48 protein-coding genes and 1 other RNA gene (1 of these 49 cut by a window edge) are annotated in these 54,979 nt (G+C 67.9%); 30 read left to right on the plus strand and 19 right to left on the minus strand.

What is annotated here, in order from left to right; genetic code table 11:
- From dnaA to gyrB, 4 genes are all read left to right on the plus strand, one after another.
- Positions 1-1,470 (plus strand): chromosomal replication initiator protein DnaA (gene dnaA, locus ACT7B3_RS00005; protein ID WP_445156432.1); only part of this gene is annotated, 1,470 nt, incomplete at its 5' end.
- A gap of 68 nt (positions 1,471-1,538) precedes the next feature.
- Positions 1,539-2,642 carry a DNA polymerase III subunit beta gene (gene dnaN / locus ACT7B3_RS00010; RefSeq protein WP_444678877.1) on the plus strand — a complete coding sequence of 368 codons (1,104 nt, stop codon included), beginning with the start codon at positions 1,539-1,541 and terminating at the stop codon, positions 2,640-2,642.
- A gap of 61 nt (positions 2,643-2,703) precedes the next feature.
- The gene (gene recF / locus ACT7B3_RS00015) at positions 2,704-3,828 is read left to right on the plus strand and encodes a DNA replication/repair protein RecF (protein ID WP_445156433.1); all 1,125 of its coding nucleotides are present in this window, start codon (positions 2,704-2,706) and stop codon (positions 3,826-3,828) included.
- A gap of 3 nt (positions 3,829-3,831) precedes the next feature.
- Complete coding sequence (gyrB, locus tag ACT7B3_RS00020; protein ID WP_445156434.1) at positions 3,832-6,252, plus strand: DNA topoisomerase (ATP-hydrolyzing) subunit B; 2,421 nt, start codon at positions 3,832-3,834, stop codon at positions 6,250-6,252.
- Between the two features lie 121 nt (positions 6,253-6,373).
- Here the strand turns inward: gyrB and gmhB are convergent, their stop codons facing one another.
- From gmhB to glyQ, 3 genes are all read right to left on the minus strand, one after another.
- A complete protein-coding gene (gene gmhB / locus ACT7B3_RS00025; RefSeq protein ID WP_445158816.1) occupies positions 6,374-6,934 on the minus strand; it encodes a D-glycero-beta-D-manno-heptose 1,7-bisphosphate 7-phosphatase in 561 nt (186 codons plus the stop codon).
- Between the two features lie 143 nt (positions 6,935-7,077).
- Positions 7,078-9,144 carry a glycine--tRNA ligase subunit beta gene (glyS, locus tag ACT7B3_RS00030; RefSeq protein ID WP_445156435.1) on the minus strand — a complete coding sequence of 689 codons (2,067 nt, stop codon included), beginning with the start codon at positions 9,142-9,144 and terminating at the stop codon, positions 7,078-7,080.
- Positions 9,144-10,157 carry a glycine--tRNA ligase subunit alpha gene (gene glyQ, locus ACT7B3_RS00035; RefSeq protein ID WP_445156436.1) on the minus strand — a complete coding sequence of 338 codons (1,014 nt, stop codon included), beginning with the start codon at positions 10,155-10,157 and terminating at the stop codon, positions 9,144-9,146. The genes glyS and glyQ overlap by 1 nt, the downstream gene beginning before the upstream one ends.
- A 98-nt stretch (positions 10,158-10,255) precedes the next feature.
- On the opposite strand from glyQ, the gene rfaD reads away from it, so the two are divergent.
- Together rfaD and waaF are read left to right on the plus strand one after the other, a co-directional pair.
- Positions 10,256-11,221: an ADP-glyceromanno-heptose 6-epimerase gene (rfaD, locus tag ACT7B3_RS00040; protein WP_445156437.1), complete on the plus strand. Its 966-nt coding sequence runs from the start codon at positions 10,256-10,258 to the stop codon at positions 11,219-11,221.
- The gene (gene waaF / locus ACT7B3_RS00045) at positions 11,218-12,264 is read left to right on the plus strand and encodes a lipopolysaccharide heptosyltransferase II (protein WP_445156438.1); all 1,047 of its coding nucleotides are present in this window, start codon (positions 11,218-11,220) and stop codon (positions 12,262-12,264) included. The genes rfaD and waaF overlap by 4 nt, the downstream gene beginning before the upstream one ends.
- A 7-nt stretch (positions 12,265-12,271) precedes the next feature.
- Here waaF and ACT7B3_RS00050 read toward each other — a convergent pair whose 3' ends face one another.
- Positions 12,272-13,945: a sulfatase-like hydrolase/transferase gene (locus ACT7B3_RS00050; RefSeq protein ID WP_445156439.1), complete on the minus strand. Its 1,674-nt coding sequence runs from the start codon at positions 13,943-13,945 to the stop codon at positions 12,272-12,274.
- A 152-nt stretch (positions 13,946-14,097) separates the two neighbouring features.
- Between ACT7B3_RS00050 and ACT7B3_RS00055 the strand changes: the two genes are divergently transcribed.
- Positions 14,098-14,871 (plus strand): glycosyltransferase family 2 protein, encoded by a 774-nt coding sequence (locus ACT7B3_RS00055; protein WP_445156440.1) that lies wholly within the window; start codon positions 14,098-14,100, stop codon positions 14,869-14,871.
- On the opposite strand, the gene ACT7B3_RS00060 is transcribed toward ACT7B3_RS00055, so the two are convergent.
- Complete coding sequence (locus ACT7B3_RS00060; RefSeq protein ID WP_445156441.1) at positions 14,828-15,937, minus strand: glycosyltransferase family 9 protein; 1,110 nt, start codon at positions 15,935-15,937, stop codon at positions 14,828-14,830. The two genes, ACT7B3_RS00055 and ACT7B3_RS00060, sit on opposite strands and share 44 nt — an antisense overlap.
- A 41-nt stretch (positions 15,938-15,978) precedes the next feature.
- Between ACT7B3_RS00060 and ACT7B3_RS00065 the strand changes: the two genes are divergently transcribed.
- Complete coding sequence (locus ACT7B3_RS00065; RefSeq protein WP_445156442.1) at positions 15,979-17,151, plus strand: glycosyltransferase family 4 protein; 1,173 nt, start codon at positions 15,979-15,981, stop codon at positions 17,149-17,151.
- Positions 17,148-18,191 carry a glycosyltransferase family 9 protein gene (locus ACT7B3_RS00070; protein ID WP_445156443.1) on the plus strand — a complete coding sequence of 348 codons (1,044 nt, stop codon included), beginning with the start codon at positions 17,148-17,150 and terminating at the stop codon, positions 18,189-18,191. The genes ACT7B3_RS00065 and ACT7B3_RS00070 overlap by 4 nt, the downstream gene beginning before the upstream one ends.
- Here the strand turns inward: ACT7B3_RS00070 and ACT7B3_RS00075 are convergent.
- The gene (locus ACT7B3_RS00075; RefSeq protein WP_445156444.1) at positions 18,143-18,877 is read right to left on the minus strand and encodes a 3-deoxy-D-manno-octulosonic acid kinase; all 735 of its coding nucleotides are present in this window, start codon (positions 18,875-18,877) and stop codon (positions 18,143-18,145) included. The two genes, ACT7B3_RS00070 and ACT7B3_RS00075, sit on opposite strands and share 49 nt — an antisense overlap.
- Here ACT7B3_RS00075 and ACT7B3_RS00080 point away from each other — a divergent pair.
- Genes ACT7B3_RS00080 through waaA form a run of 3 tightly spaced genes read left to right on the plus strand, consistent with a single transcriptional unit; the run spans position 18,876 to position 22,697 of the window.
- The gene (locus ACT7B3_RS00080; RefSeq protein WP_445156445.1) at positions 18,876-19,973 is read left to right on the plus strand and encodes a glycosyltransferase family 9 protein; all 1,098 of its coding nucleotides are present in this window, start codon (positions 18,876-18,878) and stop codon (positions 19,971-19,973) included. The genes ACT7B3_RS00075 and ACT7B3_RS00080 overlap by 2 nt on opposite strands.
- Positions 19,963-21,393: a bifunctional D-glycero-beta-D-manno-heptose-7-phosphate kinase/D-glycero-beta-D-manno-heptose 1-phosphate adenylyltransferase HldE gene (gene hldE / locus ACT7B3_RS00085; RefSeq protein WP_445156446.1), complete on the plus strand. Its 1,431-nt coding sequence runs from the start codon at positions 19,963-19,965 to the stop codon at positions 21,391-21,393. The genes ACT7B3_RS00080 and hldE overlap by 11 nt, the downstream gene beginning before the upstream one ends.
- Complete coding sequence (gene waaA, locus ACT7B3_RS00090) at positions 21,393-22,697, plus strand: lipid IV(A) 3-deoxy-D-manno-octulosonic acid transferase (protein WP_445156447.1); 1,305 nt, start codon at positions 21,393-21,395, stop codon at positions 22,695-22,697. The genes hldE and waaA overlap by 1 nt, the downstream gene beginning before the upstream one ends.
- A 15-nt stretch (positions 22,698-22,712) precedes the next feature.
- On the opposite strand, the gene rpiA is transcribed toward waaA, so the two are convergent.
- Positions 22,713-23,387 carry a ribose-5-phosphate isomerase RpiA gene (gene rpiA, locus ACT7B3_RS00095; RefSeq protein ID WP_445156448.1) on the minus strand — a complete coding sequence of 225 codons (675 nt, stop codon included), beginning with the start codon at positions 23,385-23,387 and terminating at the stop codon, positions 22,713-22,715.
- Positions 23,388-23,554: 167 nt separating this feature from the next.
- On the opposite strand from rpiA, the gene ilvA reads away from it, so the two are divergent.
- Positions 23,555-25,069 carry a threonine ammonia-lyase, biosynthetic gene (ilvA, locus tag ACT7B3_RS00100; protein ID WP_444678863.1) on the plus strand — a complete coding sequence of 505 codons (1,515 nt, stop codon included), beginning with the start codon at positions 23,555-23,557 and terminating at the stop codon, positions 25,067-25,069.
- 371 nt (positions 25,070-25,440) lie between these two features.
- Here the strand turns inward: ilvA and ACT7B3_RS00105 are convergent, their stop codons facing one another.
- The 3 genes from ACT7B3_RS00105 to ACT7B3_RS00115 form a co-directional block, all read right to left on the minus strand.
- Positions 25,441-26,049, minus strand: coding sequence for a 5-formyltetrahydrofolate cyclo-ligase (locus ACT7B3_RS00105; RefSeq protein ID WP_444679418.1), 609 nt, complete (start codon positions 26,047-26,049; stop codon positions 25,441-25,443).
- An 82-nt stretch (positions 26,050-26,131) separates the two neighbouring features.
- Positions 26,132-26,317, minus strand: a non-coding RNA gene (gene ssrS / locus ACT7B3_RS00110) — 6S RNA.
- A 36-nt stretch (positions 26,318-26,353) separates the two neighbouring features.
- Positions 26,354-26,674, minus strand: coding sequence for a cell division protein ZapA (locus ACT7B3_RS00115; protein ID WP_444678862.1), 321 nt, complete (start codon positions 26,672-26,674; stop codon positions 26,354-26,356).
- A 153-nt stretch (positions 26,675-26,827) separates the two neighbouring features.
- Here ACT7B3_RS00115 and ACT7B3_RS00120 point away from each other — a divergent pair, with 153 nt between their 5' ends.
- From ACT7B3_RS00120 to ACT7B3_RS00135, 4 genes are all read left to right on the plus strand, one after another.
- Positions 26,828-27,403 carry a UPF0149 family protein gene (locus tag ACT7B3_RS00120; RefSeq protein WP_445156449.1) on the plus strand — a complete coding sequence of 192 codons (576 nt, stop codon included), beginning with the start codon at positions 26,828-26,830 and terminating at the stop codon, positions 27,401-27,403.
- Between the two features lie 32 nt (positions 27,404-27,435).
- A complete protein-coding gene (gene pepP / locus ACT7B3_RS00125; protein ID WP_445156450.1) occupies positions 27,436-28,770 on the plus strand; it encodes a Xaa-Pro aminopeptidase in 1,335 nt (444 codons plus the stop codon).
- A 76-nt stretch (positions 28,771-28,846) separates the two neighbouring features.
- Positions 28,847-30,055: a 2-octaprenyl-6-methoxyphenyl hydroxylase gene (ubiH, locus tag ACT7B3_RS00130; protein WP_445156451.1), complete on the plus strand. Its 1,209-nt coding sequence runs from the start codon at positions 28,847-28,849 to the stop codon at positions 30,053-30,055.
- Between the two features lie 54 nt (positions 30,056-30,109).
- The gene (locus ACT7B3_RS00135; protein ID WP_445156452.1) at positions 30,110-31,339 is read left to right on the plus strand and encodes a UbiH/UbiF/VisC/COQ6 family ubiquinone biosynthesis hydroxylase; all 1,230 of its coding nucleotides are present in this window, start codon (positions 30,110-30,112) and stop codon (positions 31,337-31,339) included.
- Between the two features lie 81 nt (positions 31,340-31,420).
- On the opposite strand, the gene ACT7B3_RS00140 is transcribed toward ACT7B3_RS00135, so the two are convergent.
- From ACT7B3_RS00140 to gpmI, 3 genes are all read right to left on the minus strand, one after another.
- A complete protein-coding gene (locus ACT7B3_RS00140; RefSeq protein ID WP_445156453.1) occupies positions 31,421-32,719 on the minus strand; it encodes a S41 family peptidase in 1,299 nt (432 codons plus the stop codon).
- Positions 32,720-32,788: 69 nt separating this feature from the next.
- Entirely contained in the window at positions 32,789-33,958 is a 1,170-nt protein-coding gene (locus tag ACT7B3_RS00145; RefSeq protein WP_445156454.1) for a murein hydrolase activator EnvC family protein, read from the minus strand.
- Between the two features lie 22 nt (positions 33,959-33,980).
- On the minus strand, positions 33,981-35,549 hold the full coding sequence (gpmI, locus tag ACT7B3_RS00150; protein WP_445156455.1) for a 2,3-bisphosphoglycerate-independent phosphoglycerate mutase: 1,569 nt from the start codon (positions 35,547-35,549) through the stop codon (positions 33,981-33,983).
- A 268-nt stretch (positions 35,550-35,817) separates the two neighbouring features.
- Between gpmI and ACT7B3_RS00155 the strand changes: the two genes are divergently transcribed.
- From ACT7B3_RS00155 to ACT7B3_RS00170, 4 genes are all read left to right on the plus strand, one after another.
- Positions 35,818-36,240, plus strand: a complete 423-nt coding sequence (locus ACT7B3_RS00155; RefSeq protein ID WP_444678856.1) for a rhodanese-like domain-containing protein — start codon at positions 35,818-35,820, stop codon at positions 36,238-36,240.
- Positions 36,241-36,271: 31 nt separating this feature from the next.
- A complete protein-coding gene (gene secB / locus ACT7B3_RS00160; RefSeq protein ID WP_444678855.1) occupies positions 36,272-36,793 on the plus strand; it encodes a protein-export chaperone SecB in 522 nt (173 codons plus the stop codon).
- A 13-nt stretch (positions 36,794-36,806) separates the two neighbouring features.
- A complete protein-coding gene (locus ACT7B3_RS00165; protein WP_445156456.1) occupies positions 36,807-37,535 on the plus strand; it encodes a 16S rRNA (uracil(1498)-N(3))-methyltransferase in 729 nt (242 codons plus the stop codon).
- A gap of 62 nt (positions 37,536-37,597) precedes the next feature.
- Positions 37,598-38,344, plus strand: a complete 747-nt coding sequence (locus ACT7B3_RS00170) for a CvfB family protein (protein WP_445156457.1) — start codon at positions 37,598-37,600, stop codon at positions 38,342-38,344.
- 26 nt (positions 38,345-38,370) lie between these two features.
- On the opposite strand, the gene ACT7B3_RS00175 is transcribed toward ACT7B3_RS00170, so the two are convergent.
- Positions 38,371-38,916: a VOC family protein gene (locus ACT7B3_RS00175; protein WP_444678854.1), complete on the minus strand. Its 546-nt coding sequence runs from the start codon at positions 38,914-38,916 to the stop codon at positions 38,371-38,373.
- A 173-nt stretch (positions 38,917-39,089) separates the two neighbouring features.
- Here ACT7B3_RS00175 and gshB point away from each other — a divergent pair, with 173 nt between their 5' ends.
- From gshB to ruvX, 4 genes are read left to right on the plus strand one after another with little or no spacing between them, the layout of a single operon-like run.
- On the plus strand, positions 39,090-40,067 hold the full coding sequence (gene gshB / locus ACT7B3_RS00180; RefSeq protein ID WP_445156458.1) for a glutathione synthase: 978 nt from the start codon (positions 39,090-39,092) through the stop codon (positions 40,065-40,067).
- A gap of 34 nt (positions 40,068-40,101) precedes the next feature.
- Positions 40,102-41,010 (plus strand): energy transducer TonB, encoded by a 909-nt coding sequence (locus tag ACT7B3_RS00185; protein ID WP_445156459.1) that lies wholly within the window; start codon positions 40,102-40,104, stop codon positions 41,008-41,010.
- Between the two features lie 27 nt (positions 41,011-41,037).
- Positions 41,038-41,610: a YqgE/AlgH family protein gene (locus ACT7B3_RS00190; protein ID WP_445156460.1), complete on the plus strand. Its 573-nt coding sequence runs from the start codon at positions 41,038-41,040 to the stop codon at positions 41,608-41,610.
- On the plus strand, positions 41,607-42,059 hold the full coding sequence (gene ruvX / locus ACT7B3_RS00195) for a Holliday junction resolvase RuvX (RefSeq protein WP_445156461.1): 453 nt from the start codon (positions 41,607-41,609) through the stop codon (positions 42,057-42,059). Before ACT7B3_RS00190 ends, ruvX begins: the two co-directional genes overlap by 4 nt.
- A gap of 12 nt (positions 42,060-42,071) precedes the next feature.
- Here ruvX and ACT7B3_RS00200 read toward each other — a convergent pair whose 3' ends face one another.
- From ACT7B3_RS00200 to ACT7B3_RS00210, 3 genes are all read right to left on the minus strand, one after another.
- Complete coding sequence (locus tag ACT7B3_RS00200; RefSeq protein ID WP_445156462.1) at positions 42,072-42,719, minus strand: hypothetical protein; 648 nt, start codon at positions 42,717-42,719, stop codon at positions 42,072-42,074.
- A 192-nt stretch (positions 42,720-42,911) separates the two neighbouring features.
- Entirely contained in the window at positions 42,912-43,940 is a 1,029-nt protein-coding gene (gene pyrB, locus ACT7B3_RS00205) for an aspartate carbamoyltransferase (RefSeq protein WP_445156463.1), read from the minus strand.
- 89 nt (positions 43,941-44,029) lie between these two features.
- Positions 44,030-44,707 (minus strand): IclR family transcriptional regulator, encoded by a 678-nt coding sequence (locus ACT7B3_RS00210; RefSeq protein ID WP_445156464.1) that lies wholly within the window; start codon positions 44,705-44,707, stop codon positions 44,030-44,032.
- A gap of 197 nt (positions 44,708-44,904) precedes the next feature.
- On the opposite strand from ACT7B3_RS00210, the gene ACT7B3_RS00215 reads away from it, so the two are divergent.
- From ACT7B3_RS00215 to ACT7B3_RS00225, 3 genes are all read left to right on the plus strand, one after another.
- Entirely contained in the window at positions 44,905-47,241 is a 2,337-nt protein-coding gene (locus ACT7B3_RS00215) for a cytochrome P450/oxidoreductase (RefSeq protein ID WP_445156465.1), read from the plus strand.
- 74 nt (positions 47,242-47,315) lie between these two features.
- Complete coding sequence (locus ACT7B3_RS00220; protein WP_445158817.1) at positions 47,316-48,371, plus strand: TRAP transporter substrate-binding protein; 1,056 nt, start codon at positions 47,316-47,318, stop codon at positions 48,369-48,371.
- A 155-nt stretch (positions 48,372-48,526) separates the two neighbouring features.
- A complete protein-coding gene (locus ACT7B3_RS00225) occupies positions 48,527-48,952 on the plus strand; it encodes a hypothetical protein (protein WP_444678844.1) in 426 nt (141 codons plus the stop codon).
- Between the two features lie 13 nt (positions 48,953-48,965).
- On the opposite strand, the gene chrA is transcribed toward ACT7B3_RS00225, so the two are convergent.
- The gene (gene chrA, locus ACT7B3_RS00230) at positions 48,966-50,330 is read right to left on the minus strand and encodes a chromate efflux transporter (RefSeq protein ID WP_445156466.1); all 1,365 of its coding nucleotides are present in this window, start codon (positions 50,328-50,330) and stop codon (positions 48,966-48,968) included.
- 109 nt (positions 50,331-50,439) lie between these two features.
- Positions 50,440-52,374 (minus strand): sigma-54-dependent Fis family transcriptional regulator, encoded by a 1,935-nt coding sequence (locus ACT7B3_RS00235; RefSeq protein WP_445156467.1) that lies wholly within the window; start codon positions 52,372-52,374, stop codon positions 50,440-50,442.
- Between the two features lie 229 nt (positions 52,375-52,603).
- Between ACT7B3_RS00235 and ACT7B3_RS00240 the strand changes: the two genes are divergently transcribed.
- Positions 52,604-54,088: an aldehyde dehydrogenase family protein gene (locus tag ACT7B3_RS00240; RefSeq protein ID WP_445156468.1), complete on the plus strand. Its 1,485-nt coding sequence runs from the start codon at positions 52,604-52,606 to the stop codon at positions 54,086-54,088.
- A 49-nt stretch (positions 54,089-54,137) separates the two neighbouring features.
- Positions 54,138-54,979, plus strand: the 5' portion of a protein-coding gene (locus tag ACT7B3_RS00245; RefSeq protein WP_445156469.1) for a hypothetical protein. 472 nt of this gene lie beyond the right edge of the window; the window shows 842 of its 1,314 coding nt (coding positions 1-842); its start codon is at positions 54,138-54,140; its stop codon lies off the right edge, out of view.

Raw genomic sequence — 54,979 nt, forward strand, 5'->3', positions numbered from 1 at the left:
GTGTCGCTTGCTCTCTGGCAACAGTGCCTGGACTATCTGCAGGACGAGCTGAATGCACAGCAGTTCAACACCTGGATTCGACCGCTGCAGGCGGAAGAGGGCGAGGCCAACGAACTGCATCTGCTGGCCCCCAACCGCTTCGTACGGGACTGGGTAGGGGACAAGTATGTCAAGAGAATCAACGAGCTGCTGCGCGAATTGGCGCCGGCTAAACCTCCCCGCGTGATCCTTTCCGTTGGCAGCCGCCGCGCCGTGGCGCCCAAGCCTCAGCCGCGCGAGCTCGGTGCGCCGGTCTCCGCCAGCCCCCGCTCGCCGCTGGCGCCCGCGGTTCAGGTGCCGCCCCGCGGGGATATCGGCGACGAGCGCGAGATCGATCAGCTGCGTGAGGAAGCCGGTGGTCGCCGGGGCGGCGGTGAGCGGGAAGTGCAGGTCGAAGGCAGCCTGAAGCACAGCAGTGGCCTCAATCCCGCCTTCACCTTCGAAACCTTCGTCGAGGGCAAGTCGAATCAGCTGGCCCGTGCGGCTTCCCGTCAGGTCTCCGAGAACCCGGGCGGCGCCTACAACCCGCTGTTTCTGTACGGCGGCGTTGGGTTGGGCAAGACCCACCTGATGCACGCAGTCGGCAATGCGCTGGCCGGGCGGCGCGAGAACGCCCGTGTGGTCTACCTGCACTCCGAGCGCTTCGTGGCCGACATGGTCAAGGCGCTGCAGCTCAATGCGATCAACGACTTCAAGCGCTTCTATCGCAGCGTCGATGCGCTGCTGATCGACGACATCCAGTTCTTCGCCGGCAAGGAGCGCTCCCAGGAGGAGTTCTTCCATACCTTCAATGCTCTGCTCGAGGGTGGGCAGCAAATGATTCTGACCTCCGACCGCTATCCGAAGGAGATCAGCGGCGTGGAGGAGCGGCTCAAGTCGCGCTTCGGCTGGGGGCTGACGGTGGCCATCGAGCCGCCAGAGCTCGAGACCCGCGTGGCCATCCTGATGAAGAAGGCCGACCAGGCGAAGGTGGATCTCCCCCATGATGCGGCCTTCTTCATCGCGCAGAAGATTCGTTCCAACGTGCGTGAGCTGGAGGGAGCGCTGAAGAAGGTCATCGCTGACTCGCACTTCATGGGCAAGCCGATCACCCAGGACTTCATTCGCGAATCGCTCAAGGATTTGCTAGCGCTGCAAGACAAGCAGGTGGGAGTCGACAACATTCAGCGCACCGTGGCCGAGTACTACAAGATCAAGCTGTCGGACCTGCTTTCGAAGCGTCGCTCACGCTCGGTGGCGCGACCGCGACAGGTGGCCATGGCGCTGGCCAAGGAGCTGACCAACCACAGCCTGCCCGAGATTGGTGACGCCTTCGGCGGCCGCGACCATACTACAGTGCTGCATGCCTGTCGTAAGGTGCAGGCCTTGCAGGAAGAGAGCGCGGACATCCGCGAGGACTACAAGAACCTGCTCCGGCTGCTGACCAGCTGAGCGGAGGGGTTCGCCGCCCATGACGCCAACGCCCGACCCCTTTCTACAGGACTAGACGTGGAGCCGAGATGAGATTTTCCATAACCCGCGAGGCCCTGCTCAAGCCGCTGACCCTGGTAGCCGGCGTGGTGGAGCGTCGCCAGACCCTACCAGTGCTGTCCAACGTGCTGATCCAGGTGGATCACGAGCAGGTGGCGCTGACCGGTACGGACCTCGAGGTGGAGCTGGTCGGCAGGACGGCCGCCTCGCAGGTAGACGTTCCCGGGGCCGTGACGGTGCCGGCACGCAAGCTGATGGATATCTGCAAGTCGTTGCCCGATCAGGCGGAGCTGCAGTTCAGCCTGGAGGACGGGCGTGCCGTGCTGCGCAGCGGCCGCTCCCGTTTCACCCTGTCGACGCTGCCGGTAGCCGAGTTTCCCAATATCGAGGACAGCCCCGGCGATGTGGAACTCAGCCTGCCGCGCGGGACCCTCAAGCACCTGATCGATGCGACCTCCTTCGCCATGGCGCAGCAGGACGTACGCTACTACCTCAACGGCATGCTGCTCGAGCTCCGGACCAACCTGGTGCGCACCGTGGCCACCGATGGCCATCGGCTGGCGGTCTGTTCCCGCCCGGCCGAGATCCAGGTGGAGCCGGCACGCAAACTGATCGTGCCGCGCAAGGGCGTGCTTGAGCTGGTGCGCCTGCTTGACGACAGTGACGAGCCGGTCACTCTGACCCTGAGCGCCAGCCATGTGCGAGCGCATACCGGCGATTTCACCTTCACCTCGAAGCTGGTCGATGGCAAGTTCCCCGACTACGAGCGCGTGATACCGCGAGGCGGCGACAAGGTATTCATCGCCGAGCGCGCTGAACTGCGCCAGGTGCTCTCGCGTACCTCCATTCTCTCCAACGAGAAGTACCGCGGTGTTAGGCTGCACCTGAAGGAGGGCAACCTTCAGGTGATGGCCAACAATCCGGAGCAGGAAGAAGCCGAGGAGAACGTAACGGTCGAATATGGTGGTGATGCGTTGGAGATAGGTTTCAACGTTGGCTATCTCATCGATGTGCTTAACGTGCTGGATGAAGATCGCGTGCAGATGACGCTCGCCGATTCCAACAGCAGTGCGCTGTTGGAAGAGCCGGGCGGGGGTGATGCGCTGTATGTGGTCATGCCCATGCGCCTCTAGCCTCTTGGGCGGCGCTGACGGGGCGACCCTGGCTCCACGGCGCTTGCTCATGGCCCGATGAATGTTGATTAAGCAATTAAAAATCAATGGTTTGAGAAATCTCGGGGCGGTGGCTGTCGAGCCATCGCCTGGTGTCAATCTCATTGTCGGCGCCAACGGCAGCGGCAAGACGAGTCTTCTCGAAGCCATCCATCTGCTCGGCATGGGGCGCTCCTTTCGCACTCGCCAGCTCAAGCACGCGATCGCTCACCATGCCTCTTACCTGACGCTCTTTGCCCGGCTCGGCGTCGACCCCCCTGCCACGATCGGCCTGCGACGCACTCGGGATGCCGCCGAACTCGAAATCCGCATGAACGGCGAGCGTATCGACCGCCTGGCCCGCCTGATCGAGGCCTTGCCGCTTCAGGTCGTCAACCCCGATGCCTTTCGCTTGTTGGAGGGGCCGCCAGCGGGGCGGCGTGAGTTTCTGGACTGGGGTGTGTTTCACGTGAAACACGACTTCTACGAAGCCTGGCGGCGCACGCGGCTGGCCCTCAAACATCGGAACGCCCTGCTCAGGCATGATAGAATGGACGCCAAATCGCTGGCTGCCTGGGAGCGCGAGCTGGCGCACTGGGGCGAGGTGGTGGATCGCATGCGGCAGGCGTGGGTGGCCGATTTTGCCCCCGTGTTCGAGGAAACCTTGAATCAGCTCGTGGTGCTGCCTTCGCTCAGCTTGCGCTACTCGCGGGGCTGGGACAGTCGGCGCACGCTGGGCGAAGTGCTCGAACAGTCGCGCCTCACCGACAAGCAGATGGGATTCACCCAGGTTGGGCCGCAGCGCTGCGATTTGCGGCTGCGTGTCGGCGGCGTGCCGGCGGTAGAAGTGCTCTCACGGGGCCAGCAGAAGCTGGTGGTTAGTGCCCTGAAGCTGGCCCAGGGTAAGCTGCTGGAGCAGAAGACGGGTCGCTCCTGCCTCTATCTGGTGGACGACCTTCCGGCCGAGCTGGATCCCGCTCACCGCCTCGCCTTCTGCCGCCTGCTGGAAGCGATGCAGTGCCAGGCATTCATTACCAGTGTCGAACACGAAGCCCTGTCCGGCGCATGGCTACCCAGTACCTCCGTCGCCATGTTTCACGTGAAACAGGACAGCCAAGGCCTGGGGCAGCTAGTGCCGCAGGCACCGTTAGACTTCATCACGGAGTAGTCAATGAGCGAACAGGCTTACGACTCATCGAGCATCAAGGTTCTCAAGGGACTGGATGCCGTACGCAAGCGTCCTGGCATGTACATCGGCGACACCGACGACGGCACGGGGCTTCACCACATGGTGTTCGAGTTGGTGGACAACTCCATCGATGAGGCGCTGGCCGGTTACTGCAGCGAGATCCGGGTGGTCATTCATCCGGACGAGTCAATCACCGTCAGTGACAATGGCCGCGGCATCCCCACCGATATTCATGAAGAGGAGGGGGTGTCGGCCGCCGAAGTCATCATGACGGTGCTGCACGCCGGGGGCAAATTTGATGATAACTCCTACAAGGTCTCGGGTGGGCTGCACGGCGTCGGCGTTTCGGTCGTCAACGCGCTATCCGAAGAGCTCAGGCTGACCATTTGGCGGGCAGGCCAAGTCTACGAGCAGATCTATCGGCACGGTGTGCCCGATGCGCCGCTCGGCGTGGTCGGCAAGTCGGAGAAGACAGGTACCCGGGTGCATTTCCGGCCTTCGCCCGAGACCTTTGCCAATATCGAATTCCACTATGACATCCTGGCCAAACGCCTGCGTGAACTTTCGTTCCTCAATTCTGGCGTGGCGATTCGGTTGGTTGATGAACGCAGCGGCAAGGAAGAGCTGTTCCACTACGAAGGCGGCCTCAAGGCCTTCGTCAACCACCTCAATAGCAACAAGACCGTGCTCAACCCGGTCTTTCACTTCGAGGCCGAGCGTGAAGACGGCGTCGTGGTCGAGGTGGCGATGCAGTGGAGCGACTCCTTTGCCGAGAATATTTTCTGTTATACCAACAACATACCGCAGCGCGACGGGGGCACGCACCTGGCCGGCTTCCGTGCCGCGCTGACGCGTACCCTTAACGGGTACATCGAGTCAGAAGGGCTGCTCAAGAAGTCCAAGGTGGCCACCTCGGGTGACGACGCTCGTGAAGGGCTCACGGCGATCATCTCGGTGAAGGTGCCTGATCCGAAGTTTTCTTCCCAGACCAAGGACAAGCTGGTCTCCTCCGAGGTGAAGACAGCCGTCGAGCAGGAGATGGGCCGCCTGTTCTCGGACTACCTGATCGAAAATCCCAACGATGCCAAATCCATCGTCAACAAGATGCTGGATGCGGCGCGGGCGCGCGAAGCAGCGCGCAAGGCGCGTGACATGACACGCCGCAAGGGGGCGCTGGATATCGCCGGGCTGCCGGGCAAGCTGGCCGACTGCCAGGAGAAGGACCCCAGCCTCTCCGAGCTGTTCCTCGTCGAGGGTGACTCGGCAGGTGGCAGCGCCAAGCAGGGGCGCGACCGTCGTACGCAGGCGATCCTTCCGCTCAAGGGCAAGATTCTCAACGTCGAAAAAGCACGCTTCGACAAGATGCTTTCGTCCGCCGAGGTGGGCACCCTGATCACTGCGCTGGGGTGTGGCATCGGGCGCGAGGAGTTCAACCCCGACAAGCTGCGTTATCACTCGATAATCATCATGACCGACGCCGACGTCGACGGTTCGCACATCCGTACGCTGCTGCTGACCTTCTTCTTCCGCCAGATGTCGCAGCTGATTGAGCGCGGACATGTCTTCATTGCCCAACCGCCGCTGTACAAGATCAAGCGTGGCAAGCAGGAAACCTACCTCAAGGACGAGCAGGCGCTGGTCGATTACCTGACGACCACGGCGATGGATGGCGCCAGGCTCTACGTCAATCCGGACGCGCCGCCGGTGACCGGCACCCAGCTCGAGGCGCTGGTCGGGCAGTATCGCGACGTGATGAAGCGCATCGACCGTCTGTCGCGAGTCTATCCCATCGAGGTGTTGCGCAAGGTGGTGCATGCCGCGCGCCTGGAAGGAGAGGCGAGCCTGAAGGATCGTCTCACCATGCAGAACTGGCTTGCTTACCTGCAGCAGGAAATGGACTCCCTTGTCGCCTATGAGGGCGGTCCACGCTATACCTTCCGCCTGGAAGAGGACCGCGAGCGCGAGCTGTTCCTGCCGGCGGTGACGCTGACGGCGCATGGCGTGAGCACCGACTACGTTTGGGGCATCGACTTCTTCACCAGCGCTGACTACCGCGCCATGGCCGCGCTGGGCCAGACGCTTGAAGGCCTACTTGAAGAGGGGGCCTACGTGGCCCGCGGCGAACGCAAGAAACCGGTGGCAACGTTCTACCAGGCGCTTGAATGGCTGATGGGTGAGGCTCAGCGCGGCCTGTCCGTGCAGCGCTACAAGGGTCTGGGCGAGATGAATCCCGATCAGCTATGGGAGACCACCATGGACCCGGAAACTCGCCGCCTGCTGCGGGTGACCATCGAAGACGCCGTGGCCGCCGACATGATGTTCAACACCCTGATGGGCGACGAGGTGGAGCCGCGCCGAGCGTTCATCGAGAGCAATGCGCTGGTGGCCAACCTGGACGTTTGATCGGTTTGTTTCACGTGAAACATCGCTGCCTGGCAAGACACGGCCGACCCCGAAAGGGGTCGGCTTTTTTCTAATGGCGGGTGCCAAGCCTGGGTTGGTCCGTTCGGATGGTGCTAGGCGCTCAAGCCTGTGTCTGGTGCAGCAGCCAGTCGACGAAGGCGGCCAGGTCGTCGAAAACCAAGGCATGCTCCAGGCCGATGCCCTTGGCTTCCGTGCGGCTGCCCTTGCCGGTGCGTACCAGCACCGAACGGCAGCCCATGCGCTCGCCCGCCTGCAGGTCCCGCAGGCTGTCCCCGACCATCCAACTGCCTGACAGCGTGTCGAGCCGCAGTGCTTCCCTGACCTGTTCCAGCAGGCCCGGCAGCGGCTTGCGACAGTCGCATCCGTCGTCGGGGCCGTGCGGGCAGTAGGCGATGTGCGCGATGCACCCCCCCGCCTCGCTGACGAGCCGATGAAGCTCACCGTGCATTTCGGCCAGCGTGGCTTCGTCGTAGTAGCCCCGGGAGATGCCTGATTGATTCGTTGCCACGGCGACGGTCCAGCCGGCTTGTGACAGCCTGGCGATGGCTTGGATGGCGGTGGGGTAGGGCACCCACTCCCCGAGGGTCTTGATGTAGGCGTCGGAATCGTGATTGATCACGCCGTCGCGATCGAGGATGACGAGACGAGAGGCAGCGGGCATCGGCACACCAACTAGTGAAGTATGCATGAAGTGTTTCACGTGAAACATGAGGTGCCAAGGCCGGTGACATGGTTTCACGTGAAACATGGGAAAAGGAAAAGCCGGCCGAGTTGCCTCGGCCGGCTTTAGCTCAGGAGCAAGGCCTACTGTTGAAGCAGCGCGATATCGGCCACTTCCAGGAACAGGGCCTGAAGCCCGGCCAGCAGCGCCAGGCGGTTGCGACGGGTGGCTGCGTCCTCGGCCATGACCATGACGTCATCGAAGAAGGTGTCCACCGGCGAGCGCAGCCCGGCCAATACGTCCAGCGCCTCGCGATAGCGCCCTTCAGCGAATAGCGGCATCACCTGGCCACGGCTGGCTTCGATGGCATCGAACAGGGCCTGCTCGGCCGGTTCATGCAGGTGGGCGGTGTCGACCTGACTTGCCACCTCGTCGGCCTGCTTGGTCAGGATGTTGGAGACCCGCTTGTTGGCAGCCGCCAAGGCCGCGGCTTCCTCGCGCTGGGTGAAGGCATGTACGGCACGAAGACGGCGGGCAAAGTCGAGCGGGCGGGTCACGGGGCGCGCCCGTACCGCCAGGTAGACCTCGGCCGGAATGCCTTCGTCGGCCGCCCAGGCACGGAAGCGGTCGAGCATGTAGGCCAGCACTTCCTGCACCAGGTCCTCGGCGTAGGGCAGCTCCTGGTGCTGCGCCGCTGCCAGTTCGAGCAGCTCGCGCAGGTCGAGGTCCAGCTCGCCCTTGATCATGATGTTGAGCACGCCGATGGCGGCACGACGCAGGGCGAAGGGGTCCTTGGTGCCGGTGGGCCGCTGACCGAGGCCGAAGATGCCGGTCAGGGTGTCGAGGCGGTCGGCCAGCGCCAGCGCTTGGCCGGTGTGCGAGGCGGGGATCTGGTCGCTGGCGAAGCGGGGCAGGTACTGCTCCTCCAGCGCTTGGGCCACCTCGCTGGGCTCGCCGTCATGGGTGGCATAGTAGCGGCCCATGATGCCCTGCAGCTCGGGGAACTCGAGCACCATCTCGGTGACCAGGTCACACTTGGCCAGCTCGGCGGCACGCCGTGCCTGGGCCACGTCGCCGCCGATGCGGCCGGCGATGAAGGCGGCCACGGCGGCGCTGCGGTGGGCCTTGTCGGCCAGGGTGCCAAGCTGCTGCTGGAACACCACGTTGGCCAGGCCGGGGATGCGTGCCGCCAGCGGCTGCTTGCGGTCGGTGTCGTAGAAGAAGGCGGCGTCGGCCAGGCGGGGGCGAATGACCTTCTCGTTGCCTTCGATGACCTGCTGCGGATCCTGGCTGTCGATATTGGCGATGGTGATGAACTGAGGCTTCAGCCGGCCCTGTTCGTCGATCAGGTGAAAATACTTCTGGTTGGCCTTCATCGACGAGATCAGGCACTCCGCAGGTACCTCGAGGAAGCGCTCGTCGAAGGTGCCCGACAGCGCCACCGGCCATTCCACCAAGCCGCTCACCTCGCTGAGCAGCGCCTCGTCGATCACCGCCTGGGCCTCCTGGACCTCGGCCTCGGCCAGCACCTGCTCGCGGATGCGCTCACGGCGGCGCTGGCGATCAGCCAATACCCAGGCTTGCTCCAGTGCGGCCAGGTAATCGTCGGCATGGGCCAGATCGAAGGGCTGCGGGGCGTGGAAGCGGTGGCCGCGTGTGGCACGGCCCGCCTCGAGCCCCAGCACCTTAGCCGGGACCACCTCGTTGCCATAGAGCATCACCAGCCAATGCACGGGGCGGGAGAATTCGATGCGTGAGGCGCCCCAGCGCATGTTCTTCGGTACCGGCAGGGCGGCGATGGCCTTGTCGACGATGGCCGGCAGCAGGCGGGTGGTGGCCTCTCCCTGCTGCTGCTCGCGGTAGCCGAGCCAGGTGCCCTTGTCGGTCTCCAGGTGGATCAGGTCGTTCACCTCCACGCCGCACGAGCGGGCGAAGCCCTCGGCGGCCTTGGTTGGCTGGCCGTCCTTGTAGGCGGCGGCAAGCGCCGGGCCGCGGCGTTCGATTTCACGGTCGGGCTGCTTGTCGGCCAGTTCGGCTACCTGAACCGCCAGGCGGCGCGGCGTGGCATAGGCGCGCACGGCACCAAAGGCGATCTCGGCCTCGGTCAGGCCGCGGCGAATGCCCTCGGCCAAGGCATCGGCCAGGGCGTCGATGGCACCCGGCGGCAGCTCCTCGACGCCTAGCTCGATCAAGAGGGTATTGGCAGCCATCAGGTGTCTCCCTGTTCGGTGGCGGTCTCTTTGGCCAGCAGTTCCTGGCGCAGGGTCTCGGGGGCCAGCGGGAAGCCCGCGGCCTTGCGCGAGGCGTAATAGGCATGGGCCACGTCGCGGGCCAGGGTGCGTACGCGCAAGATGAAGCGCTGCCGTTCGGTCACCGAGATGGCGTGCCGGGCATCCAGCAGGTTGAAGGTATGTGAGGCCTTGAGCACCTGCTCATAGGCCGGCAGCGGCAGGCCCGCCTCGAGGAGCTTGTTGCACTCACGCTCCTGATGGTCGAAGGCGTTGAACAGCTCCGGCACAGCGGCATGTTCAAAATTGTAGGCCGACTGCTCGCGCTCATTCTGCAGGTAGACGTCGCCGTAGGTGACCTTCGAGCCGTCCGGTGCGATGGCCCAGACCAGGTCATAGACGCTGTCGACGTTCTGCAGGTACATGGCGATGCGCTCGAGGCCATAGGTGAGCTCACCGGTGACGGGGTAGCACTCCAGGCCGCCGGCCTGCTGGAAATAGGTGAACTGGGTCACCTCCATGCCGTTGAGCCAGATTTCCCAGCCCAGGCCCCAGGCACCCAGGGTGGGAGATTCCCAGTTGTCTTCGACGAAGCGAATGTCATGCACCAGCGGGTCGATGCCGAGGTGTTCGAGCGAGCCCAGGTAGAGCGCCTGCAGGTCGGCGGGGGAGGGCTTCATCACCACCTGGAACTGATAGTAGTGCTGCAGGCGGTTGGGGTTCTCACCGTAGCGGCCGTCGGTGGGGCGACGTGACGGCTGCACGTAGGCGGCGTTCCAGCTCTCAGGCCCGATGGCACGCAGGAAGGTAGCGGGGTGGAAGGTGCCGGCACCGACCTCCATGTCGAGGGGCTGAAGCACCACGCAGCCTTGCTCGGCCCAGTATTGCTGCAGGGCGAGAATCAGGCCCTGGAAGGTGGACACGTCTGTCGTCGACCCGGAGGAGGTCGACGTGGGTGTCGAGAGCGTCTGCGACGGGTTTGACGAGAGAGTCATTGCGATGCACCGTTGGCCATGAATTCACAGGGCGTCAAGTATACAATCACAGGCACATCGGTTATAGGCGCAGCGCTGCGCCCCCAGTGAGGTTCACAATGATCGTAGTGACAGGCGGTGCCGGCTTCGTCGGCGCGAATCTGGTCAAGGCCCTCAACGAACGTGGGCGGCACGACGTGCTGGTCGTCGACGACCTGCGCGACGGCACCAAGTTCGTCAACCTGGCGGATTGCACCCTGGGCGATTATCTCGACAAGGACGACTTCCGCGCTCGCGTCGAGGCGGTGCTGCGCGGCGAACCTTCGCGTCTGCCGCCGATCGAGGCGATCTTCCATGAGGGCGCCTGTTCGGATACCACTGAGTGGAACGGGCGCTTCATGCTCGACAACAACTTCGAGTACTCGAAGGTGCTGCTACATTTCTGCCAGCAGCAGGGCATTCCGTTGCTCTACGCCTCGTCGGCGGCGACCTACGGCGGCAGCGAGGTGTTCTGCGAGGAGCCCGAGTACGAGAAACCGCTCAATGTCTACGGCTACTCCAAGCTGCTGTTCGACCAGTACGTGCGCCAGCGCTGGGATCAGCTGACCAGCCAAGTGGTGGGGTTCCGCTACTTCAACGTCTACGGCCCGCGCGAGCAGCATAAGGGCAAGATGGCCAGCGTGGCCTATCACAACCATACCCAGGTCTCGGCGGGGCAGGACCTCAAGCTGTTCGGTGCCTGGGACGGCTACGAAGCAGGGATGCAGAGCCGCGACTTCGTCTATGTCGGCGACGTGGTCGACGTCAACCTGTGGTTCCTCGACCATCCCGACAGGTCGGGCATCTTTAACCTCGGTACCGGTCGCGCCGAGCCGTTCAAGGCCATCGGCGAGGCGGTGATCGACTTCCACGGCCGCGGGCGCATCGAATACATCGACTTCCCCGACGAGCTCAAGGGGCGCTACCAGAGCTATACCCGGGCCGATATCTCGCGCCTGCGCGAGGCGGGCTACGACCGTGAGTTCCGCACCGTAGCCGAAGGGGTGCGCGCCTACCTCGCGTGGCTGAACGGGACGCGGGGATGAGTCAGGCCTCTGCGCCGGCGCCCCGTTTTCTTGTCGTTGGCCCCTCCTGGGTTGGCGACATGGTCATGGCCCAGAGCCTATTCATCACCTTGAAGCAACGCTGGCCGGGGTGCCGTATCGGCGTGGTCGCGCCGGGCTGGTCGCAGCCGATTCTTGAGCGCATGAACGAGGTCGACGAGGTGGCTACGCTGGACGTCGGCCACGGTGAATTCGGCTGGGGCAGTCGCCGTACCCTGGCGCGGTCGCTGCGTGGCCGCTTCGATACCGCCATCGTGCTGCCGCGCTCGTGGAAATCGGCGCTGGTGCCGCTGCTTGCTCGCATCCCTCGGCGAATCGGCTTCACCGGCGAGCAGCGCTATGGGCTGCTCAATGATCGCCGCGAGCTCGACAAGACGGTGCTCGACCAGACCGTCAAGCGCTTCGTGGCGCTGGGGCTCGACGCTGGCGAGGCGCAGCGCGGCGACGTCGCCATTCCCCGGCCGCACCTGCGGGTCGATGCCGACAACCTCGCTGCGCTGCGCGTGCGGCTGGGGCTGTCCTCACGCCCCGCCATCGGCATGATGCCGGGCGCCGAATACGGCCCGGCCAAGCAGTGGCCGCTGCCGCACTTTCGTGAGCTGGCCGGGCGCCTCACCGCGGAGGGCTTCGAGGTACGTGTGCTGGGTGGGCCCAAGGACGTCGAGGCTGGTGCCGCCATCGCCGAGGGGCAGGCGCAGGTGCACAACCTGTGCGGGCAGACGCGCCTGGCCGATGCGGTCGATCTACTCGCTGATTGCCGGCAGGTGGTAACCAACGACTCTGGACTGATGCACGTGGCCGCGGCGGTAGGCACCCGCGTTCACGCGCTTTACGGCTCGTCATCACCAGCCTATACGCCGCCGCTGACCGACAAGGCCGAGATTCACTACCTGGGCCTTGGCTGCTCGCCCTGTTTCGAACGCACCTGCCCGCTGGGGCACACCAACTGCCTGGTGCAGCTCTCGCCCCAGCGCGTGCTGGCCGCGCTGCTCGGTGCCGGTGAGGCGGTGATCGCACGCGGCTGACGGTTGTTCACTGGACGTTGGCGGGGCGCTCTCCGGTGGCGTCGGTGGGCGTTTCCACCACCTGAGCGTGCTCCTCGGTGACGGGCTGAGGCTGCGGGGCGAGGCCTTCCCAGAGGCGCTCTTGCAGGGCGGTCTCCTCGCGCATACGCACGTTGATCTCGGTCTTGCTATAGGCCTCCAGCAGCGTCGGCTCGCCGGAGAGCAGCGAGACCCCAAGCCCGGCCCGGTGCCAGTCGATGGTGAAGCCCATGGCCTCGAGCACGGTGGGAAAGACATCCACCATTGAGGCTTCGCGGCTCTCGCGTCCCACGGGAATCCCCGGCCCCAGCAGCATGAAGGTGTTGTCGCGCTCGCCCTGAATCAGCTGCTCCCAGGCCGAGACGCGCATGGTCAGGTGATCGCTGGCCACCACCACGACGGTGTTGTCGAGCAGCCCCTCGGCCTCGGCCCGTGCCAGGAAATCACGCGCCAGCCAGGCCGAGCACTCCACGGAGTAGAGGATATCGATGCCATCGGACTCCCCCTGGCGATCGACGCAGGCCTGGGCCGGGTAACCGCGGGGCGCGTGGCCCGCGATGGTCAGGTTGACCAGCCCCCAAGGGCCTTCCTCGGCGTTGAGGCGGCGCAGCTCCTCGAGGCTGAAGTCGTAAAGCGAATCATCGTAGAGGCCCCAATTGTTGACGTAGCTGGGATCCTCCAGCCGCGGCAGGAGCTCCTCGCGGCCGAGCACGGTGTCGAAGCCGTGCCCCTCGTAGAACAGCCCCTTGCCGGCAAAGGCGGTGCTGGCGCCGCCCAGGTAGCTGAGCCGGTAGCCCTGTGCCGAGAGCAGGTCGCCCAGGCAGTCGACGCCGGGCACCACCTTGTCCAGCGGCGTGAACTGGCGGTCGTGCAGCAGCCCGGCCGGCATCAGCGGCGTGCCGCACTGGCTGGCAATCATGCCGGCCATGGTCCAGCCGGTGTTGTCGATCTGCCGGACCCCTTCGAAGACCAGGCCCTGCTCGCCGATGGCGTCCAGGTCGGCATAGGCGTCGCCAAAGCGATCGCGGTCGGCGTAGGTGCGCTCGATGCTTTCCAGGTACATCAGCAGCAGGTTCGGTGGTGTCTCCGGTGCGTCGAGAATGATCGGCGTGACGTACTGGCGGCTGAGCCAGGCGCCGTCATCGGTGACGATAGCCGCCCCGCGCTGGGTGACACCGTAGAGCAGCGGGTTGCTGACCAGCAGCAGCAGGGCGAGGAACGGCTCGATCCTGCGCCAGCGCACGTCATGGCGGATCAGCCAGGTGATGCCGGACAGCAGCCCGAGCATGGCGCAGGTGTAGAGCACGGCGGCGCCGATGCGGCTGATGCCGCCGTGATCGGTCATGCCGGCCTGCAGGTGGAAAAACACCGCCCCGAGATCGACGATGCCGAAACTCTCGGCCAGGTAGACGTAGAGCCCCCACAGCGCGACGGGCAGCACCGAGAAGGGCCAGCGACGGCGGGTCACGGCGGGCCGGTCGGTGGCACTTGCGCCCCACTTCAGCCAGGCGCCCAGCGCCACCCAGGCGGCGGCTACCGGCAGCAGGCCCCACTGGGGCAGCCGGGTCAGCACGGCAAGGGCATAGCCCAGGCATAGCCCGATAACGGTCAGCGCCCACCAGCGCGGGTGTTTCAAGGTATCAAAGGGTAACGAGATCGACATGGTCCTGGCACTGGCATGAGTTCAGCCATCAGCTTAACAAGCTGGGCAGGTTTTGCCTCACCGCCATGCCTGGCGGGTGGCCGCGGGGCGGTTTGCCGCCATCGGGGCGGCGACAGTACACTGAGGCGCCCTGCTGGAAGGAAGGACGTCCCATGAGCGTGGCCGCGGTTCTGATCGTCAAGAACGAAGAAGCCAACCTGCGTGCCTGCCTGGAGACGCTGCGCTGGGCAGACGAGATCGTGGTGCTGGATGCCGGCAGCGAGGACGCCAGCTGCGAGATCGCCCGTGAATACACCGACAAGGTGGCGGTGAACGCCGATTGGCAGGGCTTCGGCGTGCAGCGCCAGCGTGCCGAAGCCCTGGTCGAGAGCGACTGGATCCTGATGGTCGATGCCGACGAGCGGGTCACCCCTGAACTGCGCGACAGCATTCGGGCGGCGATGGCAGGCGAGCCGGCCATCCATACCCTGGCGCGCCTCTCGTGGTGTTTCGGCGACTTCATTCGCCACTCCGGCTGGTACCCCGATCGGGTCGCCAGGCTCTACCCCCGGGGCAAGGCGGGCTACGATGCCGCCCTGGTCCACGAGAAGCTGCAGAACCCCGCGGGGCTGCCGGTCAAGCTGCTGCAGGGCGACCTGCTGCACTACACCTATCGCGACCTGCGCCATTACCTCGAGAAATCGGCCCATTATGCCCAGGCCTGGGCCGAGCAGCGCGCTGCGCGCGGCAAGCGTGGCAGCCTGTCGGCCGGGGTCGTGCACGGGCTTGGCTGCTTCCTGCGCATGTACCTGCTGCGCGCCGGCTTCCTCGATGGCCGCCAGGGGCTGCTGCTGGCCCTGCTATCGGCCCACTCCACCTTCGCCAAGTATGCCGACCTGTGGATCAGGACGCGGACGTCTCCGCCGCCCGATGACTCAGCAGCGTGACGATCGCCGCCGCCGCGGCGTCGAGATCGATCGCCGCCATGTCGCTGTCGGCGGCGCCGTCGGGCGGGCTGAAGGCAAGGCGGCGCGAGGCCTCGTTGCAGGTCTGCCAGCGCAGCGCCGTGGCCGAGCGGCGGGCCGGGTAGAACCCTGCTGTGGGGCGGTTCAGGCAGGCGGCGACATGCAGCGGTCCGGTGGAGCCGGCGATGAACAGGTCGGCGCAGGCCAGGGTCAGGGCGAAGTCGGCCAGGCCTGGGCGTGGCGGCAGCACCTGCGCCTGCAGGCCTTCGGCGCACAGCATGGCGCACAACTGCTGCGCGGCCGGGGCCTCGCCGGGGCCGGCGGTCAGCAGCCAGTGGGGGCGTGGCGCGTCGGGTGCCAGGCCCTGCTCCACGGCGACGGCCAGCGCGGCATAGCGGTCGGGCGCAAGATTGACCGCCGAGCCGCCGCTGCCGGCGTGGAGGAACAGCCAGGGACGCGACGCCGCAATGCCCAGCTCGGCGGCAAGCGCCTCGCGCCTGGCCGCCCGGGTACCGGGCGGCAGCGGCCAGAAGGGCGGCGCCGGGCGCGGGGCTGGCGTTCCCCCCAGGACGGCGACCAGGGCCTCGGCCAGCTCGATGTTGTAAAGGTATTCCGGCTGCGCGGAGCGTGACCTGCGCTGCACGATGCGATGGTTGTAGAATAGCTGCGCCCACTTGGTGGCGGGCGCCAGTCGATGGCGGATGCCGGCACGCCAGCCCAGCCAGCCGATGCGCGGCGTGGAGAAGAGCGTCAGCATGGCCGTGAAGCGTGCGCTGCGCAGCTCGGCGAGCAGCTCGCGCTGGGCGCGCCTGCCGGCGTCGGGGCCGGGGTCGAGGATGACCTCGTCGATCCACGGGCAGCAGCGGGCCAGCGGCGCCGTATAGCTCGGCACCAGCACGCTGAGCCGTGCTTCGGGCAGGGCGGCCTTGAGGCAGGCCAGGGCCGGCCAGGCGAGCATGAAGTCGCCGAGCTTGTCGTTGCGTACCACCAGGATGCGCAGCGGCGAATCCACGGCGTGGCCAGCGGCCACGGGGGAAGATGATGTCATCTGGGCTCCCGAGCCCCGGTTGACCGACGAAGGAGACAGCCTTGGCGAACAAGGTCATGCACCTCTGCCTCTCGGACGGCTGGGGCGGACTCGAAATGTATCCAGCGCGGATTATACCCGAGCTACGGCGCCAGGGGTGGGAGCCCCACGGCCTGGCGCTGGCCGGTTCCCGGGTGGCGGAGAGCCTGGCGTCGGCCGGTATCGAACCGCTGACGCTGCCTTCGCGGGCGCGCGCGCTCTTGCAGGCGGGCCAGGTGCTGGCTTACCTCAAGCGCCATGGCATCGGCGTGCTGCACTGCCACAAATCCAGCGACCTGCGCCTGGGGGCGCTGCTGGCGACCCTGCGGCCGAGCCTCAAGCTGTTCTTTACCGACCACATGGGCGTGACCCGGCCAAAGAAGGACCTCTACCATCGCTGGGCCTACGGCCGCGTCACGCGGCTCTTCTCGATCAGCGACGCCACGCGGGCGCGCAACCTGGCGGCCTTCCCCCTGCCGCCCGAGCGCATCCGCCGCCTCTACCTGGGCATCGACCTTGCCCCCTATGCCCCACGGCTCGATGACGCGGCGCGGGGCGTGCTGCGCCGTGCGCTCGGCACGGCGCCCGGCGAGGTGGCGATCGGCCTGCCCGGGCGGCTGACCGACGGCAAGGGCCACGAGGTGTGGCTGGAAGGGCTGGCCAGGCTGGGCGAGCTGGCCCCGGCGCTCGCCTGGCATGGCGTGCTGATCGGCGGCCTGACGGCCCGCGAGGGCAGCGACGAAGCCTACGTGGCGCGGCTGCGCCAGCGGGTAACGGCGCTGGGGCTGGAAGATCGCGTCACCTTCGCCGGGTTTCGCTCCGACCTGCCGCGCCTGTTCGAGGCCCTGGACATCGTCTGCGTGCCCTCGCGCAACGAAGCCTTCGGCCTCACCGTGGTCGAGGCCATGGCCGCCGGCAAGGCGGTTGTGGGCGCCGACAGCGGGGCGATACCCGAGCTGCTCGATGCCGGCTGCGGGCGGCTTGCCGCGCCGCAGTCACCGCAGGACTGGGCCCAGGCCATGGCGGAACTCGGCCAGGACGCGGCCCTGCGCGAGCGCCTCGGCCAGGCCGCCAGGCAGCGCGCCGAGGCGAGCTTCGGCATCGCCGGCCATGTGCAGGCCCTGGTCGAGGAATATGCCGGGCGGCACGATGCGGGGCGCGAGGATGGGACAACGAACGCTGGGGCGGACACATGAAGGCTTGGACGGATAAATGCGCCTACCTGAATCGGCGCGGGCGACAGTGGCTGGAAAGCGCGTCGTCGAGCGAGGTCGGGCGCATCCTGGTGATACGCCAGTGCGCCTTTGGCGACTACATGGCCACGCGGCCCTTCCTCGTCGAGCTGCGCCGCCTGTTCCCCCAGGCACACATCACCCTGGCCACGGTCAGCACCTACCGCTACGCCGTGCCGGAAGACCTCATCGACGAACTCTTCGTCCAGGATACCCAGGGCAGCCTTGGCGAGCAGTGGCGCTCGCTGCGCGCCCTGCCGGGCTACGACGTGCTCTTCGACCTGGCCGATACGGCTCGCTCGCGCCTGCTGACCTTCATGGCCACGGCCTCGATCAAGTTCGGCTTTCCCTATCGCTCCTTGTCGAATCGCCTGCTCTACGATGTTGGCCTGCGGCGCTCGAACTACCACTACGAGGCCGAGATACTGCTCGACTTCCTCAAGGTGATGGGGCACAAGCCCCGCTATCCGCTGGATTTCGCCCTGCCTGTCCACCTTGGGGCCGAGGCCGAGCCGACCATCGCCTATTTCCCCTTCGCCTCGGCCATGGACAAGTCGCTCTCCCTGGACGCCTGGCGTGGGCTGATCGCAGCGGCGGCGCATGAGCTTCCCGGCTACCGGCACGTCCTGCTGGAAGGCCATAAGCCGGAAGAGAACGGGGCGTTCCTGGCCGAGGTGGTGGCGCAGCACGCCAATGTCGCCATCCAGCCGCGCATGGCGCTGGACCGCCTGGCCGAGTGGATGACCCACGTTTCGGTGCTGGTGTGTGGCGATACCGGCGTGCGCAACCTGGCGCTCGCCACCCACACGCCGACCCTGGGCATCTTCTTTCGCACGCTGCCCTACCGCTATTGGCCACGCTACGAGAACTGCCACGAGGCCGTCTTCCATCGCGACGGCTCGATGCCGGGCAAGGCCGAGATCCTCCACGGCCTCGAAGATTTGCTGCTGCGGTGCTATTCCGAGCGCGGCGCGGCGCGCCGGCCGGAAGGCGGCGAATCATAGCCACGCCGGATCGCCGCCATGTGCTCGGCCGCGCCGAACTTGGCCAGCGAGCGCTCGAGGCGCGCCAGGTTGGCCTCGCGCCAGGTGCCGGGGGAACGCAGCCGGCAGCGGTCGAGGTCGATCAGCCAGACCTGGCCCTCTGCGTCGACGAGAATATTGCGTGCATTGAGGTCGACATGGTCGAGCCCGGCAGCATGGAAGCGCCGGAGGGTGGCGCCGACCCGTTCGAGCAGCGCCGGCTCGACGTCGGCCAGGCGTTCCGCCAGCGCCCGGGCGGCGCGAATGCGCACCGTGATCAAGGTCGCCGTGTAACCCAGGCCACCGCGAGTGACACCGGCGGCGACAGGCCGCGGTACCGGGAGCCCGAGCTCGTGGAGATGCGCGGTAAGCCGGAACTCACGGAAGGCGCGGGTGCGCTCGAGGCCGGTCCACAGGTAGCCGGCCTCGTTCAGCCTCGCCACCAGGCCGCCGCGGCGGTAGGGGCGCAGCACCCATTGCTCGCGCCCAGCATCGAGAAACAGGCTGCTGCCGCGCCCGGGGGCTTCGCCGACCACACGCCCGGCCTGGTGCCAGTGGGCGGGGTCGAACAGCAACGGGGCGATTTGTGGCGCCGGCTCGGCGTCACATACACTGTCCGCATCATATAGAATGTACGTCTTACCCGTCTGACATGTTGCCAAGTGCATGAAGCATCCTCTGCCCGCCCAACCGCGCCATATCGCCGTGCTGCGACTCTCTGCCCTCGGCGACGTCTGCAACCTGGTGCCCACTGTGCGCGCCTTGCAGCGCCAGTGGCCCGAGGCACGCATCACCTGGATCATCGGCAAGGCGGAACACAGTCTACTGGCCGGTCTCTCGGGGGTCGAGTTCGTGGTCTACGACAAGGCCTCGGGGGTTGCCGGGATGCGCCGGCTGTGGCGCGAGCTGGCCGACGTTCGCTTCGACGTGCTGCTGCACATGCAGCAGGCGCTGCGTGCCAGCGTGCTCTCGCTGGGGCTCAAGGCCAAGGTGCGGGTGGGCTACGACAAGGCACGGGCCAAGGATGCCCAGCACTGGTTCACCCAGCATCAGCTGGCGCCGCACCCGCGCGCCCACGTGCTGGAGTCGTTCCTCGACTTTGCCCGCCTGCTGGGCGTGGAGGACCTCTCGCTGGAGTGGAACCTGCCGATACCCGAGGCGGCCCGCGAGGAAGCCGTCGCGCTGACCGGCGACTCGGCCTACCTGCTGACGAGCCCCTGCGCCAACCCGCGGCTGCGCAATTTCCGCAACTGGTCGGCCGAAGGCTACGCCGCGGTGATCGAACACGCCTGGACCCAGTACGGGTTGAAGACGGTGTTGACCGGCGGCGGCAGCACCCAGGAGCGCGAGATGGGCGAGCGCATCGCTGCGCTCACGAGCCCGGGCACGGTGATCGATGCGATCGGCGCCACCTCGCTCAAGGGGCTGCTGGCGCTGATCGCCGGTGCCCGGGCGGTGATCGCCCCCGACTCGGGCCCCGTGCATATGGCCAACGCCATGGGCACGCCGGTCGTCGGGCTCTACGCCACCACCAACCCCGATCGCGCGGCACCCTATCTGTGGCGGGATTACGTGGTCAATCGTTACCCCGATGCGGTGCGCCATTACCTGCACCATGAGCCCGATGCCATCCCCTGGGGCCAGCGCGTTCGCCACGCCGACGCCATGTCCTTGATTCGCATCGACGATGTCGTACAACGGCTCGACGCGCTGCTGGCGCGCCCCGCCCCCCGCAAGGAAGAGGAAGAATCCGATGAAGCTTGACCTGACCGCCCTGGAGCAGGCCTGTGTCCTGGTGGTGGGCGACGTCATGCTCGACCGCTACTGGCACGGCGCCACCTCGCGTATCTCGCCGGAAGCGCCGGTGCCGGTGGTGCGGGTGGAGGAGTGCGAGGACCGCCCCGGCGGAGCGGCCAACGTGGCGCTCAACATCGCCTCACTGGGTGCGCATGCGGGCCTGAGCGGCATGGTGGGCGACGATGACAACGCCCGCCGGCTGGCCAGCCGCCTGGAGGCGGCCGGCGTCGATACCTATTTCGAGAGCAGCCCGGGCATTCCCACCATCACCAAGCTGCGCGTGATGAGCCGCAACCAGCAGCTGATCCGGCTCGACTTCGAGGACGGCCTCGACGAGCTCGATACGAGGGGGCTGCTGGCACGGGTCGCACAGGGGCTGCCGAGCTGCCATCTGGTGATCCTGTCCGACTACGGCAAGGGCACCCTCAATCGGGTCGAGGAGCTGATCGCGCTGGTGCGCGGCGCCGGCAAGCGCGTGCTGATCGACCCCAAGGGCAACGACTTCGCCAAGTACCGCGGTGCCAGCGTGATCACCCCCAACCTGGCCGAATTCGAGGCCGTGGTGGGCCGCTGCCGCGACGACGCCGAGCTGGCCGCCAAGGGCGCGGCGCTGTGCGCCGAGCTCGAGCTCGAGGCGCTGCTGATCACCCGCAGCGAGAAGGGCATGACGCTGATCCGCACCGGCCACGAGCCGCTGCACCTGCCGACCCGGGCGCGGGAGGTGTTCGATGTCACCGGGGCCGGCGACACCGTGATCGGCGTGCTGGGGCTGGCATTGGCCGCCGGCCACGGCTTCCCCGAGGCCATGACCCTGGCCAACCTGGCGGCCGGGCTGGTGGTGGCCAAGCCGGGTACCGCCACGCTTTCCATCGCCGAGCTCTACACCGCCGTGCATGGCGACAAGCTGGCCGAGTTCGGTGTCATCGAGGAAGCGCCGCTGGTCGAGGCGGTGCGCGCCGCCCAGCTGCGCGGTGAACGGGTGGTGATGACCAACGGCTGCTTCGACATCCTGCACGCCGGCCACGTGGCCTACCTGGAGCATGCTCGCCGGCTCGGCGATCGGCTGATCGTGGCGGTCAACGACGATGCCTCCATCGCCCGGCTGAAGGGCCCCAAGCGGCCGATCAACCCGCTGGCGCGGCGCATGCAGGTGCTGGCCGGGCTCGGCGCGGTGGACTGGGTGGTGCCGTTCAGCGAGGATACCCCGCAGCGCCTGATCGAGGCGGTGCTGCCCGATGTGCTGGTCAAGGGCGGCGACTATCGCGTCGAGGAGATCGCCGGGGGTGAGGCGGTGCGCGCCGCCGGCGGCGAGGTGAAGGTGCTGGGCTTCGAGGACGGCGTCTCCACCACCGCCATGATCGCCACCATCCTCGACCGCGAGAGCTGATGGCCGGGGCGCCGCCGCGCTGGCCCCGCTGGCTCTATTCGGCGGCGCTCTATGCACTCGCCCCCTTGGTGTGGTGGCGGGTGTGGCGTGAGCATGCGCTTACTAACCGCCGCCGCGAGCGGCTCGGCCTGATTCCCCCGCCGGCCGATGACCGGCCCCGGCTGTGGCTGCACTGCGCCTCGGTGGGCGAGGTGCTGGCCGCCCGTTCGCTGATCGAAGCGCTGCTCGAGCGCTATCCGCGGCACCGGCTGGTGGTAACCACCATGACCGCCACCGGTGCGGCGCGGGCGCATGCGCTGATCGAGGCGCAGCGCCAGGTCGGCGACCCCCAGCGGCTGCAGCATTTCTTCCTGCCCCTCGACTTTCCCGGCGCCGCCCGGCGCTTCGTCGCCCGCCTGCGCCCGGAACTTGCGATCTTCTTCGAGACCGAGCTGTGGCCCAACCTGCTGGCGGCCTGCCGCCGCCGGGGGGTGCCTACGGCGGTGGTCAACGGGCGGCTTTCGCCCCGGGCGTTCCATGGCTACCGGCGCCTGCGCCCGCTGATGTCGCAGGTGCTGGGCCGGCTCGACTGGCTGGCGGCCAAGTCGCGTGAGGACGCCAAGCGCTTCCTGGCGCTGGGCATGGCCGCCGACCGCACCGAGGTGGTCGGTTCGCTCAAGTACGACCTTCGCGTCGATGCCGAGAGCGTGGCGGCGAGCCAGCGGCTATGCACCCGGCTGGGCGCGAGCCCAGTGTGGGTGGCGGGCTCCACCCACCCCGGCGAGGACGAGCAGCTGCTGCAGGCCCATGCGCGCCTGCGCCAGCACTACCCCACTGCGCTGCTGATATTGGTGCCGCGCCACCCGCAGCGCTTCGACGCGGTGGCCGCCCTGTGCCAGCAGCGCGACATGGGATTGGCGCGGCGCTCGCGCCAGGAGTGGCCCGATGCGCGCACCGCGGTCTACCTGGGCGACACCATGGGCGAACTGATGGTGCTCTACGGCGCCGCCGACCTGGCCTTCGTCGGCGGCAGCCTGGTGCCGGTGGGGGGGCACAACCTGCTGGAGCCGGCCGCCATGGGCGTGCCGGTACTGAGCGGGCCGGAGCTGGCCAATTTCGCCGACGTGGCCGAGACGCTGCGCCAGGGCGGCGCCTTGATTGAGGTGGCGGACAGCGAGGCACTGGCCGACACCCTGATCACTCTGTTCATCGACGAGGCCGAACGGCATCGCCTGGCTGACGCCGGGCTGGCCGTGGTGGCGGCCAACCGCGGTGCCCTAGAGCGCACCCTGAGCGGCCTGTCGCGGCTGCTACCGGGTAAGTAAGCGCCCGCTAACGTCTCAGGCCGGGGTCAGCCGTTCCACGCCCTGCTCGGTGCCTAGCAGCAGGATGTCGGCGCCGCGGGCGGCGAACAGGCCGTTGGTCACCACGCCGACGATGGCGTTGATCCGAGCCTCCATCGCCACCGGATCGGCGATCATGAAGTCGTAGCAGTCGAGGATCTGGTTGCCGTTGTCGGTCACCACGCCTTCACGGTAGACCGGGTCCGCACCCAGCTTGACTAGCTCGCGCGCCACGTAGGAGCGCGCCATGGGGATTACCTCCACCGGCAGCGGGAAGGCGCCGAGCCGCTCGACCCGCTTGGAACCGTCGGCGATGCAGATGAAACGCTCGGCACAGGCGGCCACGATCTTCTCGCGGGTGAGTGCTGCGCCGCCGCCCTTGATCATATGCAAGTGAGCGTTCACTTCGTCGGCGCCGTCGATATAGTAAGGCACCGTACCCACATGGTTGAGCTCGAAAACCTCGATGCCATGGCCCCGCAGACGCTCGGCGCTGGCCTCGGAGCTGGCCACGGCGCCTTTGAAGTCGTCGCGCAGCCGGGCCAGCTGGTCGATGAACCGATTGGCGGTGGAGCCGGTGCCGATGCCGAGCACGGTGCCACGCTCGAGCCATGGTTCGATTTCTGCAATGGCGGCGGCGGCCACGGCGTCCTTCAGTTCATCCTGGGTCATTGTCATGCTCGCTGTCAGTGGGGGCGAAGGCGCCCATTATAGGTCAGCCCGGCCGCGTTGCCGACGCGGCGGCTGGACGGCGGCGGCGCCGAAATGCTACCAATAGGGGTTTGCCGCAGTTCAGCAGAGGCTGCCCCCTCCCGCGCCACCCCCCTTGGAAGACCAGGATGCTCGAAGCCACCGTCAAGAAGATCCTTCAGGCCCGCGTCTACGAAGCCGCCTGCGAAACGCCCATCTCTCCAGCCCCCTTCCTGTCACGGCGCTTCAACAATCAGATCCTGATCAAGCGCGAGGACCTGCAGCCGGTCTACTCGTTCAAGATTCGCGGCGCCTACAACAAGATGGCTCAGCTCAGCGAAGCGCAGAAGGCCAAGGGCGTAATTGCCGCTTCAGCCGGCAACCACGCCCAGGGGCTGGCCATGGCGGCCAAGCAGATGGGCGTCAAGGCGGTGATCGTCATGCCGCGCATCACGCCGGAAATCAAGGTCCAGGCGGTGCGCGCCCGGGGTGCCAAGGTGGTGCTCAAGGGCGACGCCTTCGATGCGGCGGCCGAGCACGCCCAGGAGCTGATCGCCGAGCATGGCTACACCTACATTCCCCCCTTCGACGACATCGACGTCATCGCCGGCCAGGGCACCGTGGCGATGGAGATCCTGCATCAGCACAGCGGCCCGCTCGATGCCATCTTCGTGCCGGTGGGCGGCGGCGGGCTGATCGCCGGGGTAGCGGCTTACGTCAAGTACCTGCGCCCGGACATCAAGGTCATCGGCGTGGAAGCCGAGGACAGCGCCTGCCTCAAGGCGGCGCTGGCCGCCGGCAAGCGCGTCACCCTCGACCAGGTCGGTGTGTTCGCCGAAGGCGTGGCGGTGGCCCAGATCGGCAAGGTGCCGTTCAAGATCCTGCGCGGGCTGGTCGATGAGGTGATCACCGTCAACGCCGACGAGATGTGCGCGGCGGTCAAGGACATCTTCGACGACACCCGGGCAGTGTCGGAGACGTCCGGCGCGCTGTCGCTGGCCGGGCTAAAGAAATACATCCAGCAGACCGGGGTCGAAGGGCAGACGCTGCTGTGCATCAATTCGGGGGCCAACACCAACTTCGACCGCCTGCAGCACATCGCCGAGCGCACCGAGCTGGGCGAGCAGCGCGAGGCGATTCTGGCGGTGACCATCCCCGAGCGCCCCGGCAGCTTCAAGAAGTTCTGCCGCACCATCGGCAAGCGCATGGTGACCGAGTTCAACTACCGCTACGCCGACCCGGAGGCCGCGCACATTTTCGTCGGCGTGCAGGTCAAGCCGGACGGCGAGGACCGCCAGCTGATGATTGAAAAACTGCGCGAGGCGGGCTACCCGGTGGTCGACCTCACCGACAACGAGCTGGCCAAGCTGCATATCCGCCACCTCGGCGGCGGGCGCCCCAAGGAGCACTTCGACGAAGAGGTCTACCGCTTCGAGTTTCCCGAGCGCCCCGGTGCGCTGATGAATTTCCTCACCCACCTGCCCCAGGACTGGAATATCTCGCTGTTTCACTACCGTAACCATGGCGCCGCCTTCGGTCGCGTGCTGGTTGGCATGCAGGTGCCCAACGGGGACCGTAGCCACGTCGAGGAGTACTTCGACGAGATCGGCTACCGTTACTGGAAGGAGTCGGACAACGACGCCTACCGGCTGTTCATGGCCTGATCCGAGAGACTGAAACGTCTAGTTACATTGGCTTACGTCAAAAGGAAGAAATGGCTTAGGTTTCATCTTGTAATCCTCCGCTGTAACGGTTGTCAGCCTACTGGCGGAGGCCCTATAGTCTGCGCTGTCGTGGTACCTCCGCGGCTATTTACTTACTGCGGACGTCTGGGAGCAGGTATGAAACGAAAGCCCGATCTGATCATGGCACTGGTGCTGGCCTTCGTCGTCGGCGTGGTGGTAACCGGCTACGCCCAAGCGGTAACGGGAAGCTGACCGGCAAGCAGTGCCATGGCCAGATAGACAAAACCGGCCGATGCCTTCGCATCGGCCGGTTTTTTTATGCCGGTGCCTCTCTCGCTGTGCCCCGTCGGTTAGCTGGGCCGCAGCACCCGAGCATCGCTGGCGATGATGTCCAGCGGCACGTCCCAAGGGGCGTCCGGCAGGCGCGGCACGCGCTGGCACTCGTGGGCCAGCCCGATCAGCGTCGGACGAGGGCCGGGGCGCCGGGTGAAGGCCAGGCTGCGATCATAGAAGCCGCCGCCCATGCCCATGCGCTGGCCGCGTTCGTCGAATCCCACCAGCGGCAGCAGGATCAGGTCGAGTGCCCAGGCCGGCAGGCGCCGGGCGCGGTGGGCGCCATGCCGGGTCTGCGGTTCGGGTATGCCGAAGCGGTTGCGCCGCATGGGCGTGCCGGCATGGTAGTGCACGAACCAGAGCGTATTCACCGACAGCGGCTTGAGCACCGGCAGGTAGATGCGAGCCTGGCGGCGGTTCAGCCAGTCGATCAGCGGGCGGGGGTCGATCTCGCCATCGTTGGGCAGGTAGAGGGCCACTCGGCGGGCGCGCTGCACCTCGGGGAGCTGGCGCAGTTGGCGACACAGCCGGCGCGCGGCGTCGCGCTGCTGGCGCGCGCTCAGCGCACGGCGGCGGCGGCGCAGCGTCTGGCGCAGCGCTTGGCGCTCAGCGGGTGAAACGGGCATCGGTGTGGAGAAGGAGGCGGGCTCAGGAGCCGTGCTGTCGAGCGGAAGGCTATCGGAATCGTGCGGGTCGTTCATAGCGGTAGAGTTCCCCAGAGTGCCGCTGTCATTCTGGCCCTTGAACCCTTGGTTCAAGGTGGGTGGCCGCAGCCGAACCGTCAGGCTTTCCGACGCACGGACATGCACACGGGTCCGGCTAGCGAATGGCCGCCCTGGGTATTGCTCATAGGCTCGAGGGACTTTAAACGACTGGCCAACACCCCAGGGAACACTTTCATCCTATCAAAGCTGGTCGGTGCGTCCAATCTCATTCGGCAGGAAGATGGGCGGGACCGGCGGCGGAGCTCAAGGCGCGCTCCAACTTTTCGCTCAGCCGACTGAGGTCCTGCTCCTGGCTGCGGCGCTCTTCGAGCACCTCGAGCAGCTCATGGGCGATGTTCAGCGCGGCCATGAGGGCCACGCGCTCGGTACCGAGCAGGCTGTTCTGGGAGTGGATGCCTTGCATGGCGCGGTCGAGATAGCGAGCGGCGCGATCGAGCTTGCGCTCCTGGCCCGGGCTGCAGGCGAACAGGTACTGGCGCCCCAGCAGGGTCACCTCGGCGGTGGGCCGGGCGGTGTTGTCGCTCATGAAGGGCTCCGGTGTCGGCGTGGCGGCCCGATGCGTTAACATCCTTGGATCCGCAAGACGGTTCATCTGGCCATTCACTATACGAGAGGCTTTTGCAGGCGGTCAACGCGCTCAGGCCCGGCCGGGTGCCTCCCCACCGACATAGGAAGCCCCATGTCAGCGAACACCGAACGCCCCGATTTTTCCACCCTCGCCGACCTCTTCCTGCTTCACGGCAGCATGCAGTCGCCGGCCTTCCTCGACGGCCGGCTGTGCGCCGAGCTGGCCCTGCACGACCTGCCCGCCGACGCCTGGCTGGAAACGGTCTGCCTTGGGCTTGGGATCGAACAGCCGCGCAGCCGGGAGAGCGCCGAGACGCTGCTAACCTGGCGCCGAGGGACGCTCGATGCCCTGGCCGACAGCACGCTCAACTACGAGCCGCTGCTGCCCGACGACCTCTTCTCGCTGGCCGAGCGGGCCCGCGGTCTGCAGGAGTGGACGCTGGGGTTTCTCGAGGTGCTCGAAGATGCCGGCGACACGCCGCGCCAGGGCTGGTCGCCCGCGCTGCGCGAGGCTATCGACGACCTGGCCGGCCTCGCCGCCATGGAGACCGATCTCGAGGAGAGCCCCGAAAACGAGGACGACCTGTTTGCCCTGACCGAGCATGTGCGCATGGCCGCCATGCTGCTCTACACCGAACAGCACCCGGGCCAGCCCCAGGTGGAGCCCGGCGAACCGACTCGTCACTGATCCCGCCACGCCCAAACACGCCAGGAGGCGCCATGCTGCCCGACCCTCTGCCCCGCCCCGCCCCGATCCCACCCGACGAGTACCGTGCCCGCCGCGCCGCGCTGATGGCGCGGCTGCCGGCCGACAGCGCGGTGTTACTGCTGGGTGCCAACCTTGCCACTCGCTCGCGTGACAGCGACTACCCCTTTCGCCAGCACAGCGACCTGCACTATCTGAGCGGCTTTCCCGAGCCCGATGCGCTGCTGCTGCTGCTGCCGGGGCGCAGCGAAGGTGAAAGCGTGCTGTTCTGCCAGGACCGCGACCCGGCCCTGGAGGCCTGGACCGGCATCCGCCTGGGGGCGGAAGGTGCCGTGCGGGAACATGGCGTGGACCAGGCCTTCGAGAACGCCGAGCGGGACGCGCGGCTCGAGGCGCTGCTCGATGGCCGCACCACGCTCTATCTGCTGCTCGACGACGAAGCCGCCCTGGCCCTGGCCGAGGAGGTGCGTGCCCGGCTGGCGGCGCGGCAGCGCCGCGGGGCCCGGCCGCCGCGCAGCTTCGCCGACCTGGCCCCGCTGCTGCACGAGCAGCGGCTGATCAAGAGCGAGCGGGAGCTCGCCCTGATGCGGCATGCCGCCGAGATTTCGGCCCGCGCCCATGTGCGCGCCATGCGCACCGCCCGCCCCGGCCTTGCGGAATATCACCTGCAGGCGGAACTGGAGCATGAGTTTCGCTGGCACGGCGGCAGCGGCCCGGCCTATGCCTCCATCGTGGGTGGCGGCGCCAATGCCTGTGTGCTGCACTACATCGAGAATGACAAGCCGTTACGTGACGGTGAGCTGGTGCTGGTTGATGCCGGTGCCGAATTCGACCTCTACGCTGGCGACATCACCCGCACCTTCCCCGTCAACGGGCGCTTCAGCGACGCCCAGCGCAGCCTCTACGCGCTGGTGCTGGAAGCCCAGGAGCACGCCGTCGATGCCGTGCGCCCCGGCGTCACCCTGAGCGAAATCCACGACGGTGTGGTGCACGACCTGACCGCAGGCCTGATTCGCCTGGGGCTTCTCGAAGGCGACGTGCAGGCACGCATCGAGGACGAAAGCTACAAGCGCTTCTACCTGCACTCCACCTCGCACTGGTTGGGGCTCGACGTCCACGACGTCGGCGACTACCGCCGCGAGGGCAACCCTAGGCCGCTGGAGCCTGGCATGGTGCTGACCATCGAGCCCGGGCTCTACCTGCCCGACGCCGAGGATATCCCCGAGGCATTTCGCGGCATCGGTATCCGAATCGAGGATGACGTGGCGGTCACGGCGCAGGGTGGCGAGGTGCTGACGGCCGGCGTGCCCAAGCGGATCGAGGATATCGAGGCACTAATGGCGGATTAATGATCACTTCAGGGCAAGTGAGGCAAGATATGTTATGTATTTTACGTAAAATTATCCGTAATACGGGTGGGCGCCCATGACCGCCACGCAGCGAAGCGTCGATATTGCGATTGTCGGTGGTGGCCTGGTGGGTGCGAGCCTGGCCTGTGCGCTGGCACCTGCCTTGGAGCGGCACGGGCTGAGCGTGGCGGTGGTCGAGGCCGCCCCCATGCTCGACGCGGCCAAGGCGCCCTGGCAGCCCAGCTTCGATGCTCGCTCCAGCGCCATCGCCCAGGGGTCCGCCCAGCGCTTCCGCGACATGGGGCTGTGGTCGGCGCTGGAACCCCAGGCCGCGCCCATTCGGTTGATCCATGTCAGCGAGAAAGGCCGGCTTGGCGTGACGCGGCTGACGGCGGAAGAGCTCGACCAGCCGGCGCTGGGCTACGTGATTCCCAACGCCTGGATGGGGCGGGTGCTCCACCAGCGACTGCAGACGCTGCCGGTGGCCTGGCACTGCCCGGCCAGGGTGCAGCGCATCGAGCCGGTGGCGGCCGGGTATCGACTCGCCCTCTCCGACGGCTGTACGCTGCAGGCGGGGTTGACCGTGCTGGCCGACGGGGGGCGCTCCTCGCTCAAGGAGCAGCTGGGCATCGCCAGCGACGAAACCCCCTACGACCAGGTCGCCGTGATCGCCAACGTAGAGGTGAGCCGGCCCCACGAGGGCATCGCCTACGAGCGCTTCACTCGCGAAGGGCCCATCGCCCTGCTGCCGCTCAAGGGCCAGCAGATGGCGCTGATCTGGACCCACGCCCAGGGGCGCGAGCGCGCCAGGCTGGCGCTTGGCGATGGCGACTTCCTCAGCGCCCTGCAGCACGCCTTTGGCGAGCGCGCCGGGCGTTTTCGCCGGGTCAGCGAGCGCCACGCCTACCCGCTGACCCTGGTCACGGCGAAGGAAACCATTCGCCCGGGGCTGGCGGTGCTGGGCAATGCCGCCCACTCGCTGCACCCGGTGGCTGGCCAGGGCTTCAACCTGGCGCTGCGCGGGGTCACCGACCTGGTGGCCGCGCTGGAGCAGGCCCTCGGCCATGGCGAGCCGCTGGGCGGCATGCTGACGCTGCGCGATTTCGAGGCGCGCCGTATCGTCGACCGCCACCAGGTGATTCGCTTCAGCGACGGCCTGGTGCGCCTGTTCGGCATCGACAACGCGCTGCTTTCCCACGCCCGGGCAGCGGGCCTGGTCGGGCTCAACCTGTTCGGTCCGCTGCGGCGGGGCCTGGCGCGGCGTGCCATGGGGCTGGAACGCTGATCGGGAGCGGTCGCCACGCCGTGAACGCCGTAAATGGAAGAGGTAATGCAAGGCATGACACAGCTACGTTTCGAGGTGATCGTGGTCGGTGGCGGCATGGTGGGCGCGGCGCTGGCCTGCCTGCTGGGTCAGGCCGGCGTGCAGGTGGCGCTGGTCGATGCGCGCCCGGCGCCGCTGGATGCCGACCAGGTAGGCCAGGGGCTGCCGGCACCGCGGGTCAGTGCGCTGACGCCGGTGTCCCAGCGCTTGCTTGAAGGGCTCGGCGTGTGGCCCTGGATGCAGGCGCGGCGCGTGACTCCCTACCGCGGCATGCAGGTGTGGGATGCCGAGGGCAGCGGTGAGGTGGCCTTCTCCGCAGAGCAGGCCGGCGTGGCGGTGCTTGGGCACATCGTCGAGAACGACGTACTGCTGGCGGCGCTGGAGCGGCGCCTGGCCGAGCTGCCGAGCGTACAGCTGCTGTTCGGCGCCCGAGTGAACGGGCTTGGCGCCGCCCCGGCGGGGCGCGAGGTGATGCTGGAGGATGGACGGCGGCTGACGGGCGAGCTGGTGGTGGCGGCCGACGGTGCGCTGTCGCCGCTGCGTGAGATGGCGGAAATCGAGGTCACGGCGCGCGACACCGGCCATACGGCGCTAGTCACCACGGTACGCACGGCGCGACCACATGGGGGCGTGGCACGCCAGGTCTTCCTGCCGCGCGGGCCGCTGGCGTTCCTGCCGCTGACCGTTGCCGGCGATGACCACTACTGCTCGATCGTGTGGTCGACTGCACCCGAGGAGGCCGCCCGCCTACAGAAGCTGACGCCCCAGGCGCTGGGCATGGCGCTGGCGCAGGCCTTCGAGGCGCGGCTGGGCGACGTCGAGGTAAAGGATCGCACCCTCTGCGTACCGCTGACCCAGCGCCATGCGGCGCGCTACGTGCTGCCGGGCTTCGCCCTGGTGGGCGATGCGGCGCACAGCATCCACCCGCTGGCGGGCCAGGGGGTGAATCTCGGGCTGATGGACGTGGCGGTGCTGGCCGAGGAGCTGCTGAATGCGCGGCGGCGCGGTATTGCGCTCGGCGAGGTACGCATGCTGGAGCGCTACATGCGTCGCCGTCGCGGTGACAACGCCGCCATGCTGGCGCTGATGGACGGCTTCAGGCTGCTGTTCGGCACCCGTCATCCGGCCGTGACTCTGGTGCGCAATCTCGGCCTGTCCGGCGTCGATCGGCTGGTGCCGATCAAGCGGCTGCTGATGCGCCAGGCCATCGGCGAGCGAGGCCGGCTGCCGGCCTCGTGTCGCTGAGCGGAAACTGCTGTGTAAAGACGTGCCGGGAAAGGCGTGCTGTGAACGCGCGGGCGGCAGGCAGGTCGCGGAACGGGGCGCTCAGCGCGTGCGCTGGCCGACCACGTTGAGCGCCTTGAGCAGGTTGAGCGCCTCGCTGAGCTGGTAGTCCTCGCGCAGGCGCTCGGCCATCTCGCGGCGCAGGCGCGGCTCGTCGCGCGAGCGCAGGTGGCCTTCCAGGTCGGCCTCGCGCAGCTGGCGCCCGGTTTCCGTCACCTCGACCCGACCATGCACCACGGCCACATCCGGCTCGATGCCGAGCGCCTGGATCGAGCGCCCGTTGGGGGTGAAATAGAGCGCGGTGGTCAGCTTGAGCCCCTCGCCGTTGCCCAGCGGCATCACCTGCTGCACCGAGCCCTTGCCGAAGCTTTCCGTACCCATGATCACCGCACGCCGCTGGTCCTGCAGCGCGCCGGCGACGATTTCCGCCGCCGAAGCGCTGCCGCCGTTGATCAGCACCACCAGCGGGACGTCGGGGGCGGCGGTCTCGCGACTGGCCGAGAAGCGCATTTGGGTGTCGGGCAGCCGCCCTTCGGTGTAGACCACCAGCCCGCCTTCGAGGAAGGCGTCGGCCACGGCCACGGCGGCCTGCAGCACGCCGCCCGGGTTGTTGCGCAGGTCGAGCACCAGGCCGCGCAGCGGGCCTTCGCGCTCCAGGCGGCGAATGGCATTGGTGACCTGGTCGCCGGTGCGGTTCTGGAACTGGCTGATGCGCAGGTAGCCGTAGCCGGTTTCCAACAGCTCGCTGCGTACGCTTTCGGTGCGAATCACCTCGCGCACCAGGTTGAGGGTGCGCGGGGCATCCTCGCCGCGGCGCTGGATCGTCATGCGGATCGTGCTGCCCGGCTCGCCGCGCATCAGGGTCACCGCCTCCTGCAGCGAGAGCCGCTCGGTGGAGGTGTCGTCGATGCTCAGGATGGTGTCGCGCGCCTGCAGCCCGGCACGCGAGGCCGGGGTGTCGTCGATGGGGGTGATGATCGTCAGCTGGCCGTTCTCCAGCCCCACCTCGATGCCGATGCCGCCGAAGGCGCCGTCGGTGGTCTCGCGCAGGCTGCGGAATTCGTCGCGGTCGAGGTAGGCCGAGTGGGGATCGAGCTCGCTGAGCATGCCGCGCATGGCGTTGCGCAGCAGGGTGCGATCGTCCACGTCGTTCACATAGGCGCGCTTGATGCGCTCGAACACCTCGGCGAAGGTCTGGATGTCCTCCAGCGGCAGCTCATCGGCTACCGGCGTGGCCAGGGCCGGCGGTGCGGCAAGCGACAGGCTAAGCATGGCGGCCGGCACAAGCGCCGCCAGCAGGCGTCGGGGGGCGAGAAAAGGGCTGGCGGGGCGAGAAGACATGCGAACTCCCGATGACGAGGCGAGGCTGACCAGCATAGCCCCTGGCTGCAGGCTTGTGAATGTCTGGTATCAGCGGCGCGCGATCCAGCCCTGGGGATCGATGGGATCGCCGTTGCGCCGGACCTCGAAGTAAAGGGCGGGGGTCGTGTGGCCGCCGCTGTTGCCGACCGTGCCGATCACCTGGCCGCGGGTGACCGCCTGGCCGACCTGCGTGCTGAACTGCTGCAGGTGGGCGTGCAGCGTCATCACGTTGTCGCCGTGGTCGAGAATCAGCAGGTTGCCGAAGCCGCGCATCCAGTCGGCGAAGACCACCCGCCCGGCGTGCACTGCCGTCACCGGCGTGCCGGCGCCGGCCTGGATCAGGATGCCGTTGCGATGCACACCGTCGCCGCGCCGGAACGTGGAGGCCACGCTGCCCTGTACCGGCCACGGCAGGTCGCCGCGGGTCTGTTCGATGGCGGTGGACGGCGGCGGACGCTGCATCCGGGCAAGCTCTTCCTGAACCCGCTTCAGCAGGCGTTCGGCTTCGTCACGGTCGCGGTTCAGGCCGGCCAGGCGCGCCTGCTCGTCGCTGTAGCGTCGGCCAAGCTCGGCCAGGATGCGCTCGCGCTCGGCCAGCCGCGCGGCCAGCTCGCTGCTGCGCTGTGCCAGGTCGTCGGCCAGCTGGTCGAGCCGTTCGCCGCGCTGGTGCAGCTGGCGGCGGTTGTCGGCCAGCTCGGCATCCAGCCTGGCAAGCTCGTCGAGGCGTTCATTGCGGGCCCGGGCCAGGTAGTTGAGGTAGGTCTGCAGGCGGTCGAGCCGTGCCGGATCGTCCTGGTTGAGCAGCAGCTTGAGCTGGGGCGAGAGCCCCAGCCGGTAGAGGGCGTCCAACTGGACGTTGAGTGCCTCGACCTGGTCGGCGCGCTCGGCCTCGAGGGCCGTGCGCACCGCCTCCAGCTGCGCTACCTCGGCATTGAGCTGCTGGCGCTCCTGCTGGATCGCATCGAGTCGCTGGTGCGTCTCGCCCAGCGCCGTCTCCACCTGGCGCAGCTCGCGGGTGGCCTCGTCCTGGGCCTCGCGGGTGGTGCCCAGCCGCCGGGTGGCGGCCTGGATTTCGCTGCCGATGGCGTCCAGCCGGGCGCGGGCCTCGCGTTCGCTGGGCTGCGCCGCCAGCGGAGCCGCTACCGCCACGAGCAGCCCCAGCAGCACGACCCGCAGGGAACCGCGTCGAGACGGGAGAAGCGTCCGAGGGCGCGTCATGGCGAGCGGGGCGTGTGCGGGATCATGCGTTCTCGATCAGCACCCGTCCGGTCATCTCCTCCGGAATCGGCTGCTGCATCATGGTCAGCAGCGTCGGGGCGATGTCGCACAGGCGGCCATCGTCGAGCAGCCGTACCTCGCCAGGGCCAACGTAGATCAGCGGCACTTCGAAGGTGGTGTGGGCGGTCTGGGTCACGCCGGTGGCGGGGTCGACCATCTGCTCGGCATTGCCGTGATCGGCGGTGATCAGGCAGGCGCCGCCGGCGCGCTCGATCGCCTCCACCACGCGCCCGACGCAGGTGTCGACAGCCTCGATGGCCTGTACCGCGGCGTCGAACACGCCGGTGTGGCCGACCATGTCGCCGTTGGCGTAGTTGCAGATGATCAGGTCGTAGTGGCCTGAGTCGATCGCCTCCACCAGCCGGTCGGTCACCTCGTGAGCGCTCATCTCCGGTTTTTCGTCGTAGGTCTTCACGTCCTGCGGCGAGGGCACCAGGATGCGCGTCTCGCCCTGATATTCGGCCTCGCGCCCGCCGGAGAAGAAAAAGGTGACGTGGGCGTACTTCTCGGTCTCGGCGATGCGCAGCTGGGTCAGGCCGCGGCTTTCCATCACTTCGCCCAGGGTGTTGTGCAGGTCGGCCGGCGGAAAGGCCGCCGGGGCGGGAATGTCGGCGGCGTATTGGGTCAGGGTGACCAGGCTGCCGCCGGCCAGCGCCGGACGGACGCGACGCTCAAAGCCATCGAAGCCGTCGTCGACGAAGGCGCGACTCAGCTCGCGGGCGCGGTCGGCGCGGAAGTTCATGAACAGTGCGGCGTCGCCGTCGGCGATGGCCACCGGCCCCGCCTCGGCCTGAATCGCGGTGGCGGCGACGAACTCGTCGTTCTCGCCGCGTTCATAGGCGGCACGCAGCCCCTCTTCGGCGCTGGTGGCGTCGAAGTCGCCGACCCCTTCGGTGAGCAGGCGGTAGGCCTTCTCGACGCGATCCCAGCGGTTGTCGCGGTCCATGGCGAAATAGCGGCCGATGATCGAGGCGACGAAGCCGTTATCGGCGCCGACCAGCTCGGAGAGCCGGGCGTTGGTGCGCTCGATGGAGGGCAGGGCGCTGCGCGGCGGCATGTCGCGGCCGTCGAGGAAGCCGTGCACGTAGATGCGCTGGGCGCCGCGACGGGCGGCCAGTTCGGCCATGGCCAGGATGTGGTCCTCGTGGCTGTGCACGCCGCCGGGTGACAGCAGCCCGAGCAGGTGCACCGCCTTGCCGGCCGCCACGGCGGCATCGATGGCGTCGGTCAGCACGGGGTTGATGTCGAGATCGCCGTCCTCGATCGCCTTGGAGATGCGCGTGAGCTCCTGGTACACGACCCGGCCTGCCCCCAGGTTCATGTGCCCCACCTCGGAGTTGCCCATCTGCCCTTCAGGCAGGCCGACGTACTTGCCGTCGGTGTGCAGCAGGGCGTGGGGGTGCGTCTGCCACAGGCGATCCATGTTCGGCGTGCGCGCCGCGGCCACGGCATTGTGGGTGGGCTCGGGGTTGTGGCCGTAGCCGTCGAGAATAATCAGGGCGACGGGACGGGGGATGTTCGGGGTCGTCATGGGGGCCTCGTGTGCATTGTTGACGCGCTCACGCTCCGTCCGGGAGCCTTTCGCGGCGGCTGTCCTGGCGGAGCGGCGGCGGGGACAGGCTCCTGGGCGAGGGGGGTCGCGACTTGTTTCGGCATGCGGCATCATAACGCACGGCACGGTCGAGCGTCATGGTCAAGCGTTATGCGCGGGAGCATGCCGCCCGACGGCCTGGCTTGGTGTATACTCACCGCCTTCTGGACTGACCCATCACGTATTCCGTCAAGAGTGTTCCGGCCCCATGATCGATCAGCTGTTCGAATTCGTGCAGAATCATCCGCTACTGGTAGGCGCCTTCCTGCTGGTACTCACCGCCTGGATCGCTTATGAGGTCCGTAACAGTGCCGCCAGCGGCGTCACGTCCAGCCAGGCGACCCAGCTGATCAACCGTGAGGATGCGGTGGTGGTGGACACCCGCGAGGCCGGCGACTTCAAGGCCGGGCACATCGCCGGGGCACGCAACATTCCCCAGAGCCGCGTCGACGACCGCATCAGCGAACTCGAGAAGATAAAGGACAAGCCGATCATCGTGGTCTGCAAGAGCGGCCAGTCGTCCGGCATCACCGTGGCCAAGCTGGCCAAGGCTGGCTTTACCCGCGTGTTCAAGCTGCGGGGCGGCATGATGCAGTGGCAGGCCGACGGGCTGCCGGTGGTCAAGAAGTAGCCTCATCCAAGACATCAAAGGGACCGATTCCATGGCCGAAGAGAACAGTCAGAACGCCGCTGCTGGCAACCAGGCCGCGGCAAGCCAGCAGAAGCAACTCCAGTTTGCCGTCCAGCGCATTTATGTGAAGGACATCTCCTTCGAGGCACCGAACTCGCCTGCCGTGTTCCAGCAGCCGTTCAAGCCCAAGGTCAGCCTGGACCTGAACACCTCGAGCCGTCAGGTCGGCGAGGAGCTTTACGAAGTGGTGATCAAGGTGACCGCTCAGGTCCGCCACAGCGAGGATGACACCACCTCCTTCCTGGCCGAGATCGAGCAGGCGGGCCTGTTCCGCATCGGCGGCATCGAGGGCGTGCAGCTCGAGCACACCCTGGGCGCCTTCTGCCCCAACGTGCTGTTTCCCTACGCCCGCGAGTGCGTCGACAACCTGGTCAATCGCGGCGGCTTCCCGCCCCTGATGCTGGCGCCGGTCAACTTCGAGGCGATCTACGCCCAGAAGAAGAAGCGCGAGGCCGAGCAGGCCCAGCAGCAGGGCGAGCAGACCGCACAGTAAGCGGGCCCGCGCCTTGGCCTCTACTCCGCGTATCCACGTCGCCGCCGACTATGCCGTCGGCGGCGACGTCGTTGTGCCCGAAGGCCCTGCTCATCACCTGGTGCGCGTGCTGCGCCTCGCTGAAGGGGCCCCGCTGCGGCTGTTCGACGGCGCCGGCCGCGAGGCCCGGGCGGTGCTGGTCGAGGCCGGGCGCAAGCGCGTGATGGCCCGCGTGGAGGCCGTCGAGGCGGGTCTTGGCGAGTCGCCGCTGGCGGTGCACCTGGGTCAGGCGATCTCCAAGGGCGACCGCATGGACTACGCCATTCAGAAGGCCGTCGAGCTGGGGGTAGCCGCCATCACGCCGCTCTATACCGAGCACGGCGACGTGCGCCTCAAGGGCGAGCGCGAGGCGAAGAAGCACGCCCACTGGCAGGCGGTAGCCGTCAGCGCCTGCGAACAGTGCGGGCGAGCGGTGGTGCCCGTGGTACACGAGCCGCAGCCCATGACCGAGTGGCTGGCGCGGCGCGACGAGGCGCTGCGGCTGGTGCTGCACCCCGGCACGCCGGGCGTGCTCGAGCGCTGCGACGCGCCCGCCAGCGCGGCGCTGCTGATCGGCCCGGAGGGCGGGCTGGCCGAGGCCGAGGTCGAGGTAGCCATGGCCGCCGGCTTCCAGCCGCTCACTCTCGGTCCGCGCATCCTGCGTACCGAGACCGCCCCGGTGGTGGCACTTTCCCTGCTGCAGCATCGCTTCGGCGACCTTTGACCCTTCGCTTGCCCATGTACCGGCAAGCGCCATAATGACCGCTAACCGACGCGGAGTTTGCCATGGCCTCTTCCCCCCACGACCACCGCCAGGGTCGCCCGTCTTCCTCTCGGCCTGGCGTGCCCGGCCCGCGCGAACGCAGCTCGCGGGTGCCCAAGGCCCAGCTCGGCGAGGTGGCCTACCTGGAAGTGGTGACGGTCAACGAGACCGGCGCCTTCCTCGACTGGGGCCACCCGCGCGACCTGCTGCTGCCGTTCGGCGAGCAGCGCTTCCGCCCCACCCCAGGCAAGCGGGTGCTGGTGCGCATCTACGAGGACCAGCAGGGCAGGCCGGTGGCGTCACAGAAGCTCGACCGCTTCGTCCAGGACGAGGCCACGGGGCTGGCGCCGGGTGACGAGGTCGAGGTGATCGTCGCCGATGCCACCGACCTCGGCTACAAGGCGGTGGTCAACCACCGCTTCTGGGGGCTGCTCTACCGCGACGACGTGACCCGGCCGCTGCGCCGCGGCCAGTGCACGCGAGGCTTCGTGAAGCGGGTGCGCGACGATGGCCGGCTCGACCTCTCGCTGCTGCCGCCGGGGCCGGCGCGCCTCGATGTGGTCGGCGAGCAGATTCTGCAGGCGCTGCGAGCCAGCGGCGGCTACCTGCCGCTCTCCGACAACAGCGACGCCGCCGCGATCAAGGCGCGGCTGGGCGTCAGCAAGAACGCCTTCAAGCAGGCCATCGGGCGGCTCTACAAGCGCCGCCTGATCGTGATCGAGGCGAACGGCGTGCGCCTGGTGCCCGGCGCGACTTCCGACCGCACCTGATCCTGCCGCCGGGCTGGGCCAGCGGCTCAGCTCAGCGCCTTGAACTCCTCCTCGTGCAGCCAGGCGGCGTGCTTGGGCGCGCGCTTGGTCTTCGACCACTCCTCGATCATCGCCGGCGCCACTTCCTTGAGCTGCTTCATCTGCTGCGGTGTGCCCTTCACGTAGGTCAGCTCCAGGCGGTGGCCGTTGGGGTCGAAGAAGTAGATCGAGCGGATGATGCCGTGCTCGGTGGGGCCGACCACCGCCACCCCCTTGCTCTCCAACTGCGCCTTGGCCGACAGCAGCGCCGCCTCGTCGGCGACCTGGAAGGCGATGTGCTGCACCCATTCCGGCGTATTGGGGTCGCGCCCCATCTCCGGCGAGTTGGGCAGCTCGAAGAAGGCCAGGATGTTGCCGTTGCCGGCATCGAGGAACAGGTGCATGTAGGGGTCGGGGGCCTTGGTCGAGGGCACGCGGTCCTCGGCGATGGCGACCAGGAAGTCCATGTTGAGCTTGTCCTGGTACCACTCGACGGTTTCCTTGGCGTCGCGGCAGCGGTAGGCGACGTGGTGGATCTGCTGGATCTGGATCATGGCGGGTCTCTTGTGATGCGGCGGGGGGCGGCAGGGCCGTTCTTGTGAAATGAATAGTTTCATTTGAAACTAAAATAGAGGCGCCGAGCCGCCCCTGTCAAGCCGCCTTGGTGTTGCTCTGCGCCCTGGGTCATACTGCGCTCATTTCCCGTACCCCCAGGAAATGGTGCCGAATGAGCCAACAGACGAGCGAACGCCCCGTGCGCGTGGGCGTAGTGATGGATTCCATCGCCCATCTCACCTATAAGAAGGACACCACCCTGGCCATGCTGTGGGCGGCCCAGGCGCGCGGCTGGTCGCTGCACTACATGGAGCAGGAGGATCTCTACCTGCGCGACGGCCGGGCCCATGCCCGCATGCGCGACCTGACCGCCTTCCGCAACCCCGACGACTGGTACGCGCTGGGCGCGCCGGAGTCGCGCCCGCTGGCCGAGCTCGACGTGATCCTGATGCGCAAGGACCCGCCGGTCGACGCCCACTTCCTGAACGCGGTGCACCTGCTGGGCTTCGCGGAGCGCGAGGGGGTGCTGGTGGTCAATCCCACCCGGGCGCTGCTGGAGTGCAACGAGAAGCTGTTCGCCCAGCAGTTTCCGCAGTGCTGCACGCCGACGGTGGTATCGTGCAACGAAGCGGTGCTGCGCGCCTTCCACGCCGAGCACCAGGACGTGATCTTCAAGCCGCTCGATGGCATGGGCGGCAGCGGCATCTTTCATGTGCGGCCCGAGGGGCGCAACCTGGGCGCGATCATCGAGATGCTCACCGAACGTGGCCGGCGCCAGATCATGGCCCAGCGCTACATCCCCGAGATCAAGGACGGTGACACCCGCATCCTGCTGGTGGACGGTGAGCCGGTGCCTTTCGGCCTGGCCCGAGTGCCGATGGCCGGCGAGACCCGCGGCAACCTGGCCGCCGGGGGCACCGGCATCAGCCGCGAGCTGACCGAACGCGACCACTGGCTGATCGCCCAGGTGCAGCCGATGATCCGCGAGAAGGGGCTGATGTTCGTCGGCCTCGATGTCATCGGCGACTACATCACCGAGATCAACGTGACCAGCCCCACCTGCGTGCGCGAGATCGACGACCAGCGCGGCACCGACATCGCCGGCCTGCTGATGGATGCCATCGCGCGGCGTCTGGCGTCGCGCGGCTGAGCCACACGCCGTGCGAGGAGGCAGCGCACCCGCCATGGTGGTCCCGATCAGCGACCCGATCCACTACGCCCCGGTCACGCGGCCCTACCGCCGCTGGCTGGCGCTGTCGGCGGCGCTGTTGCTGCACCTGCTGCTGATCGGCGTGGTGGCGAGCTGGCAGTTCGCCCCGCCGCCGGCCGAGCGCACCAGCCTGGACGTGGTGCTGGTGACCCGCCCGGCCGAGGCGCCGGTGCAGGCCGATGCCATCGCCGAGGCGGACCAGCAGGCCGCTGGCGAGCAGAGCGAGGCGGCACCCGCCGAGCGCCGTGCGGCACCGCTGGAAGGGCAGCCGGCCAGCGAGGCTGCCGACAGTACGGTGATGCCGCCCGCGGCCGAGCCGCTGGCCGAGGCGCCCGAGCCCCCCGTCGAGGTGTCCGAACCCCCAGATGATCGGCCCGAACCCGCCGCCAGCGCCCCCGAGCCCGCCGCACCTGTGCCCGTGCCTGCGCCCGCAAGCGAGCCGGCTCCGCCCGCCGCGCCGTCGCTGTCGGGCCGCGACCTGCTGGCCGAGGCCACCCGCAGCGTACGCCAGCAGGGCTTCGACGCAGGCCTGGCGGGGCCGGCCGACGACCAGCCCCGCCCAGCCGCCCAGCTTGCCGCCGAGGCGCGCTACATCGACGACTGGACGCGACGGGTCGAGGACTACGGCAACCGGGTGCATCCCGCTCCGCCGCACCTGCACGGCCAGCTGCGCATTCGCGTGGTGATCGGGCGCGATGGTCAGCTCCGCCAGGCGGAAGTGGTACAATCCTCGGGACATCCCGAACTCGACCAGGCGGCGCTCGCCACCGTGCACGGCGCCGGGCCCTATCGGCCCTTCGACAGCGGTATGGGGGAGCTGGACAGCCTCTCCATCACTCGCATCTGGCGGTTCGGCCAAGGCAATCATTTCGGCGTTCGGTAGGGCTTGCTACCCGCCATCGGGAGTCCCATGCAATCCGTGCATACTCTAGGCTTGAGAGACCACTTTCTGCTGGCCATGCCGCACCTGGAAGATTCCAACTTCGCCGGCAGCCTGAGCTACCTCTGCGACCACGATGAAAACGGCACCATGGGGGTGATCGTCAATCGCCCGCTGGAGATCACCCTGGACGCGCTGTTCGAGCAGCTCGAGCTCGACGGCGAGGAGAGCCCGCACCGCAACGCGCCGGTCTACTTCGGCGGCCCGACCCACAAGGATCGCGGCTTCATCCTGCACCGCGGCTCCAGCGTCCCGTGGGATTCAAGCCTCCAGGTCAGCGACGAGGTCGCCCTGACCACCTCCATGGACATCCTGGTGGCACTGGCCGCCGGGCGCGGTCCCGAGGAGTTCTTGGTGTGCCTGGGCTGTGCCGGCTGGGAAGCGGGCCAGCTCGAGCAGGAGTTGAAGGACAACGCCTGGCTCACGGTCGAGGCGCAGGCCGACATCCTGTTCAAGGTGGCTCCGGAGCAGCGCCTGGGCGCCGCCGCCGGCATCCTCGGCGTCGACCTCAACCTGATGACGCGCGAGGCCGGCCATTCGTGAGCCCTGGCCAGCGTCTGATCCTGGCCTTCGATTTCGGCACCCGCCGCATCGGCGTGGCGGTGGGCAACGAGCTGCTTGCCAGCGCCCGCCAGCTCGAGCCGCTGCCGGCGCGTGACGGCATTCCCGACTGGAATGTCGTCACGCGGCTGGTCGAGGAGTGGCAGCCTGACCTGTTCGTGGTGGGGCTGCCGCTTAACAGGGACGGCAGCGAGTCGGAGATGAGCACGCGGGCACGCAAGTTCGGCAAGCGGCTCTATGGCCGCTACGGCAAGCCCTGCGAGATGGTCGACGAACGCGGCTCCACCCGTGAGGCCAAGGCCATTGCCCGCGAGTCGGGCAGCCTGCGCAACCCGCGCAAGAGCTATCGCGACGACGGGGTCGACGGCATTGCGGCCGTGTTGATCCTGGAGGGCTGGTTCGCCCGCCAGGCGGGGCTGCCGCCGCCCTGACCGCAGCCCGGCTCAGGTGGTCAGCACGCGCTCCTCGGCGTAATGGGCGGCGATGTCGTTCACCGAAATGCAGGTGTACTTGATGATGAAGAACGCCAGCGTGGCCGGGCAAGTGAAGCTCTCCTCGAACTGCTCCACCCGGTCGCCCCGGCCGCGCGTGACGCTGGCGCGGTAGGTCTGGCCCGCTCGGGTCAGCTTGACCTTGGCCAGGCTGTCATGGGCCTGCTTTTCCAGCACCAGCTCACGTCGGCGGGCGAGGATCTCGTCGAGCATCTTGCCGCCTTCGCGCTCCTCCGCGGTGGCCCACACCTCCTGATCGCGCTTGCCATACTGGAACAGCAGGATGGCCGGCAGCACGGAGAAGATCGCCCCGGTCAGCAGCCAGGTGATCTCCGCCCCCGACAGCGACAGCGAGAACACCGCGACCAGCTGCAGCACGCAGCCCACCACCAGCAGGCCTGCCAATGGGCGCCACATGCGCGGATTCATTATCGGGCGGCCCAAGGTGCGGCCCCACAGGCCGCAGGCGACCAGTGCCCCTACGATGAGTAGCGCCGCGCCCCAGACCGGGCCGCCTCCCGCCAGCAGGGCTATCAGACCTATCAGGACCAGCAGGCTGTAGAAGCCCGCCAGCAGCATGTACGCTCGATGCAGGGTCATGGAGGCACATCTCCTATTGTTGTCGCATTGGCTGAGAGACAACGCGCTTGTTATGGGTGATGTCAGCGCTCGGCGTTGCCGAGCCGCACGACAGGGCAGCCGCGAGGCTGCCCTGTGGCTCCTTCAGCATAGCGAGGCATCGCACCGCGTGCATGACGAATGCGCCCCACGCCGCACCGGGCTGCCGCCCCGCTACAGCGCGGCGTCATCCACGCCGACCCGCTCAGGCACGAACCAGCGCACCGGACGCAGGTCCTTCTCGATCAGCTCGTCCACCTGCAGCAGGGTGGCGAAGATCGCCATGCGCACCGGAATGCCGTTGTCGGTCTGGCGGAAGATCGCCAGGCGTGGGTCGCCGTTGAGGTCGACGTCGAGGTCGTTGGCGTCCGCGCGGCTGTCGCGGGGCAGCGGATGCATCACGATGGTGTCGCGGCCGCAGCGCTTGTCCATGAAGGCGCGGTCGACGGTGAAGTCCCGCGACAGGCTGAAGCCCTCGCTCATCTCGGCGGTGAAGCGCTCCTTCTGGATGCGCGTGGTGTAGACCACGTCGACGTCGCGATAGTCGTCGGCCAGGCTGGCGCGCTGCTCGACACGGTGGCCGCGCGAGGCGACCAGGTCGATGAGGTAATCGGGCATCTCCAGTCCCGGCGGCGCCACCAGCGTGATGCGCATGGGATCGTAGAGCGACAGCAGCTTGATCAGCGAATGCACAGTGCGGCCGTACTTGAGGTCGCCGGTGAGCAGCACGTGGGCGCCGGCCAGCTTCCTGCCCAGCCGGGCGAACTCCTTGTCGATGGTGTAGAAGTCGAGCAGGGCCTGGCTGGGGTGCTCGCCGGGGCCGTCGCCGCCGTTGATCACCGGCACGTGGGTGGCGGCGGCGAACTCCGCCACCGAGCCCTGGTCGGGGTGGCGCATGACGATGGCGTCGCAGTAGCCGCTCATCACCCGGCTGGTGTCGTAGAGCGATTCGCCCTTGGCCATGGAGGAGAAGGTGAAGCCGGTGGTGTCGCACACGCTGCCGCCCAGGCGGCAGAAAGCGGCGTGGAAGCTGACCCGGGTACGGGTGCTGGCCTCGAAGAACAGGTTGCCGAGCACGGCACCCTCCAGCACCCGGGTGACCTGGCGGCGTTGGGCGATGGGTTCCATGCGGGCGGCGACGTGCATCAGGTGGTTGACGCTATCGCGGGTCAGGGAATCGACGGAGAGCAGGTGGCGACTCATCGAAGGCCTCGAAGGTGGCAGCGAAGGGAGGGTGGCCCGTAGTGTAACGCCACCGGGGCCGGGCTTCACGGACCGCAACGGCCGATCGTTCAGCGACCCACCAAGTCCGCCAACCGGCGTGCGTAAGCCTTCACTTCGCGTATGGCCCGCTCGGTGTCGAGATCGTCCATCGCCACCACCCCCACGCAGGCCTCCACTCCGGGACGGAGCTGCGGCGTGGTTACCGGACTGGCCACCCCCACCGCACCGCGCTGAAGCTGGCCGCGGGTCAGGCTGTAGCCGTCGACACGGGCCTGGCGAACCGCTTCGCTGTCGTTCGGCTGCGGCGGGCGCCCGGCCAGGATGGCGATACCCGCGGCGCCAAGCGTCAGCGGATGGCGGCTGCCGACCCGGTAGCCCACCCGCAGCAGCCCCTCGTCGGGCTCCGCCACCAGGATCACCACGCACTCCTCCCCCTGGGCCACCGAGACGAAGGCGGTGGCCCGGGTGGCCTTGGCCAGCGCCTGCAGCAGCGGCTGGGCCACCGCACGCAGCTGCGGCTCGAAGCGCGCGGCGAGCAGCGAAATACCCGCCCCTAGGCGCAGCGAACCCTCGGTGGAGCGTGCCACCAGCCCGTGCTGTTCTAGGGTAGTGACGAGGCGGTAGGCGATGGCGCGATGCACGTCGAGCCGCTCGGCCAGCTCGGCGACGCTGATGCCCTCGGCGTGTTCGGCGACGATCTCGAGTGCGCGCAGGCCGCGATCCAGGGTTTGCAGGGTAGTGGCCATCGAACGGCTTCCTCGTATCGGTGGTGGCGGTGAATGGTAGCGCAGCCGGCGGGGATTGACGTCCCCGGGCAAACTGCCTATGTTGCTCACGTGTATCGTTAAACGATACTTATTGTGCGATAAAAGTAAAGCAAGGCTGGCGGCCAGGATCGCTACCCCAGGGCGACATTGCCTGGCGAGCGCCAGCGGGAGGCCCCATGACGTCAACAGCTCACCCTGCCGCAAGCGGCTGTCCCTTCGATGGCGCCGGGGCGCGGCCCATGGCGCCTAACGGCTGTCCCGTGTCAGCGCAGGCGGCGGCCTTCGATCCCTTCGATGCTCCCTACCAGCTCGACCCCGCCGAGGCGCTGCGCTGGTCCCGCGAGCAGGAGCCGGTGTTCTACAGCCCCAAACTCGGCTATTGGGTGGTGAGCCGCTACGCCGACATCAAGGCGATCTTTCGCGACAACCTCACCTTTTCGCCGTCGATCGCCCTGGAGAAGATCACCCCGGCCAGCCGCGAGGCCCAGGCGGTGCTCGAGCGCTACGACTACGGCATGAATCGCACCCTGGTGAACGAGGACGAACCGGCGCACATGGCCCGGCGCCGCGAGCTGCTGGAGGCGTTCTCGCCCGAGGCGCTGGAGGCCCATGCGCCGATGGTGCGTCGCCTGGTGCGCGAGAAGCTCGACGCCATCGTCGAGCGCGGCCGCGCCGACCTGGTGGCCGAGATGTTCTGGGAGGTACCGCTCACCGTGGCGCTGCACTTCCTCGGCGTGCCCGAGGAGGACATGGAGCAGCTGCGCCGCTTCTCGGTGGCCCACACGCTCAACACCTGGGGCCGCCCCTCGCCGGAGCAGCAGGTCGAGGTGGCCGAGGGGGTCGGCAAGTTCTGGCAGTACTCCGGGCAGGTACTCAAGAAGATGCAGGAGCAGCCGCATGGCCACGGCTGGATGTACGACATGATCGAGAAGAACCGGCAGAAGCCGGATGTCGTCACCGACAACTACCTGCACTCGATGATGATGGCGATCATCGTCGCTGCCCACGAGACCACCGCCCTGGCCACCGCCAATGCTTTCCGCCAGCTGCTTTCACGGCCTTCCGTATGGGCCGAGCTGTGCGACAACCCCGAGCTGATTCCCGCCGCAGCCGAGGAGTGCCTGCGCCACTCCGGCTCGGTGGTGGCCTGGCGGCGCATCGCCACCCGCGAGGTGGAAGTGGGCGGCGTGACCATTCCCGCAGGCGGCAAGATCCTGATGGTCACCGCCTCGGCCAACCACGACCCGGCCCACTTCGAGAACCCCGACGCGCTCGACATCTACCGCGACAATGCCGTCGACCACCTCACCTTCGGCTACGGCAGCCACCAGTGCATGGGCAAGAACCTGGGGCGCATGGAGATGCGCATCTTCCTCGAGGAGTTCACCCGGCGCCTGCCGCACCTCGAGCTCGAGGAGCAGGCGTTTACCTTCCTGCCCAACACCTCGTTTCGCGGCCCCGAGGCGCTGTGGGTGCGCTGGGACCCGGCGCAGAACCCCGAGCGCCGCGACCCGGCGGTACGCAGCTCCCAGCGCGACTTTCCCGTCGGCGCCCCGGAGGCACGCACCATCGTGCGCCGCGTCCGCGTGACCCGCGCCGAGCCCGAGGCTGAGGGCGTGCTCGGCGTGACCCTGGCCGACCGCGCCGGGCGCGACCTGCCCGCCTGGACGCCGGGCTCGCACCTCGATGTGGTGCTGCCCGGCGGCGAGGCGCGCAAGTACTCGCTGTGCGGCCCGGCGGCGTCGGGCGACTGGCAGATCGCCGTGCTGCGCGAGGAAGCCGGCCGCGGCGGCTCACGCTGGATGCATGAGGCGGTGCGCGACGGAGTCGAGCTGCGCGTGCGCGGGCCCAAGAACCACTTCCGCCTCGCCGAGACTGCCGCGCACTATGTGCTGATCGCGGGGGGGATCGGTATCACCCCGATCATCGCCATGGCCGATCGCCTCAAGCGGCTGGGCAAGTCCTATGAGCTGCACTACGCCGGCCGTTCTCGTGCCAGCATGGCCTTCGTCGAGCGGCTCGAGCGCGACCACGGCGAGGCGCTGCGGCTCTATCCCAAGGATGAGGGCGCACGGCTCGACCTCGCCTCGCTGCTTGCCGAGCCTGATGCAGGCACGCTGCTCTACGCCTGCGGCCCCGAGCGCCTGCTCGCCGCGCTGGAGGCCGGCACCGCCCACTGGCCGCAAGGCAGCCTGCACGTGGAGCATTTCACCGCCGAAGGCGCGCTGCTGGATCCGGACAAGGAGCATGCCTTCGAGGTCGAGCTCGCCGACTCCGAGCTGGTGATCGAGGTGGCGGCGGACCGCACCCTGCTGCAGGCGCTGCGGGGTGCGGGTGTCGACGTGCCCAGCGACTGCGAAGAGGGGCTGTGTGGCGCCTGCCAGGTCGAAGTGATCGAGGGCGAGATCGACCATCGCGATAAGGTGCTCACCGCCGCCGAGCGCGCCGGCCAGGATCGGCTGATGAGCTGCTGCTCACGTGCCATGGGCAAGAAACTGGTGCTGGCCCTCTAATCCCCAACACAACCACAACACGCAAGACCTACGCCAACCCTGACAACCGGAACTCACGAGGAACAACAATGAAAATGCATAAACTCGCGACACTGACCACGCTCACCGCGCTCTCCCTGGGAGTCTTCCAGGCCAGCATGGCCACCGAACTCACGGTGAGCACCTGGGCGGGCCCCAACCACGGCGTCAACACCATCGTCTGGCCGACCTGGGCCAGCTGGGTGGAGGAGGCCACCGAAGGGCGGGTCACGGTCAATGTGGTCCATGACATGGGCTCGCCCAACGCCCAGATGGAGCTGATCGCCGACGGCGTGGCCGATGTCACCTGGCTGTTTCACGGCCTGATGCCGGGGCGCTTCGAGCTGACCAAGCTGCCCGAGCTGCCCACCTTCGAGGAATTCTCCTCGGAAGCTGCGTCGGTGGCCTACTGGCGCACCCACAACGAGTACTTCGCCGATGCCGGTGAGCATCGCGGCGTCGAGGTGATTGCGGTGGGCGTGCATGGCCCCGGCTCGCTGTTCCTCAGCCAGTCCATCGACAGTCTCGACGACCTGCGCGGCAAGCGGGTGCGTATCGGCGGCGGGGTGATGTCCGACATCTCCAGCGCCCTGGCGCTGACCGGCGTGGCGCTGCCGCCGGCCAGCACCTACGAGGCGGCGACCCAGGGCGTGATCGACGGCGCCATGCTCACGCTCGAAGGCCTCAGGAGCTTCCGCCTCGCCGAGGTGCTGCCCTACACGGTGCAGATGCCGGGCGGTTTCTATCGGGGTAGCTTCTCGCTGGTGATGAATCCCGACACCTGGGCCTCGCTCTCCGACGAGGACCGCGAGGCGATCGAAAGCGTCTCCGGCGAGAAGCTCTCACGCCTGTTCGGCTACATGATGGACGTGGTGGACGTGCGCGGCATCGAGTTTGCCGAGCAGCGCGGCAACACCTTCGTCGAGCTACCCGCCGAGGAGATCGAACGCTTCCAGCAGCTGGCTGCCGACTTGCCAGGCGCCTGGAAGCAGGCCGCCGGCGCCAAGGGCGTCGACGGTGAGGCCGCCCACGCCTTCTTCTTCGAGCAGCTCGACGCCGCTCAGGGAGTAGAGGGGCTCTCCGCCGACGAGGTGATCGACCCCGAAGCCTAGGTCGCCAGCCTGTCTGCCCTGAGCACGGCCCTGGCCGTGCTCGCAGCGTCATGAGGGTGATTTAAGTTTCATTTGAAACTATTTTGACCCGGATCAAAGCCGCCAAGCGGTACAGCGTCGATACTGTCGAAAATGCACCGGACAGGAGAGGCGACATGAATCAGGCAACCGGCAAGTCATGGTGGGACCGTCTCTGTGAAGGCGCCTACCGCGCCACCACGCCGCGGCTGGTCCGCGAGATGGAGGCGGAGTCGCCCAAGGCCTATGGCGAGATGCTCAAGGATCTCAAGACCCCGATGGAGCCGGCGTTTGAGCGCGAAGTGGCCCGGCACCTCGACCGCGGCGGCTACCGCGCCTTCGTCCCGGCCGATACCCTGATGCCGGCCATGCTGCAGCGCTTCGGCATCGAGCGGGCCAGCGTCGAGGCCCACGTCAGCTACCCCAGCCTGCGCGGCAACTGCAACGCCTGCCCGGTGGCCGGCTACTGCTGGGGCGCCATGCGCCGCGAGGCGGGCGTCGACGAGTGCCGCGCCTTCTGCCCCAACGCTGCAGCCTTCGAGCGCCTGGCCGAGTCCGCCTGATTCCCGAGCGGGCTCACAGCAGCGAGAGCAGCACACCGGCCAGGGCGCAGGCGCCCAGCACCTTGAGCATGCCCACGCCGAAGCGAAAGATCGCCAGCATGGCGGCCAGCGACAGCAGCAGGGCGGCCACGTCGAGGCTGGCCAGGTCAGGAATCAGCAGGCGCAGCCCTGCGCCGCGCCATTCGTCGACCTCGGCGAACATGACGTGCAGGCCGAACCACACCGCCAGGTTCAGCACCACCCCCACCACCGCGGCGGTGATCGCGGTCATGGCGCCGCTCAGCGCGGCGTTGTCGCGCAGGCGCTCCACGTAGGGTGCGCCGAGAAAGATCCACAGGAAGCAGGGCACGAAGGTGACCCAGGTGACGAGCACCGCCGCCAGGGTGGCGGCCAGCCAGGGGTCGAGGGGGGCGGCGTCGCGAAAGGCACCCATGAAGCCGACGAACTGCACCACCTGGATCAGCGGGCCGGGCGTGGTCTCGGCCATGCCCAGGCCGTCGAGCATCTCGCCCGGCGCCAGCCAGCCATAGCTCTGCACCGCCGCCTGGGCCACGTAGCTCAGCACCGCATAGGCGCCGCCGAAGGTCACCACCGCCATCTGGCTGAAGAAGGTGGCGATCTGGCTGAACACGTTGTCCGGCCCCAGCGTGAGCAGCAGCAGGGCCACCGGCGTGAGCCACAGCGTCAGGCAGATCGCCGAGATCTTCAGCGACCAGGCGCGGTTGGGCCGCGCGTGATCGGGCAATTCGGCGCCCAGCAAGGAGTCGCGGTCGGCCAGGCCGCTCGCCCCCTCCGCACCGTGACCGCCGCCGACGCGAAACAGCGGCGAGCCGGCCTTGCCGCCGACAAAGCCGATCAGCGCCGCGCCCAGGATGATCAGCGGAAAGGCGATGTCGAAAAAGAAGATCGCGATGAAGGCCGCGGCGGCAATGCCCAGCATGACGTTGTTGCGCAGGGCGCGTTTGCCGATGCGCACCACCGCGTTGATGACGATGGCCAGCACCGCGGCCTTCAGGCCGAAGAACAGCCCTTCCACCATGCCCACGTTGCCCAGCGCGGCATACAGGTAGCTGAGCGCCAGGATGGCCAGGAAGCCGGGCAGTACGAACAGCGTGCCGGCCAGCAGCCCGCCCTTGGTGCGATGCATCAGCCAGCCGATGTAGATCGCCAGCTGCTGTGCCTCCGGCCCCGGCAGCAGCATGCAGTAGTTGAGCGCATGCAGGAAACGGTTCTCGCCAATCCAGCGCTTCTCCTCCACCAGGATGCGATGCATCACCGCAATCTGCCCGGCCGGGCCGCCGAAGCTGAGCAGGGCGATGCGCAGCCAGACGTGAACGGCCTCGCGGAAGGGAACGTCGTGGGGCAGGGGGGGTGGCATGGTGTCTCCCATCAGGTTCGTGAAGCCAAGCCACCCATCTTACCCGTTCGAGATGACAGCGTGTTGGCGAGCCGGGTTACCGCCGCCGCTCTCGACGCTCGAGAGCGGCCTACCCCAGCCGCCGATAGAGCGTCGAACGGCTGATTCCGAGAGAGCGGGCGGCGGCGGTCATGTTGCCGCCGTGGGCGTCGAGCGTGCGCTGCATATGAAGCTGCTCCAGCTCGCGTAGCGCCTGGGAGGCATCGGCAGGCGCCGGCGCGGCAGGCTCCCCGCCGCTGGCAGCGGCGTTTTCGCCTGCGTTCAGCTTGCGCTGCCAACGCGGCGAGAGGCCCTCCAGGGTGAGGCACGTCAGCTCCGGCTCCGCGCCCACCAGGGCCACCTCCAGGCAGTGCTCCAGTTCCCGCCAGTTGCCAGGCCAGTCGTAGGCCGCCAGCCGCTCGCAGAGCGCGTCATCCAGGGCCAGCTCCCGCCGATGCTGTCGGCACAGGGCTGCCCAGCGGCGGCGAATCGTCTCCGCCAGCTGCTGCTGCTCGCTCAACGCCGGCAGCTCCACCACGACGCCGGCCAGGCGGTAGAAGAGGTCCTCGCGGAACTCGCCGGTCGTGACCCGGGCTTCCAGGTCGCGGTGGCTGGCGGCGATCACGCGACAGTCGATGGGCACTTCGCGATGCTCACCGAGGGGTGTCACCACCCGTTCCTGCAGCACGCGCAGCAGCCGGGCCTGCAGCGACAGCGGCATGTCGCCGATCTCGTCGAGCAGCAGGGTGCCGCCGTTGGCCTGCACCAGGCGCCCGCCATAGCCGCCCTTGCGGGCGCCGGTAAAGGCGCCGTCGCCATAGCCGAACAGCTCCGCTTCGATGAGGCTCTCGGGCAGCGCGGCACAGTTGAGAGCCACGAACGGCCGTCGCTCCCCCAGGCTGGCGTGCAGCGCACGGGCCAACTGCTCCTTGCCGGTGCCGGTTTCGCCTTGCAGCAGCACCGGCAGCCCCGAGGCAAGCGCCCTTGCGGCGCGGCGTGCCTCGCGGGCCAGGGGCGAGGGCCAGCCGGCCACCATGTCGTCCAGGTGACGATCGGGAGGAAGCTTGGCCGGCGGCGGGATGGCAACAGGCGCCGTTTCGGCGGGTTGCCAGAGTTCCGGGGGATTGAGGCGCCCAAACAGGCGGCCATCGGCCAGTTCCAGGCCCAGCAGCGCCGACTGTCGTTCGCACTGACGCTGTAACGTCGGCCAGGGGTTGCCGAAGAGGGCCTCGACGGGCTGCCCGACCAGGTTGGCCGCGTCCTGTCCCAGCCAGCGGACGGCTTGCGCATCCATGGCCAGGATGAAGCCGGTGTCGCTGATCGCCACCAGGCCGCAGCTCACTCCATCCAGCTCCGCCAGCGAAGCATGCACTTGCAGTACCCAGCGCTGCTGGTAGTGGCGCATGAACAGGCGCTGTTCCAGTGCGCCGGTGAGCTGCTGCACCCGGCGCAGGAAGATTTCGGGCCGCGGGTGATCGGCTTCGAAGGTGAGATCGATCAGCCCCAGGCAGTCGCCGTCGAGATCGAACAGCGGCGCCGCGACACAGGACACCGGATTCTCGGGAAACAGCATATGCTCGCAGGACTTGACGAGTACCGGGGCACGTTCGATGAGCGCGAGCGCTGGCGCATTGGTCCCGAACCGACGCTCGTCCAGGTTGATGCCCGCGCCGATGCGAAACCGGTCGGCGAGGATGAAGTTCCGGCCATAGCTCTTCAGCACCGTGGCGTCCGGCGTCGCGAGCAGCAGCTGGCAGCCGCGCAGGTCCTCGGCGACTTGCTTGATGAGGGGGTCGGCCAGCTCGATCAGGCGGCGATGGGTTTCACGCCGGAGACGCAGCTCGCTGCTGTCGAGCTTCGGCAGCTCCAGCAGCCGCGTGCCGGGGCGAAGACCGTGCTCCAGGCAGCGCTGCCAGGAGCGACCGATGCTGGCATCGAGCAGATCCATCGAGACCCGGCCGCGGCTGAGGTGCTCGCGGGCCTGGCGGATCACGTCGGGAGTTCTCAGGGCGGCTCTGGTGATCATGGGCCTCTCCCAGCGAGGTAGGAATGACCGTCCCAAGTTGCGACAGGCGTCGTGTCCAGCGACGCGACAGTGCGGATGCCTAAACTGGGGAGGTGGTCAACTCGCTGATTATATTGTGGTTATTTTGTGTGCTTCAGCTGGCACGGGGCTTGCTACAAGCGTCATAGGGTCGTAGGACGCCAGACACGACTCTCTCACAATCATAAAACAGCTTCATAGGAGCACAACCATGACGCAGCTCTCCAGCGCCATTCAGTCCTGGCTGGACAAGAGCCATGCCCACTTCATCGGGGGGAAGTGGCTGCCTGCCGCCAGCGGACACACCCTGGACGTCTACAACCCCGCCACCGCGGAAGTGATCAGCCGCGTCCCGGCGGGTGATGCGGCGGATATTGACGCCGCCGTCGGCGCCGCCCGGGAGGCGTTCCGCCACTGGCGTAAATCGCGCCCGGCCCGGCGCGAGAAGCTGTTGCTGGACCTGGCCGATGCCCTGGAAGCGCGCGCCGACGACTTCGCCCTGCTCGAGACGCTGGACAACGGCAAGCCGGTGACCTTCTCCCGCCACATGGACGTCAACCTGGCCATCGACTTCATTCGCTACACCGCCGGCTGGGCCACCAAGATCGAGGGGCGCAGCATGACGCCCTCGATGCCCTTCGTGCCCGACGACAAGCAGATCGTCGCCTATACCCGGCGCGAGCCCATCGGCGTGGTGGGGGCGATCATTCCCTGGAACTTCCCGCTGCTGATGGCGGCCTGGAAGGTGGCCCCGGCGCTGGCCGCCGGCTGCAGCATCGTGCTCAAGCCCGCCGAGGACACCCCGCTCACCGCCCTGCTGCTGGCGGAACTGGTCGAGCAGGTGGGCTTCCCCGCCGGCACCCTGAACGTGGTCACCGGCCTGGGTCACGAGGCGGGCGCGGCCCTGGCCGCGCATCCCGGCATCAACAAGGTGGCGTTCACCGGCTCCACCCCGGTAGGCAAGCAGATCGGCCATGCCGCCATGGAGAACCTGACCCGCACTACCCTGGAGCTGGGCGGCAAGTCGCCGGTGATGGTGCTGGCCGATGCCGATGTGGAAGCCGCCGCGGCCGGTGCCGCGCAGGCGATCTTCTTCAACCAGGGGCAGGTGTGTACCGCCGGCTCGCGGATCTACGTGCACGAGTCGATCCACGACGCCTTCGTCGCCAAGCTTGCCGAACAGGCCCGGGGCTTGACCCTGGCACCGGGCCTGGAGCCCTCCACCACGCTCGGGCCACTGGTTTCCGCCAAGCAGCAGAGCCGCGTGCTCGCCTACATCGACCAGGCCCGCAGCGATGGCGGCACCATCGTGACCGGCGGCGGCACGGGGCGCGACACCGGCTACTTCGTCGAGCCCACGGTGATCACCGGCCTGGCCCAGGGCAGCCGCTGCGTGCAGGAGGAGATCTTCGGCCCGGTGGTGGTGGTGCAAACCTTCCGCGAACTGGATGAGCTGGTGACCCTGGCCAACGACTCGCCCTACGGCCTGGCGGCCAGCATCTGGTCCAACGATCTCGCGGCGGTCAACCGCCTAGTGCCGGAGATCGACGCCGGCAGCGTCTGGGTCAACGGCCACAACCTACTGGATGCCTGCATGCCCTTCGGCGGCTTCAAGCAGTCGGGCATCGGCCGCGAGCTCAGCGACTCGCTGATCGAGCACTACACCGAACAAAAATCTGTCGTCATGATCGTGTGAGGCAACCGGGCTCCTGTCCCGGGGCCCTTCATTCAAGGGGAACATCAGGATGAACAATAACAAGACGTCGCCGCGCCTGTGCGGGGCACTGGGTGGCCTGCTGCTGGCCGCCGCCCTGCCTGCCCAGGGCTATGAAATGGCCGACCTGGGCCATGCCACGGTGGATATCGACCTGCAGGCCTTGATGGGGGCCTTCCACAGCGACCGGGGCTATGCCACCGGGGCCGCCGAAGCGCGTCGCTACCGCTGGCAGGAGGGGGTGCTGACCCTGGGCGCCGAACTCAACCCCAAGCAGGGCGGCCTTTATGGCCGGGTCAGCAGCGTGGGCACCGCCACCTGGGGCGACGGTGACGCCGCCGGCTTTACATCGGGCAGCGAACGCAAGCTGGAGCTGGAGGACGCCTTCCTCGGCTACCGCAGCGAGTCGCTCGGCGACTCGGGCTCGCCCTGGCGCCTGGACGTCTCCGCCGGACGCCAGCCGATCACCCTGGGCGACGGCTTCCTGGTGGCCGGCGATGGCACCAGCCTCGGCGACGCCCTAGGCGATGAGCTGGATCGCGGCGGCGCCTACTACCTGGCCGGGCGCCAGGCCTTCGACCGCACCGCCGTGGTGGCCTTGGGCCATGCGGGCTGGCAGGGGCAGGTCGCCTGGTTCGAGTCGGACAACCCGGCCCAGGCCAGCACCGAGATGGCGGCGCTGACCCTGGCCCACGACCACGGCAGCGGCCTGGTGGAGGCGACCTATTTGCGCGGTCTGGGCGTCGACGAGGCCGAGGCCGACGACTTCCTGGCCCAGCGCGACGGCATGGATGTCTATGGGTTGCGCTTCGAGCAGCGCCTGCTGGACGAGGCGTTGAGCCTGCGCGGCGAGATCGCCCACCAGCGCAAGGA

Source organism: Halomonas sp. E14, from assembly GCF_052568415.1.

What these genes read in the sequence shown, in the direction of transcription:
- recF (WP_445156433.1), top strand. Translation starts at nt 2,704, where the DNA reads ATGTTGATTAAGCAATTAAAAATCAATGGTTTGAGAAATCTCGGGGCG.
- dnaN (WP_444678877.1), top strand. Translation starts at nt 1,539, where the DNA reads ATGAGATTTTCCATAACCCGCGAGGCCCTGCTCAAGCCGCTGACCCTG.
- glyS (WP_445156435.1), bottom strand. Translation starts at nt 9,144, where the DNA reads ATGGCTGCCAATACCCTCTTGATCGAGCTAGGCGTCGAGGAGCTGCCG.
- waaA (WP_445156447.1), top strand. Translation starts at nt 21,393, where the DNA reads ATGGCCGGGGCGCCGCCGCGCTGGCCCCGCTGGCTCTATTCGGCGGCG.
- ACT7B3_RS00050 (WP_445156439.1), bottom strand. Translation starts at nt 13,945, where the DNA reads ATGTCGATCTCGTTACCCTTTGATACCTTGAAACACCCGCGCTGGTGG.
- ACT7B3_RS00060 (WP_445156441.1), bottom strand. Translation starts at nt 15,937, where the DNA reads ATGACATCATCTTCCCCCGTGGCCGCTGGCCACGCCGTGGATTCGCCG.
- ubiH (WP_445156451.1), top strand. Translation starts at nt 28,847, where the DNA reads ATGACCGCCACGCAGCGAAGCGTCGATATTGCGATTGTCGGTGGTGGC.
- ACT7B3_RS00240 (WP_445156468.1), top strand. Translation starts at nt 52,604, where the DNA reads ATGACGCAGCTCTCCAGCGCCATTCAGTCCTGGCTGGACAAGAGCCAT.
- ACT7B3_RS00225 (WP_444678844.1), top strand. Translation starts at nt 48,527, where the DNA reads ATGAATCAGGCAACCGGCAAGTCATGGTGGGACCGTCTCTGTGAAGGC.
- chrA (WP_445156466.1), bottom strand. Translation starts at nt 50,330, where the DNA reads ATGCCACCCCCCCTGCCCCACGACGTTCCCTTCCGCGAGGCCGTTCAC.
- ilvA (WP_444678863.1), top strand. Translation starts at nt 23,555, where the DNA reads ATGCTCGAAGCCACCGTCAAGAAGATCCTTCAGGCCCGCGTCTACGAA.
- gpmI (WP_445156455.1), bottom strand. Translation starts at nt 35,549, where the DNA reads ATGACGACCCCGAACATCCCCCGTCCCGTCGCCCTGATTATTCTCGAC.
- ACT7B3_RS00055 (WP_445156440.1), top strand. Translation starts at nt 14,098, where the DNA reads ATGAGCGTGGCCGCGGTTCTGATCGTCAAGAACGAAGAAGCCAACCTG.
- ACT7B3_RS00135 (WP_445156452.1), top strand. Translation starts at nt 30,110, where the DNA reads ATGACACAGCTACGTTTCGAGGTGATCGTGGTCGGTGGCGGCATGGTG.
- ACT7B3_RS00200 (WP_445156462.1), bottom strand. Translation starts at nt 42,719, where the DNA reads ATGACCCTGCATCGAGCGTACATGCTGCTGGCGGGCTTCTACAGCCTG.
- pepP (WP_445156450.1), top strand. Translation starts at nt 27,436, where the DNA reads ATGCTGCCCGACCCTCTGCCCCGCCCCGCCCCGATCCCACCCGACGAG.
- ACT7B3_RS00140 (WP_445156453.1), bottom strand. Translation starts at nt 32,719, where the DNA reads ATGTCTTCTCGCCCCGCCAGCCCTTTTCTCGCCCCCCGACGCCTGCTG.
- ACT7B3_RS00175 (WP_444678854.1), bottom strand. Translation starts at nt 38,916, where the DNA reads ATGATCCAGATCCAGCAGATCCACCACGTCGCCTACCGCTGCCGCGAC.
- glyQ (WP_445156436.1), bottom strand. Translation starts at nt 10,157, where the DNA reads ATGACTCTCTCGTCAAACCCGTCGCAGACGCTCTCGACACCCACGTCG.
- waaF (WP_445156438.1), top strand. Translation starts at nt 11,218, where the DNA reads ATGAGTCAGGCCTCTGCGCCGGCGCCCCGTTTTCTTGTCGTTGGCCCC.
- ACT7B3_RS00235 (WP_445156467.1), bottom strand. Translation starts at nt 52,374, where the DNA reads ATGATCACCAGAGCCGCCCTGAGAACTCCCGACGTGATCCGCCAGGCC.
- ACT7B3_RS00070 (WP_445156443.1), top strand. Translation starts at nt 17,148, where the DNA reads ATGAAGGCTTGGACGGATAAATGCGCCTACCTGAATCGGCGCGGGCGA.
- rpiA (WP_445156448.1), bottom strand. Translation starts at nt 23,387, where the DNA reads ATGACCCAGGATGAACTGAAGGACGCCGTGGCCGCCGCCGCCATTGCA.
- ACT7B3_RS00215 (WP_445156465.1), top strand. Translation starts at nt 44,905, where the DNA reads ATGACGTCAACAGCTCACCCTGCCGCAAGCGGCTGTCCCTTCGATGGC.
- ACT7B3_RS00120 (WP_445156449.1), top strand. Translation starts at nt 26,828, where the DNA reads ATGTCAGCGAACACCGAACGCCCCGATTTTTCCACCCTCGCCGACCTC.
- ACT7B3_RS00190 (WP_445156460.1), top strand. Translation starts at nt 41,038, where the DNA reads ATGCAATCCGTGCATACTCTAGGCTTGAGAGACCACTTTCTGCTGGCC.
- ACT7B3_RS00080 (WP_445156445.1), top strand. Translation starts at nt 18,876, where the DNA reads ATGAAGCATCCTCTGCCCGCCCAACCGCGCCATATCGCCGTGCTGCGA.
- gshB (WP_445156458.1), top strand. Translation starts at nt 39,090, where the DNA reads ATGAGCCAACAGACGAGCGAACGCCCCGTGCGCGTGGGCGTAGTGATG.
- ACT7B3_RS00185 (WP_445156459.1), top strand. Translation starts at nt 40,102, where the DNA reads ATGGTGGTCCCGATCAGCGACCCGATCCACTACGCCCCGGTCACGCGG.
- hldE (WP_445156446.1), top strand. Translation starts at nt 19,963, where the DNA reads ATGAAGCTTGACCTGACCGCCCTGGAGCAGGCCTGTGTCCTGGTGGTG.
- gmhB (WP_445158816.1), bottom strand. Translation starts at nt 6,934, where the DNA reads ATGCCCGCTGCCTCTCGTCTCGTCATCCTCGATCGCGACGGCGTGATC.
- ACT7B3_RS00210 (WP_445156464.1), bottom strand. Translation starts at nt 44,707, where the DNA reads ATGGCCACTACCCTGCAAACCCTGGATCGCGGCCTGCGCGCACTCGAG.
- ACT7B3_RS00075 (WP_445156444.1), bottom strand. Translation starts at nt 18,877, where the DNA reads ATGCACTTGGCAACATGTCAGACGGGTAAGACGTACATTCTATATGAT.
- ACT7B3_RS00145 (WP_445156454.1), bottom strand. Translation starts at nt 33,958, where the DNA reads ATGACGCGCCCTCGGACGCTTCTCCCGTCTCGACGCGGTTCCCTGCGG.
- pyrB (WP_445156463.1), bottom strand. Translation starts at nt 43,940, where the DNA reads ATGAGTCGCCACCTGCTCTCCGTCGATTCCCTGACCCGCGATAGCGTC.
- rfaD (WP_445156437.1), top strand. Translation starts at nt 10,256, where the DNA reads ATGATCGTAGTGACAGGCGGTGCCGGCTTCGTCGGCGCGAATCTGGTC.
- gyrB (WP_445156434.1), top strand. Translation starts at nt 3,832, where the DNA reads ATGAGCGAACAGGCTTACGACTCATCGAGCATCAAGGTTCTCAAGGGA.
- ACT7B3_RS00155 (WP_444678856.1), top strand. Translation starts at nt 35,818, where the DNA reads ATGATCGATCAGCTGTTCGAATTCGTGCAGAATCATCCGCTACTGGTA.
- ACT7B3_RS00170 (WP_445156457.1), top strand. Translation starts at nt 37,598, where the DNA reads ATGGCCTCTTCCCCCCACGACCACCGCCAGGGTCGCCCGTCTTCCTCT.
- ACT7B3_RS00105 (WP_444679418.1), bottom strand. Translation starts at nt 26,049, where the DNA reads ATGCCCGTTTCACCCGCTGAGCGCCAAGCGCTGCGCCAGACGCTGCGC.
- ACT7B3_RS00115 (WP_444678862.1), bottom strand. Translation starts at nt 26,674, where the DNA reads ATGAGCGACAACACCGCCCGGCCCACCGCCGAGGTGACCCTGCTGGGG.
- secB (WP_444678855.1), top strand. Translation starts at nt 36,272, where the DNA reads ATGGCCGAAGAGAACAGTCAGAACGCCGCTGCTGGCAACCAGGCCGCG.
- ACT7B3_RS00220 (WP_445158817.1), top strand. Translation starts at nt 47,316, where the DNA reads ATGCATAAACTCGCGACACTGACCACGCTCACCGCGCTCTCCCTGGGA.